The sequence below is a fragment of the uncultured Sphingomonas sp. genome (assembly GCF_902806265.1).
Classification (GTDB): Bacteria; Pseudomonadota; Alphaproteobacteria; order Sphingomonadales; family Sphingomonadaceae; genus Sphingomicrobium.
On the sequence record NZ_CADCVZ010000019.1, the window covers coordinates 1 to 41826 of the forward strand.

A 41826-nucleotide genomic window follows, 5' to 3' on the forward strand; every position below is an offset into this window, starting at 1 on the left:
CCAGAGTATCGACGCCGTTCTGATTGCCATCCCGGAAGGTCAGTTCGTACGGGTCCAAGTCGAGCGAGAACGGCACCATGATCAAAGGCGTGTTGCCGTTCAGCGTGGAATAGCGCTGGGCATTGCTGAAGCCGGCATCGCGGTCGTTGAATCGCAGCCCGACATCGACTGCCCGCAGCCATGGCGTGACGTCCTTGAGCGTGGCATCAAGGCGCGCTTGGTAATCGTCGCCCTTGGCAATCAGCTGGCGATCGAAGAAACCGCGGTAAAGGTAATTGCTGCGATCGGTGGTATCCACGCCCGTGAAGTCAAACTCGGCACCACCATCGCCGCTGGTATCGAAATCGACGTCAACCCTCGGTGCAGCCGTAAGGCGGTAGTCGAAGGAGTAGATCGACAGGTCGAATTTGCTCTTGGTACGGGCAAGGTCCAGACCGATCCGGAAGCGGTCGTTCTCCCAGATGGCGCCGCCCGCCACCTGGTAGGTGTTGGTTTCCTCACGGGTAGCGGACTGGAACCCGTCCGGTACGCAGCACGAGGTCGCCGTGAGCGAGCCCGGGTATCCGAAGCTGTCCCCCTCATCGTCAATTGTGACGTTCGTGTAGGCCGCCGCGCCGAACAGCGGAACGAACAGGGAGCGATCCGACACCTCCCGCCGGAACCCTTGGTACAGGCCGTCCACATAGACCTGAAGGTTGTCGGCCGCCCGCCATTGCACGGCGAAGTTGCCTGCCGGGCGCCAGCGCTTGCCGGCGTTCTGGAACAACCCGACGACCACCGGCACCCGCACCGTCTGCCCGGCGATGTTGTTACCCAGGTTGTCGCGGAACACGGTCGGGTCGAGCGGGTCCGGATTGATCCCGAAAAAGTCGCCGCTGTTGAACCGGCTGTTGTCGTTATAATTCAACTCCGTGTAGCTGGCGTTCACCAGCAAGCCGATTTCCCCAATCCCCGTGTCGAAGCGGTCCGACACCAAAAGGTTACCGTTCCAGGCCACGTCGTTGGCCAAGTCGGCGTAAGTAGCGTTGAGGCTTCCGGAGATTTCGCGGTCCTTGAAGTCGAACGGCCGGCGCGAGCGCACGTTGATCAGGCCAGCAAGGTTACCCTCGATTTGCTCAGCCGTTTGCGACTTGAACACCTCCAACGCGGCCACGCTGCCCGCAGGGAAGTCCTGCGGGGCGACGTTGCGTGCTTCGGCAGTAAAAATCTCGCGTCCGTTGTAGGTCGTGGCAGGGTCCCGCAGGCCGCGTAGGAATATGTCGCCCGCTTCACCCGCGGCACGCTCCACGGTGATCCCCGGCACGCGCGCGAGGGCCTCGGATACGGTTCGATCCGGCAGCTTGCCGATGTCTTCGGCGACGATCACGTCGACGATCTGGTCACTGTTGCGTTTGATGTTCTGCGCGGACTGAAGCGAGCGGCGAAGGCCGGTGACCACAATGGCCTCGCCCTCGTCGGCAGTCTGGTCCTGTCCAGTAGCAGTCTGCACGGCATCGTCGGTCTGCGGTGAGCCCTGGTCGGGTGCGGGGGTGCTTTGCGCCTCCACGGCGGGGTCGGTCGGAGCCGCGGGTCCCGTGTCCTCGACAGGAGGAGGAGGAGTCGTCTGCGCTGCGGCCGGAACGGCGCCAAGGATCAATGCCCCCGCCGATGCCGAGCAGAGAACGATGGATTTCAGCCGCATGAGGAACCCCTATTCGTAAGAGCAGCGGGGACGCCCGCACGCCCGATGGGGCAGCTATGCCCGCGGCAGGGCAGCGCACAAGGGTAAGTAGAGAAACTGCAACCTTTTACTCGGGGGCTGTTGCCCGGGAGTTACTCAAACGAGCTATTGCAGCTCGGCCAGGAACTCGTTGACCCGGCGGTCGGCGTCAGCCAGCGCCCGCGCCGAGGATTTCTGACCGGTGATCGCCGCGGACATCTCCTCGCCGACGATGCCTTCCACCGCTGACTGGCGCTGCACGGTACCGGGCAGCGCGCGGCCGATGCTTCCAAGCGGGGCGATGTTGGCTCGCTGCGGCAGGGCGCGGAAACGCTCGCTTGCCAGCACGGCCGCGAGGGCCGGCAGGTGACCGGTGCGGGCCCAGTCGTAGTTATGTGCGGCCATGAAGCGGAAAAAGCGGGCGATCGCTTCGCGCTGCTTGGCCGTGCGTTCGCGCGTCGGCACCGCCCAGGCATGGCCGCCGACATATTCGACGTGCTCACCCCACAGTCGCGGGTAGGGGTAAACGGCGTAAGCGTTGTGCAGCGGCCGGCCCGGCGTGACGCTTTCCTGCTGGAACTGGCCGATCATCCAGGTGCCCGTCGGGTAGATGCCGCCCTCCCCGCTCATGAAGGCGGCAATGGCGGCGGGCGTGTCCATGTTGCTGGTGCCGAGGCCCTCCGCCGTCAGCTGGCGGAAGAAGTCCGCCACCTTGCGGCCTTCGGGCGTGTTGACCCGCAGCCGGTTCGGCGCCGGGAAGATCGGCGCGCCCTGCGCCATCATGTAGGTGTAGAGCGTCCGCGCCGCGCCGGCCGGATCGCCGACCAGGCTCTGGATCAGGTAAGGCTTGCCGGTGCGCTCGCGAAACTGGCGGGCGTGGGCGAGGAATTCCTCCGGCGACGTCGGCAGGATCGGCTCGCCGCCGCGGATCAGCCCGGCCTGCCGGAACAGCAAGGTGTTCACATGGTAAAGGCCGCCGTGCGTATCCCAGGGAAGGCCGTACGCCTGACCCTTGATCGACACTCCGTCGCGTCCGGCCGGCGTAAACGCGCCCGGGCTGATCCCGGCCTGGCTCAGGTAGGACCCGACCGGCTCGAGCAGCCCCTTGGCAGCATAGTCGGCCATCACCCCGGTGTGCATGGCGACCAGGTCGGGCGGATCGCGCGCCGCCATCTGCGCGGTCAGCTGCGGATAGCCGGGCCAGGCGATCACGTTGACGTCGACCTGGACGTCCGGGTTCTCCGCGTTGAACTTATTGACTAGCGCCGTGACGATCCCGCACTCGCCTTCGGCCTTCGAGACGTCGGTCTTGCCGCCATACTCCGCGCCGCACTCGCCGAAGAAGCGCTGCAGGTAGATGTGGGTCTTATCGTCCGCTTGCGCGCAGCTGCCGAGCGCCAGCGCCGCGAGGACAGCCAGGAGCAGCCGCATCATTTCAGCGCCGCTCCCGCCATCGCCCGGACGATCTGCTTCTGGAAGATGATGTACACGATGAAGATGGGGATGGAGGCGAACACCGCCTGCGCCATCAGGAACCCGAGGCCGCTGGTCTGCGCATAGTTCATCTGGCTCGCGGCGAGCCCGACGGTCAGCGTGTACATGTCGCTGCGGGTGGCGGAGATCAGCGGCCACCAATAATCGTTCCACGAGCCCAGGAAGGTGAACACCGCCAGAGTCGATTGCGCCGGGATGGTGAGCGGCAGGATCACCCGCCAGAAGATGGTGAAGCGCGACGCGCCGTCCAGCATCGCCGCCTCGTCCAGCTCCTTGGGGATCGCACGCATGTACTGCGTCATGAAGAACACGCCGAACGGCCCGATCAGCCCGGGCAGGATCAGGCCGGGATAGCTGTTGTGCAGCCCCAGCGTCGCGAATAGCTGGTGCTGCGGCAGGATCACCGCCTGGCTGGGGATGGCGAGCCCGAGCAGGACCAGCACGAACAGGCTGCGACGGAACGGAAAGTCGAGCCGGGCGAAACCATAGCCGGCGAGACTGGCCAGGACGAGCACGCCCGCCGTCGTGCCGAGCGAAACGATCGCGCTGTTGAGCAGCCAGCGCATGGTCGAACTGTTGCCGAAGATCGCGCCGTAGTTCTCAAGCGTATACGGGCCACCGAGCGCGGCGCCGCTATTGCCGACCAGCTCGGCATTGCTCTTGAGGCTGAGCAGCAGTGTCCACACCAGCGGCGCGACCATCAGCGCCGCGGCCGTCAGGAGCGCCGCCCAGACGAGCGGAGGGAGGCGATCGTCGGAGCGGCTAGCGGCCATCTTCACCCGCCCGGACGCGGCCCGTCAGCATGTATTGGGTCAGGGTCACCGCCAGGATGATCAGGAACAGGATTTCCGCCGCCGCCGAGGCATAGCCGAGTTCCCACCGGCCGAAGGCGGTTTCAAACAGGAACAGCACGGCGGTGCGCGATGCCCCGCTCGGACCGCCCGCGGTCAGCAGCTGGGATTGGCCGAAGATCTGCAGCTGGGCGGCGGTCTGCAGCATAACGACCAGGATGGTGGTGCGACGGAGGCTCGGCAGGGTCACCCGCCAGAAGGTCGTCCACTTGCTTGCCCGGTCGAGCGCAGCGGCCTCGTACATGTCCTGCGGGATCTGCTGCAGGCCGGCGAGGAACAGCAGCATGGGGAACCCTACCGACCACCAGATGGTGGTCATCGCCAGCGCCGGCAGCACCAGATTGGGTGCGCTCAGGAACGGCAGCGGCTCGCGGCCGAGCGCGGTCCACAGCTCGCCCAGCAGCCCTGCATCCGGCGCCAGGATGAAGCGCCAGATCAGGGTGACGATGGTGACCGACAGCACGGCCGAGGAGAAGAACACCCCGCGCAGAATGGCCGCGCTGCGGGTCGCCCGGTTGAGCGCCAGAGCCAGGGCCAGGGCGACCACCGTCAACAGCGGGACGATCATCAGGGTCACGAGGAAGGTGTTGATCAGCGATTGGCCGAACACCGGATCGGCCGCCAGGCGGGCGTAGTTCGCCAGTCCGACAAAGGTGCCGCCCCCGAACAGATCGACCTGGTACAGGCTCAGCCACAAGCCCCGCAGCAGGGGGTAGATGAGGATCAGCAGGTAGAGGAGCAGAAACGGGGCGACGAACAGCAGTCCCTGCCAGCGTCGCTCCGCGCTCGTCATGCGGCCGCCCGGTGGTAGCCGGTGCCATCCGGGCCGAACAGGTGCGCAGCCGCGCCGTCAATGCTGAGACCGACCCGGTCGCCGACCTTCGCTGACGTGGTGCCCGCATCCTCCGCGGTGATGGCGGCGCCGTCGTCGAGCCGGGCATAGACCAGCGAGCGCTCGCCAAGCCGTTCGACGAGCTGGACTTCGGCGTCGGTGGTGCCCTGCCCCTGGCCGCAAACGCGGACGCCTTCCGGCCGCATCCCGATCTCGACCGCGCCGCTTCCGGGCAGACCATCGGTCGGCACCTGCGTGTCCAGCCGCGTGCCGTTACCCAGGAGCACGGACGCGAACGCGCCCCCATCCGCCAGCCGGGCCGGGATGATGGTCATAGCCGGCGAGCCGACGAAGCGCGCGACGAAGCTGTTGGCGGGCCGGCTGTAGATCTCCATTGGCGGCGCGACCTGCTGGATCCGGCGGTCGTTGAAGACCACGATCCGGTCGGCCAGCGTCATCGCTTCGGCCTGGTCGTGGGTGACCATGATCACGCCCGCATCAACCCGCTGCCGCAGCTGGGCGAGTTCGACTCGGGTGCGCAGCCGCAGGGCCGCGTCGAGATTGGACAACGGCTCATCCAGGAGGAACAGCCGCGGCTTCTTCACGATCGCCCGCCCGATCGCCACGCGCTGGCGTTGCCCGCCCGACATCTGCGCCGGCTTGCGGTCGAGCAGCTCCTCAATCTCCAGCGTTCTGGCGGCGTCGGTGACCAGCCCGTCGATTTCGGCACGGGGCACGCGCGCGTTCTTGAGGCCGAACGCCATGTTCTCGCGAACCGTCATGTGCGGGTAGAGCGCGTAGTGCTGGAACACCATTGCGACCCCGCGGTCGCCTGGCGGAAGCGTGTCGATCCTGCGGTCATCCAGGATGACCTCGCCCTCGTCGGACGTTTCGAGCCCCGCGACGATCCGCAGCAGGGTTGACTTGCCCGATCCCGACGGCCCGAGAAAGGCGATGAACTCACGCGGGGCGACGTCCAGGTCCACGCCGGCGAGAACTTCCGTTCCCTTGAAAGCCTTGCGGATGTTGCGGAGTTGGAGCCCGGGCACGTAATCACCTTAGCGCCAACCGCCTGCGCCGCAACGGCCTTCTACTTTCCGCCTTCGCTCTCTTCGATCCGTTCCAGCACCGCTTCGGGGGCGACGTTGCGCTTAAGTTCCTCGAGTTCCGGGTTGCGGGCTTCCTCAATGCCGAGCTTGTCGGCGATCCGCGCGACCAATTCGATTAGCCGGGTGACCTCATGCTCGGACAGGAGGCTGATCTGCAGGTCGAGATCAGCTCGCCGGTCCGCCGCCGCCGCAGCGCGGTTCTGGCTGATCAGGATGAAGGTGGACAGAAAGATTGCTTCAACCGACGCGACGGTCGCCAGGATGACGAAGGTCGGGTCGAATGGTTCGAACGGAGTCAGCCGCACGTTCACCAAGACCCAGGCGATCACCAGAACGGCATGGATCCCGACAAAGGTGATGGAGCCGGCGAACTGGCTGATGGCGTCCGCAAGCCGGTCCTGCAGCGACGCGTCGGCCGCTTCCTGCCGCCGCCGCTCGGCCAGCGCCTCAATGTTCCGTTCGAGCGCCGTGGCGAGCCCCGAGGAGGGCGCCACGGTCGGCGTGCGGCTAGGCGGAGGTTGGCTGCTCACCGCGGATGAACGTTTCGGTGGCATGGAGAGCTTCGTCGTCGGTCATCTGCTCGGGCGGATGCTTGCAGAAATAGGCGGCGGGCGCGATCACTGGACCGCCGAGCCCGCGGTCGAGCGCGACCTTGGCGCAGCGGATCATGTCGATTGCAACGCCCGCGCTGTTGGGCGAGTCCTCGACCGACAGCCGCAGCTCCAGGTTCATCGGCACGCCGCCGAACATGCGGCCTTCCATGCGCAGGAAGCACAGCTTGTTGTCGTTCTGCCAGGCGACATAGTCGGAAGGGCCGACGTGGATGTTCTCGTCGTCCAGCCGGCGTTCGGCGACCGACTGCACGGCCTCGGTCTTCGACTCCTTCTTCTGCTTGAGGCGCGAGCGCTCGAGCATGTTGAGGAAGTCGGTGTTGCCACCCGTGTTGAGCTGGTAGGTCCGGTCCAGCCGCACGCCGCGCTTGGCGAACAGGTCGGTTAGAACCCGGTGCACGATGGTCGCACCCAGCTGCGCCTTGATGTCGTCGCCGACCACCGGCACGCCGCGCTCGGCGAACCGCCGGGCCCAGACGGGGTCGCTGGCGATGAACACGGGAATGCAGTTGACGAAGGCGACGCCCGCTTCGAGCGCGCACTCGGCGTAGAACTCGGTCGCTTGCTGGCTGCCGACCGGCAGGTAGTTCATCAGCACGTGCGCGCCCGTCTCCCGGAGCACCCGCACCACCTCGGCTTGGTCGGGCTCCGGCTCATCGGCAACGACGAACGTCCGCTCGGCTGGGTAATCGGCCATGTGCGCGGCCACACCGTCGAGCCTGCGCCCCATCAACACGCTTGCGCCGGTCGGCGGCACATGGTTGCAGAACACGGCCGTGTTGTTCGGCTTGGCGAAGATCGCCGCGTTAACGTCCTGCCCGACCTTGCGCGCATCCACGTCCCAGGCCGCGACGACCTTGAGATCCTTGGGTCGGTAGCCGCCGAGGTCCCAGTGCATCAGGCCGATCTGCTCGTTGGCCCCGCCGTTCTGGTAATGGGCGATGCCCTGCACCAGGCTGGACGCACAATTGCCGACCCCGACGACGGCAATGTTGATGGTCGGGTCCATGGGTCCTCGTCCTTATTCAGCGGCCACGCGGGCCGCGGTGGCGCTAGCCGGCGCATAGCGCTCGATCATCTGCGCGCAGAAGTCAGCGAACTGCTGCGGGTCCTTGGGTGGGCTGGTGTGGTGCGGCGCGATGCCCAGATGCTCGGGGGTGAAGCAGAAGGTGACTGTGGTGTCGAAGTCGGCAAGCGCTTCCATCTGCCGGTCGAACCAGCCGATCGCGTCGGGGCGGAAGCTGTCGGCCCAGCTGAGGCCGGTACGCAGCTTGGTGACGCCGAGCCGCTTCATCCAGGCGACCGCATCGTCGAGCCGGGGGTCGTGATAATGGAACCACTGCATGAGGCCCATGCCCGCCGCATAAGGCTCGAACGCCTTTAGGCCCAGCTTGGGCATCCCGTCGGCCTTGATCAGGCCCATGTAGAAGTGGCGGTAGTAGCTCGACCCCTCCGCCTCGCGGTGGCGGGTGGTGGCGCCCCATTCCTGCGGCAGGTCGAACAGTGAATACCAGAAGACCTGCGGGACCTTCCCGATCAGCAGCTCGGCGGTTCGCTTGACCCCGAACTCCTGCACTTCTTCCGCCCCAAACGAGCCGACGCCCACCTCGCTGACCCACAGCTCATGGTCCGGCACCACCGCCGCGATCTCGTCGACCTTGGCCGGCCATTCGTTGATGTTCCACAGGTTCCAGTCGAGCGGAAAGCCGTGCAGCGCGACCACGTCGATCTCGTCCAGCACGCCGTAGCCACCCAGCCGCTGGACGAACGAGGGGTCGATCGGCGACATGCCGCCGAGCACGCGCTTCACGTCCGGGTTCACGCCGGCGATCGCACGCGCCGCGAGCTTGGCCATCTCGCCGAACTTCGACCAGTCGGGATCGATCTCCGGGTCCCAATGCGACTTGTTGTTGGGCTCGTTCCAGATCATCGCGGCTTCGATCAAGCGGCTGGTCCTTTCGCGGGATAGACGGCGCCGCCATGGCTGACCGGCTCGGGGCTGACCTGGGCCAGAAACACATCGCTGATCGGTTGCGCAACAAGGTTGAACCCGGCCGAGCGCAGCATGGCCGCGCAGGCGGCGCTGTTGGGCACCCACCAATTGGTGGGATCGCCGGCCAGGCGGTGCTCGACGAAGTGCATCAACGGCCAGCCCTCGCCTTCGATTGCCTTCACGCCCTCGAAGAACTCGTAATCGGGCTCGGGCTGCGCATGCTCCGTGGAACCCGCGGTCAACGACTGGAACAGCAGCAAGTCGCCCGCGACATGCTCGCGGATGAGGTCCAGCGCGAGCAGCGGGTGCCGGAGGTGGTAGAGCACCCCCATGAAGATGACGAGGTCGAACCGCTCGCCGAGCGCGCCGACGTCCCACACTTCGCCCTGGCGGAACTCGACATCGTCGAAGCCCAGCACCTCGGCTGCGAACCGCGCTTGTTCGAGATAGCGCTCGTCATGGTCGATCCCGAGCACTCGGCTTGCGCCCCGCCGCTTCATGTCGAAGCTGTAGAAGCCGGCGTTGCAGCCGATATCGAGCACGCTCTTGCCGGAGAGATCCTCCGGCACGACGCTGGCAAAGCGGCGGAACTTGCCCGCGGGATAGTCGAACAGGAAGTGATCGGGCGCCGTCCGCACGCCCTTGAGATCCAAGTCGTGAAACCAAGGGGCGAGTTCTTTCACCCGCTGCTCGACCGCCCCCCGATCCGAAGCTTGGCTCGCCGCTAGCATCAAGCGGCCGCCTTCCGGCGAGCACCGACGGCCAGTCTCGCAACGGACGCCGGCTCAGCCTCGAAACTCAGTATGTCGTCGAGTGAGCGTCCGTGCTCGCGGCACAGCAGCGCGCGGATGATGTCGCAATGGGTGACCAGCACCACCGTCTGTTGAGGGTGGCGTTGTCCGACCTCATCGACGAAGGCGGCCGCGCGATCCCGGGCCTCGGCCATGCTTTCCCCGTCCGGGCAACGGGCTAGCGAGCGCCGGCTGTTCCAGTGGTCCCACTCGGGCCGGCCGTCCAATTCCTCGAAGCTCCGGCCGGTCCATGCACCGAAGTCGATTTCGTCGAGCGGTTCAGCAACGATCACCGGCCGGCTGTGGACGGCTGCAATCGCTTCGGCCGTTTGCCGCGTGCGTAGCCGCGGGCTGGCGTACACCGCTGCCACCGCTTCATCCGAGAGCTCCGTCGCGAGCGCGTCGGCCTGACGCGATCCCTCCTGCGTCAAGCCGCCGTCGGACCCGCGTCCGGTCAGCCGGTGCCCGAAGTCGGCGTGCGCGGCATGCCGCACAAGCAAGATGGTTGCCGCCAGTGGTGCCTCCCTGTTCGCCGTCCCAACAGGGGCTTGTAAGCTTTGTTCCCGCGGGCGCAAGCTTTGTTCCCTTGCGCGCGGCGGCAAACGGGAACATAGATGAAGAAGGATCATTATGCGGCGGCAACGATTATCGGCAGAAATCGGCCGCGGCAACAGGGGGCAAACAATTGAGCGAAACCGTTCTGATCACGGGGGGAGCGGGCTTTATCGGACGGTTCGTCTGTGACGAATTGCTCCGTCGCGGTCACAAGGTGCGCGTGCTCGACAGCCTGATCGAGCAGGTGCACGGCGATGTGGAGCGGCCCGAGGGATTGGCCGCCGATGTTGAACTGATCCGCGCCGACGTCCGCAACGGCGATGCGGTCACCAAGGCACTCAAGGGCGTGGACAGCGTCATTCACCTGGCGGCAGAGGTCGGCGTCGGCCAGTCGATGTACGCGGTGGAGCGCTACACCAGCGTCAACGATGTCGGCACCGCGGTCCTGACCGAGAAGCTGATCGACAATCCCGTGCGCCGGATCGTCACCGCCTCCTCCATGAGCATCTACGGCGAGGGGCTGTACCGGGACCAGGACGGCGACTTCGTTCAGGACGCGGAGCGCGGCGCTCGTACGTCTGACAACCAGAGCTGGGACCCGCTCGACAGACAGGGCCGTCCGCTGACCCCGGTCGCCACGCCCGAGTGGAAGCAGCCCAGCCTCGCCTCCATCTACGCGCTCGGCAAATATGTGCAGGAGCGCACCACCATGATCATGGCGGGCGCCTACGGCATGGAAGGCGTGTGCCTGCGCCTGTTCAACGTCTACGGCCCGGGCCAGGCGCTCTCCAATCCTTATACCGGCGTGCTGGCGATCTTCTCCTCGCGGCTGCTCAACGGGCAGAAACCGGTGATCTTCGAGGACGGCGGACAGCGCCGCGACTTCGTCTACGTCGGCGACGTCGCCCGTGCCTTCGCCGACGCGCTGGAGCTGCCGCAGGCGGCGGGCGGCGTGTTCAACATCGGCTCGGGCCAGGACCGCTCCGTCACGCAAGTGGCGCAGAGCCTCGCCCGGGCGATGAACCGCAACGACCTCGCACCGGAGATCGTCGGCAAGACCCGCGTCGGCGACATCCGCCACTGCTTCTGTGACACCTCGCTGGCCGCGGACCGCCTTGGCTTCCGCGCCACCAAGGACTTTGAGGAAGGCTTGGCGGAGCTCGCCGGCTGGGTCGCGGAGCAGGAAGCGGTGGACCGCGTCGACCAGGCCAAGGCCGAGCTCGAACAGCGCGGGTTGGTCGCGTGAGCGGTCCGGCCGTTATCGGCCGCAAGCCGGTGCTGGTGACCGGAGGCGCCGGCTTCATCGGCTCCAACGTCGCCAACCGGCTGGCGGGCGAGGGCCGCGACGTGCTGGTCTACGACGCGCTGTCGCGCCCGGGGGTCGAGCGCAACCTCCAATGGCTTCAATCGCGCCACGGCGAGCGCATCAGCTTTGTTCGCGGCGACGTGCGCGACGAGGACAGCCTTGCGGCGGCGGCGCGACAAAGCGAAGCGGTGTTCCACATGGCCGCGCAGGTCGCGGTCACCACCTCCATGGTCGACCCGCGGGAGGACTTCGACATCAATGTGCGGGGCACGCTGCACCTGCTCGACGCGCTGCGCTTATCCGGGCGGCGGGTGCCGCTTATCTTCGCGTCCACCAACAAGGTCTACGGCGACCTTGCCGACCTCGATTTCGAACTCGATGGCGGAGCTTACCGGCCAGTCGACGCAGCCGTCCGGGAGCACGGCATTTCGGAAGCGCAGCCGCTCGACTTCCACACCCCCTACGGCTGCTCCAAGGGCGGGGCCGACCAGTACGTGCTCGACTACGCCCGCAGCTTCGACCTGCCGACCGCGGTCATCCGCATGAGCTGCATATACGGCGAGCGGCAGATGGGCACGGAGGACCAGGGCTGGGTCGCCCACTTCCTGATTCGAGCGCTCGAAGGCGAACCGATCACCCTCTACGGCGACGGCTACCAGGTCCGCGACATCATGGACGTGCGCGATGCCGTTGACGCCTACATGGCTGCATTGAAGCAGATCGACCGGATCAGTGGCCGTGTGTTCAACCTCGGCGGCGGTCCGCGAAACACCGTCTCCCTGCGCCAGATCGTCGCCCACATCGGCGAGGTCACGGGCCGCCGGCCTGACGTTCGCTTCGCCGACTGGCGCGCCGGCGACCAGCGTTACTTCGTGGCCGACACGCGGCTGATCCGCTCCACGCTGGGCCTTGCCGAAGCGCGCGGATGGCAGGAGGGCGTGGCCGATCTCGCCGGGTGGCTTGCCGAAGAGCGCGACCTGCGCGACGCCCCGATGCCCCTCAAGGTCCGCGCGTGACCCCTCGCTTGCACCTCTTCCTCACGACGGACGCTGTTGGCGGGGTGTGGACCTATTCGGTCGAGCTCGCCGCCGCGCTTGCGGCCGAGAACGACGTCGCCGTCACGCTGGCGGTGCTCGGTCCGCCGGCCAGCGCCGAACAGGTTGAGCGCGCCGCTGCGATCCCGGGGTTGCGGTTGGTCCACGCGGAACTGCCGCTCGATTGGACGGCGGAAAGCGAGCTCGAGCTCCGGGCCACCTCTGCTGCCCTCGCGAGCTTGGCGGAGCGGGCTGAAGCCGACGTGGTGCAGCTCCACGCTCCCGCTATTGCCGTTGCCGCCTTCCCGGCGCCGGTGATCAGCGTGGTGCACAGCTGCGTCGCTACCTGGTGGGCGGCCGTGCGCGGAACCGAGCTGCCTGCCGACTTCGCATGGCGCACGGAGCTCGCCCGCGAGGGGATGGAGCGTTCGGACCTGGTCGTCGCGCCGACCCGCGCCTTTGCCGAGGTCGTGCAGCGGGTGTACGCTCTCGAGCAGCCGCCGGCCGCAGTCCACAACGGCCGGTCGCCCCTGCCCATGCCGTCGCTCGCCCGCTCGGAGCGCGCTTTCACGGCCGGCCGCCTATGGGACGAGGGGAAGAACGCGGCGGCGTTCGACCGCGCTGCGGCGCTTGCCGCGACCCCGTTCCGCGCGGCAGGCCCCCTCGCCGGTCCGAACGGAGCGTCAACGCGCTTGCTGTATGCGGAGGCGCTCGGCTCACTGCCCGAGGAGCGGCTGGCGGAGGAGTTCGCAGCGCAGCCAATCTTCGTTTCCGCCGCCCTCTACGAACCGTTCGGCCTGTCGGTGCTCGAAGCCGCGCAGGCCGGCTGTGCCCTGGTCCTGTCCGATCTTCCCACCTTTCGGGAGCTATGGAGCGGCGCCACCCTGTTCGTGAATCCGCGGGACGAACAGGCGATCGCGGCCACGGTCGACCAGCTTGCGGCGCAGCCGGGCGAGCGCGAGCGCCTCGGCGCTGCGGCGCGCGAGCGTTCGGCACAGTTCACCTCGGAGGCCAACGCCCGCACCATGCTCACGCACTATCGTAGCTTGTCCGAACGGCCGCAAAGGGCAGCGGCGTGAAGATCGTCTACTTCTCTCACTCGCTGCGAAGCTGCTGGAACCACGGCAACGCCCACTTCCTCCGCGGCGTGCTGCGCGAGCTGCAGGCGCGCGGACATGAGGTGACCACGCTTGAGCCCGAGGGCGCCTGGAGCCTCCAGAACCTGCTGGCGGACTCCGGCGAGGCAGGGCTCGACGCATGGCAGCAGGCCTATCCCGACCTCCACGCCACCATCTACCGCGTCGGGGATAGGCCTGAGGCCCTGGTCGAAGGTGCCGACCTGGTCATCGTGCATGAATGGAACGAGCCCGCGCTGGTCGCCGATATCGGGCGGCTCCGCACCGCCGGCGCGTCCTTCACCCTGCTGTTCCACGACACCCATCACCGCGCCGTCAGCGACCCGCAAGCGATCCGCGCCTTCGACCTCAGCGGCTACGACGGCGTGCTCGCCTTCGGCGAAACGCTGAGCGAGGTCTATTGCCGCTGGGGATGGAGCGGCCGCGTCTGGACTTGGCACGAGGCGGCCGACACCCGCCTGTTCCACCCGCCCGCCATCGAGGGCGAGCGCTCGGGCTTGGTCTGGATCGGCAACTGGGGCGACGGCGAGCGCTCGGTTGAGCTCGAAGGATATCTGCTCCGTCCGGCGCAGGCGGCCGACCTGCCCCTCGACATCTACGGCGTGCGCTACCCGGTGGACGCCCTGGCCACGCTGGAGCGCTACGGGGTCGATTATCGCGGCTGGCTGCCCAATGCTCGTGCGCCCGAGGTGTTTGGCCGCCACCTTGCCACCGTTCATGTTCCTCGTCGCTTCTACACGACCCTGCTGCCCGGCATCCCGACCATCCGCGTCTTCGAGGCACTAGCCTGCGGGATCCCGCTGGTGTCGGCTCCCTGGGACGATTGCGAAGGCCTGTTCACGCCGGGCGAGGACTATCTGGTTGCCGCAGATGGCGAGGCAATGACCCGGCACTTGCGAGCGCTCGCCAACGATCCCGAACTGCGCCGCAGCCTTGCCGAGCGGGGCCTCGCCACCATTCGCGCCCGCCATAGCTGTGCGCATCGCGTCGACGAGCTGCTGGGGATCGTGGCGCAGCTCAGCCCTGAAAAGGTCGCCGCATGAAGATCGCCTTCTACGGTTCCAGCCTGCTGTCCTCCTACTGGAACGGTGCCGCGACCTATTACCGCGGCATCCTCAGCCAGCTGGCGGCCCGCGGCTACGACATCACCTTCTACGAGCCGGACGCGTTCGACCGGCAGCAGCACCGCGACATCGACCCGCCGTCCTATGCCCGCGTCGTGGTGTATCCGGCGACGATCGATGCCGCCCGCAACGTCCTTGCCGAGGCGGGCGGAGCCGACATCGTGGTCAAGGCGAGTGGTGTCGGCGTGTTCGACGACGAGCTGCTCGAAGGCGTGCTGAACCAGGCTGCCCCCCGAGCACTGAAGCTTTACTGGGACGTGGATGCCGCGGCGACGCTGGAGGAGATCGGCGCGCTTCCCAATCATCCGCTCCGCCGCCGGCTGCCCGAGTTCGACCTGGTGCTGACCTACGGCGGCGGGCCGCCGGTGGTGAACAGCTACACCAGGCTGGGCGCGCGCCGCTGCGTGCCCATCTACAACGCGCTCGATCCCGCGACGCACCACCCGGTGGTGGCCGATGCGCGCTTTGGGGCCGACCTATCCTTCCTGGCCAACCGCCTGCCCGATCGCGAGGCACGGGTGGAGGAGTTCTTCCTCCGCGCCGCGGCCGCCTCGCCCGACAAGCAGTTTCTGCTCGGCGGCAATGGGTGGGAGACCAAGGCCATGCCCGCCAACGTTCGAGCGCTCGGCCATGTCGGCACCCGCGACCACAATGCGTTCAATTGCACGCCGACCGCGGTGCTCAACGTCGCCCGCGACAGCATGGCCAACATCGGCTTCTCGCCCGCCACCCGGGTGTTCGAAGCTGCCGGCGCCGCCGCCTGCCTGATTACCGACGCCTGGAAGGGAATAGAATTGTTCCTCAAGCCCGAGGTGGAGGTGCTGGTCGCCCGCGACGGCCAGGACGTGGCGGAGCAGCTCCGCACGCTGACGCCGGAGCGCGCCCGCGCCATCGGTAAGGCCGCCCTCGCCCGGGTGCTGCGCGAGCATACCTACGCCCAGCGCGCCGTGCAGGCCGACCAGGTGCTGCGCGAGGAAGTGGCCGCCAAGCGCGAACAGGTCGCGGCATGAAGCTGGTCGTCCTCGGCCTGTCGCTGTCCTCCTCCTGGGGCAACGGCCACGCGACCACCTTCCGCGCGTTGCTGGAGGCGTTCGCCGGGCGGGGCCACGACATTCTGTTCCTGGAGCGCGACGTGCCCTGGTACCGCGGGCAGTGCGACTTGGCAGACCCGAGCTACTGCCGGCTGGAGTTCTACGGCGACTTGGCCGAACTGGAGCGCTGGCGCGGGGAGATCGCGAGCGCAGACGCCGTGATGGTCGGCTCCTACGTTCCGGACGGCGTGGCGGTGGGCCGCTTCGTTCAGGAGGCCGCGGGAGGCACCACCGCCTTCTACGACATCGATACGCCGGTGACCCTGGCCAAGCTGGAGCGCGGCGATTTCGAATATCTCTCGCCGGAGATCATCCCCGGCTACGACGTGTATCTGAGCTTCACCGGCGGGCCGACGCTGCGCCACATCGAGCAGCGTTACCGCTCCCCTGCCGCACGGGCACTCTACTGCTCGGTCGACACCGACAGGTACCAGCCGCTTGAGGTGCCCCAGCGCTGGCACCTGTCCTATCTCGGCACCTACAGCGACGACCGGCAGCCTACCGTCGAGCGGCTGCTCAACGCGGTTGCCCGCGCCCTGCCCGACCGCCGCTTCTGCGTGGCCGGGCCGCAGTACCCCGCCGAGATCGAGTGGCCGAGCAACGTCGAGCGGATTGACCATGTCCCGCCCGCCGATCATCCGGCATTCTACGCGGCGAGCCGCTTCGCCCTGAACGTCACGCGCGACGAAATGATCGGGGCGGGCTGGTCCCCGTCGGTCCGCTTGTTCGAAGCGGCAGCCTGCGCGACGCCCATCATCTCCGACGTCTGGGCCGGACTCGACCAGCTGCTGGAGCCTGGGCGCGAGATCATGCTGGCACGGACCACGCAGGACGTCGTCGCCGCGCTGGAGGAGCTTGCGCCCGAGCAGACACAGGCGATCGGCCGAGCCGCGCGGACACGCGTGCTACAAGAACATACCGCCCGGCACCGGGCGGAAGAGTTGGAACGCTGGTTGACGGAAGCGGCCCGCAGTAGGCAAGTCGCGCCGAGCAAGGGAAGGTTGTTTGCATGATCGGTAACAAGCCCGGTCCGAAGCGGGTTCTGATTGCCGGAGGCGCAGGCTTCATCGGCTCGCACCTTACGGATCGCCTGCTCGCCGCGGGTGCCGAGGTCACCGTCCTCGACAATCTGCAGACGGGCCGCCGCGAGAACCTTGCCCATCTGGACGGCGCTCGCGAGCTGCGCTTCATCAAGGCCGACATCACCGATGAGCTGCCGCGCAAGGTGACCGGCGACCGGTTCGACCAGATCTACAATCTGGCCTGCGCCGCCTCCCCGCCGCGCTACCAGGCCGACCCCGAGCACACCTTGCTCACCAACGTGCTCGGCACCCGGAACCTGCTGCGGCTGGCCGAGGCGCATGGCGCGCGTTTCCTGCTGACCTCCACCAGTGAGGTGTACGGCGATCCCGAGGTGCACCCGCAGCGCGAGGATTATCGCGGGTCAGTCAGCTGCACCGGCCCGCGCGCCTGCTATGACGAAGGAAAGCGTGCGGCCGAGACGCTGACCTTCGACTTCGTGCGGCTCGGCCGCGTGGACGCGCGCGTGGTCCGCATCTTCAACACCTACGGCCCGCGCATGGACCCTGACGATGGCCGGGTCGTCTCCAACGTCATCTGCCAAGCGCTCTCGGGTCAGCCGATCACCATCTACGGCGACGGGAGCCAGACTCGCAGCTTCTGCTATGTCGACGATCTGATTGATGGCATCCTGCGCCTGATGGCTCTCGAATGCGATCAGCCTGGGCCGGTCAACGTGGGCAACGCCGCCGAACTCACCGTGCGCGATCTGGTGGAGCGGGTCGTCGCGCTGACCGGCACGAGCAGCCCGGTCACCTATCAGCCGCTGCCGCAGGACGATCCTCGTCGGCGCCGCCCGGACATCGGACTTGCCCAGCGGCTGCTGGGTTGGGAGCCCAGGGTCGACCTGCAGCAGGGGCTGGAGGCCACCACCACCTACTTCGCCGAGGAACTGCGCCGGCGACCGCCGGATGCCGGAGAGCCCGCGCTCGCCGCCGCGGAATGACGGTCGGTGCTGGTCTACGGCGACCATAGCGAAGCTGTCGACCCGCGCGCCCAGCTTGTTGAGATCGCCGACCGCCTGAGGGGCGGCTGGCTCAATCATGACGCGCTGACCGGCTGCTTCATCGATCTGGCGGGCGTAGCGCAGGGCCTTGCGGACGCGGATTTCCATGCTTGCGGCTGCGACCGGCCGCGGCCGGCCGAGGCCATGCTGCTAGAACAGCTCACCGGTCTGGCCTCCACCCTGCTCCGGTCTTGGGACCAGGGATGCGGCGGCGGACCGGGGCAGCCGCTCCGCATCCCCGTTCCGCTGCCCGGGCAGGTCCAGATTCGCTTGCCCGAAGGCTACGCCTTCTACGCGCTGCGGCCGGAGGCCTATGGCCTCGCCGCACGCCGATCAGAGCTGACCGGTCCTCCGCGGGTGATCGGGCTGCGCAGCATCGGCACCGGGCTCGCCTGCATGGCGGCGGCCGCGCTAGGCGCTCCGCCGCCGCTTACGCTACGACCAATCGGCAACCCCTTCGACCGGCGCCTCAATGTCGCTCCGGACCTTGAGCGCCAGATCCTATCCGGCGATTGCCACTACGTCATCGTCGACGAAGGACCGGGCATGTCGGGCAGCAGCTTCGGCGCGGTTGCCGATTGGCTCGAGGAGCATGGAATAGCGCCGGAGCGCGTCGCCTTTCTCCCTAGCCATGCGGGTGCCCTCGGTCCTCAGGCGAGCGCCCGCCAGCGCCAACGCTGGGCATCGGCGCAGCGGCCAGTGGTGTCGCTCGAGCGCCCGGAGGAAGGCTGGCTTGCGCCGCTGATCGGCCGTCCCAGCCAGCCACTGACAGACCTGTCCGGCGGCGCCTGGCGAGCTGCCGCTGCGATCCCCGAACAGGACTGGCCGTCGATCGACCCGATGTGGGAACGGCGCAAGTTCCTGGTAGCAACGGCAAGCGGCGAGTGGCTGGTCAAGTTCGCGGGGCTTGGCTGGATCGGCGAGCGGAAGCTCCAACTCGCACGCGAACTGCACTTGGCGGGGTTCGGATCGGAGCCGGCCGGTCTGGTCCGAGGCTGGCTGGTGACCCGCTGGCACTCCGATGCAGTGGTCGCCCGCCCAAGCCACGCGGAGCTTACCGCCTATCTGACGTTCCGCGCGAACCTGCCAGCTCCGGGTGCCGGCGCAAGTCCTGCGCAGCTCCTGACAATGATCCGCCGAAACTTACCCGCTCTCGCCAATTGGTCACCCGACCTCGACCGGCTGCATCCGACACCCGTCTGCACCGACAACCGCATGGCGCGGTACGAGTGGCTGCGGCTACCTTCCGGCCAGCTGCTCAAGGCCGACGCGCTCGACCACCATGCCACTCACGATCTCATCGGCTGTCAGGACGTCGCGTGGGACGTGGCCGGCGCCATTGTCGAACTCGGCCTGGAGCCGGACGAGGCAGGTCGGCTTGCGTCAGCAACCGGCGCCGATTCCGCGCTGCTGGACTTCTACCTCACCGCCTACACGGCATTTCGCATCGGGGCGCATCGGATGAGCGCGTCCACGCTCCACCATTGGCCGGAGGAACAGCACCGCCACCTCCTCGCGGCGAAGCAGCTTGAGCGGCGGCTAGCGTCCGTAGATGCGGTCGAGCACGCCGGCGACCTCGACGAGATGCCGGCTGTCGGGGTCGAACCCGGCGCCTGACGCAAGCCGCCGCGCCCAGTCGGCTGCGGCGCGGCCACCCCAATCGTCCTCGCGCCCGGCGAGCGGCCGGCTCGACGTGCCATCCATGCGGACCGCGTCGAAGGCGTAGAAGCTGCCGTCCACATTCCGCAGCGCGGCAGCGCCGCCCGTTCCGAAGAACTCCGCGGAGATCACCGCTTCCTGCCCCGCGGGCAAGCGCCACGAGCAGGCGAGGCGCAGGACCGTACCGCCGGCCAGCGTGACCGTCGCTACCGCGAAGTCCTCGCACTGCTGGGCCGCGTTCCGCAGCGGCTCGCCCCCGCTCAGCAGGTGCGACTGCACCTCGACCACCTCCGGCCACTCCAGCGCCCATAAGGCCAGGTCGACCAAGTGGACGCCAAGGTCCATGACGCAGCCGCCGCCCGACAGCGCCGGGTCGTAGAACCATGGCTTGTCGGGGCCATAGGCGTTGTGGAAGGTGAGGTCCGCCGCGAAGACTCGGCCGAGCTCGCCGCCGCGAACCAGGTCGCGGATGGCCTGAATGCCGCCCGTGAAACGATAGCTGAGATCCACGCCGAGCAGGCGGTCACCCTGCTCGGCCGCCCCCACTACCCCGCCGACTTCCGCCGCCGTTCGCCCGAGCGGCTTCTGGCAGAACACGGCCACCCCCGCCCTCAGCGCACGGATCGACTGCTCGGCATGCAGCGCGCTGGGGCTGGCGATCACCAGCCCGTCGAGGTCCTGGGTCAGCAGCTCGTCCAGGCTGTCCATCGCGGCCGCGCCAGGCGCCAGTTCGATGGCTGCCGAGCGCATCTCCGCCGAGGGATCGGCGACCGCCGCCACTTCAATCACGCCGGTGGCGAGCATGGCCTCCATCCGGTGGCGGCCGATCCAGCCCACGCCGAGGAACCCCAGCCGCGGCTTGTCCGTCACGGTACCACCAGCGCCTTGAGAAAGCCGTCCGGCCGGTCGCGAGTGTCGTTAAGCGCGTCGCCCAGCCGCTCGAGCGGGTAGCGGTGCGTGTAGAGCGGCGACGGGTCGAGCCGGCCGCTGGCGACCGCGTCGACCGCCTCCCGAATGCCTTCGATGTAGCGCGCTGGATCGCGCTCATGGGCGTTGATCACGTCCAACCCCCGCCAATTCCACAACCACATGTTGACCTGCCGCGGCCCATCCTGATGGTAGCCCGCGACGATCAGCTTGCCGCGTTCCGCAGTAAGCTCTGCCGCCAAGTCGAGCGGCCACTGCTTGCCGACCGCCTCGATCACCCGCTCGCAGAACTTACCGTCCGTAAGCTCCTTGACCCGCTCGATGATCCCGCCGTGGTCTTCCATCGGGATCACCTCGGCCGCGCCGAACTGGCGGGCCACGTCGAGCGAGAACGGCCGGCGCGAGATCGCGATTACCCGCGCGCCCGCGTCGGTGGCCAGGCGGGTGAGGATCGCGCCCAGAAAGCCGATGCCGACGATGGCCACGGTCTGGCCGGCCTCGATGTCGCTGCGCCGAAAGATGTTGAAGGCGCATCCGAGCGGCTCGCCCGGAAAGGGCTGGCCGTGAAGCGCCGGCGGCAGCTTCACCACCGCGTCCGCCTCGGCGACGTCGAAGTCGGCGTAGCTCTTGTAGCTCAATGCCGCCACGCGGTCCCCGAGCTGCATGGCCGTGACACCCTCGCCCAAGGCGTCGATCGTGCCCCAGCCCTCATGCCCCATGCCGCCTGGCTCCCCGGGGAAGCTCATCCACTCCGGGCCAGACCAAGGCGTCAAGTTGGAGGCGCACACCCCGCAACCTTCGAGCTTGACCCGCACCTGCCCAGGCCCGGGCTCCGGCCGGTCCACCTGCTTCAGCCGCATCTCGCCAGGCCCCGCCAGCACCGCAGCGCGCATGGGTGTACTCATAGTTGCGATGTCGCTCACGTTTCTTCTCAGCTGGCGAAAGATTCGTCGGTCGGACGCGCGAAGAAGTCGAGGTACCAGGGCACGGCAACCGCCATCCCCTCGGCCACGGTATGGCTCGGCTGATAGCCCAGCAGCGTGCGGGCTTTGCTGATGTCGGCCAGTGAATGCCGCACGTCGCCCGGCCGGAACTCGCCCATCTGCGGCTCGCGGGCGTAATGGACTTGGTGCTGGCGCAGCGCGTCGCGGATCAGCCCGAACAGTTGCAGCAGGCTGGTGCGTTCGCCGACCGCGACGTTGTACACCTCGCCCTGCGCGTCATCCCCGGCCAGAGCCGCGCGAATGTTGGCCTGCACCGCGTTGGCGACGTAGCAGAAGTCGCGGCTGGTCTCCCCGTCCCCGTTCACCAGCACCGGCTGATCGCCGATCATTGCCGCGGCCCACTTGGGGATCACCGCCGCATAAGCGCCGTCCGGGTCTTGCCGCGGCCCGAACACGTTGAAGTAGCGCAGGCCCGTCACCTTGATGCCGTAGCTCCGCGCGTAAACCGATGCGTAGATCTCGTCGGCCAGCTTGGTGGCCGCGTAGGGCGACAGCGGCGCTCCGATCCGGTCCTCGCGCTTGGGAAGGTCCGGGCTGTCGCCGTAGGTCGAACTGGAGGCGGCATAGACGAAGCGACTGACCTCCGCCCGGCGCGCAGCGTCGAGCATGTTGACGAACCCCGTGACGTTGACGTCGTGGGAGGTTAGCGGATCGGCCAGGGAGCGCGGCACGGAGCCGAGCGCAGCCTGGTGCAGCACCACGTCCACGCCCGCGAGGGCGGCAGCACAAGCCTTGCGGTCGCGAATGTCGCCTTCGATGAAGCGAAAGCTCCTCTCGAACTGCTCGGGCGCGGCGGCCTGAAGCTCGTTGAGGTTGCGGCGATGACCGGTCGCGAAGTTGTCGAGCCCGACCACGCGCTGGCCGCCCTTCAACAACGCTTCGGCTAGATTGGAGCCGATGAAGCCCGCGACACCGGTGACCAGCCAGGTGGACTGCCGGCCGGCGAGCATGGCGGAAAGCTGGGGATCGAGGATGAGCGTGACCTTTCCCTAACGAAGCTGCGCTCCGCTAAAGAGATGTAGGCCAAACGGCAACGCTTAACCGGCGCCGGGCCCGGCACGCTCGACTTAGTAGCGGGCGCTGGTCCCGCCCGTGCGCTTGTTGTTCTTGTAGTAAGCGTAGCCGGCACCGGCCGCGGCACCGATGATCGGTCCGATGAACGGCATGGGGATGCCGATCAACGCGCCCACCGCGGCGTACTTGGCCATCTTCTTGCCCAATGGCTTGTCTTGCATCATCGTTCTGCTCCCGGGGTCGTTACAAACCTGCGTGATCAACTCCCGCGCTCTGCCTTCGTTGCGCACATACAAGCCATGTCGGTGCAGCACCCTTGCGAATGCGTCGCAATAGCGGCTAGACGGCGGTCCATGACGACTTCGGCAGTCCGCACCTGGTACCTGATCCACAAGTGGACGAGCCTCGTGTGCACGGCGTTCCTGTTCATGCTGTGCGTAACCGGCCTGCCGCTGATCTTTCATGACGAGATCGACCGGCTGACCGGCGGACCGCCGCCACTCCAGGGCCCCGCATCCTCGTCGGACTCGCCGGGGCTGCTGCCGCTCGACGCCATGCTCCAGCGGGCGCTGGCGGAGCGGCCGGTCGAGGTGCCGCTCTACATGGCCTTCGACAATGGGAGCCCGCTGCTGACGGTCACGACCGGGCCGGCGCCGGACGCCGCCGAAGCCGACATGACCTTGCTGTTGTTTGACCGGATCACCGGCCGGATGGTCGCGCCGCCCGGTGAAGAAGGGTTCATGGACGTCCTTCTCCAGCTCCATACCGATATGTTCCTGGGCTTGCCTGGAATGCTGTTCCTCGGCTTCATGGGCGTCCTGTTCGTTGCCGCCCTTGTGTCGGGCACCGTGCTCTACGCGCCGTTCATGCGAAAGCTCGACTTCGGCACCCTGCGGGCCGAGCGCAGCCGTCGGACGAAGTGGCTGGACTGGCACAATCTGCTGGGGATCACCGCCTTGGCCTGGATGACTGTGGTCGGGGTGACCGGCTTCATCAACGCCCTCGCGACCCCGCTAATTGACAGTTGGCGGGCGGACGCCGCGGCAGAGATGACCGGCAGCAAGGAGGGGGTAAGCGCGCTGCCGCCGCAGCGGTACGGCTCGCTGGACAAGGCCATGGCCTCGGCCCGCCGAGCGCTGCCGGGCAACAATCCGCAGTTCGTCGCCTTTCCCGGCGGAGCCTTCAGCACGCCGGGTCACTATGCGGTCTTTTTCCAGGGCGCGACACCGTTCACCCAGCGGCTGCTGACGCCAGCGCTGATCGACGGCGCGACTGGCGAGCTCACCGACGTGCGGCCGATGCCGCTCACGATGAAGGCGTTGCAGCTCAGCCAACCGCTGCACTTCGGCGACTACGGCGGGCTGCCGCTGAAGCTTCTGTGGGCGACGCTGACCTGCTCCACCCTGGTGGTGCTTGGTTCGGGGATCTACTTGTGGCTCGGCCGCCGCCGCGCCCCACTGGCCGCGCGCGTGCGGGAGGTTACCAGCGGCGGACGGGCGACCTTGGTGCCGAGCCCCACCGAATGAGCCGCTCCACCTTTGGACTGCCAACCTTCATCGCGCTACTGAGTCTCGCCGGATTGGTGCTCGCGCTGACCGGCGAAGGCTGGCGCGACGGCCTGTCGTGGGCGGCCTTGTCCGCTCCCCTGCTTGCGGTTGCCTGGGCAATGACCGCCCGAAAGCCTCGCTGAAGGCGACCATACGCCGGTCCGTTTGCCTGCGCTGGGAGAGGTGGCACCGCGGGATGTCAGTCGGCGCCATGTTCCTTGTCGCGGGGCTCGGGCTGGGCCACCGGCAAGCTCCACCCCCGCCTAATTGCAAGCAACCGGAGGCCGAAGCAGGTGCCAGCTGCAGCGATCGCGGCCGGGATGACCGGCCAGCTCAAGAGGTCGCCGATTACGACTACGGTCGCGCCACTCAGCGCGGCTACCGCATAGAGTTCGCCGCGCAGCACAGCCGGCGTTCGCGCGACCAGCAGGTCCCGGGCGATCCCGCCGCCGATGCCCGTGAGCATGCCGAGCAGGGCCGCCATTAACGGCGTAGCCCCGAACGCCAGAGCCTTCTGCGCGCCGGATACCGCGAACAGCGCCAACCCGCCGGCATCGAAGATCAGAATGGGCACGCGCCAGCGGGTTGCTGGGGAGTGCCAGAAGAAGATGGTCAGGCCCGCGGCCATTGCGGCGGCGAAGTAGCGCCAATCGCCGATGGCGGCGGGCGGGACTGAACCAATCAGCAGGTCTCGCCCGATGCCGCCTGCAACGGATGCGGCGAACGACAGGACCAGCACGCCGAATAGGTCGAGGCTCCGCTGCACGCCGAGCATGGCGCCGCTGATCGCGAATACGAAGGTGCCGAGAAGATCGAGAACGAGCAGAAGGTCGCGCAACCGTTGCGCGATCTCCGGACTGAGGGCGGTGTTCATTGGGACCGAATTTCAACTCCAGCGACAGCCACAGCCGTTCTACCGCGGCCACGCGCTCACGAGCGGTTACGCCAGACTTGCTGCCGGTAGAAGCGGTTTGCAGTCTTGCCCTTGCCTGCCGTCGGGGGTGGTGATGCTCCCAGCGGACTTGCGATTCAACCTGCCATGGCGTGGCCCGTCCGCAACGGATATCGACCCTCCGCAAAGATGCGCCGGGGAAGTCTGCGGTAGTCTGGTTTGGGCAGGGAGGAGTTGGACATGCAGGGCAGCGCGAGGGGAACGGCAGCCGCAATACGCCCCTACCGGATAGGGCTACTCGCCGGGGCGGCGCTACTCGCGGGGCTCGCCAGTCCCGCGGAGGCGCAGACCACCGACCAGCCGGCTCAGCCCGACGCTGCGGAAACGCCCACAGGTGAGAATAGCGACACCGGCAGTCCCGAGGGCACCGACTCGCAGATCGAGACGGTTCGGACGGAAGAAGGCGAAATCATCGTGACCGCTCGCCGCTTCGTCCCTGGCGAGGCGTTCGCGAACAAGTCGGACATACCGCTGATCGAAACGCCGCAGTCGGTATCGGTGGTCACCCGCGACCAGATCGACCTGTTGAACTTCGTCGATGCGCAGCAGGCGGTTCGCTACACCGCCGGCGTGTTCGGGGAGAACTACGGGCCCGACCTGCGCTTCGACTTCTTCACCGTGCGTGGCTTCACCCCGCGGCAGTACATCGACGGGTTGGCCGCACCGGTTTCGACCACCATCTTCTCGACCGGCCTCGACCTGTATGCCTTTGAGTCGCTCGAGCTGCTTAAAGGCCCGGCTTCGGTCCTCTACGGCAGCGCGCCGCCAGGGGGCATCTACAACGAGACCAGCCGCCGCCCTTCCAACGTGTTCAATTCAGAGATCCAGGCCAAGTTCGGGCAGGACGACTACAAGTCGCTTGCGGGCACGATCACGGGTCCGGTTACCGACGCGGTCAGCCTGCGCTTCACCGGGCTCGGCCTCGACCGCGAGGCGGAGCGCGACGGCGTATCGGCTCGCCGCCTCCTGCTGGCGCCTTCGGCAACGATCAAGATCGGTGACGCGACCCGGCTTACCGGCCTGTTCCACTACCAGCGGGATCGGGTCCGGGGCGACACCAACGGCTTCCTTCCGGTGTTCGGCACGCTGCTTCCGAACCCGCTTGGCGAGGTCGATCGCGACACTAACCTCGGTGATCCCGAGAACCTTTATCGGCGGCGCCAACGCGGCATGGGTTTCGACCTGGCGCATGAGTTCACCGACGCGCTTACCTTCCGCTCGAACGCGCGCTGGAGCCGCTACCGCGAGCGCACTCCGACCGGGGTCTACGGCGGCGGCGGCCTGGTCGACGATGATTTCGACAGCGTGCCCGACGACTTCCGGACGGTTCAGCAGTTCAACTTCAGCTATGCCGAGGACGTCCGCGCCTTCACAATCGACAACCGGCTCCATGCCAAGGTCGCGACCGGAGCGCTGGAGCACGACCTGTTGGTCGGCCTCGACTACCGCAACGTCGACAACGAAAGCGCGTTCGGCTTCATCTTTGGCAACCGGATCGACCTCTTCGATCCCGAAAACGTGCCCCTGGCGCCCGCGCTGCGCGAGCCCGGCTATCCTTTCACCTTCAGCGACCTTCGGCTGAAGCAGGTCGGCTTCTACGCCCAAGACCATATCGGCCTGGGCAACTTCTTCGTGACCCTGAACGGGCGTTACGACCGGGTGAACCTGCGTAACGATAACCCTGGGGCACCTGCGACCAATCCGACCTATAGCAAGCAGGACGAGTTCACCTACCGGGTGGGCGCCAATTACGTGTTCGACAACGGGTTCGCGCCCTACATCGGCTATGCGACCTCGTTCGAGCCGGTACTTGGAACGAACTCGGTGACCGGCGAGGCCTTCCGCCCCAGCTCCGGCCGGCAGATCGAAGGCGGCATCAAGTATAACGGCCGCAATCTGGGTCCTGGCGTTCGCCTGTTCGCGACTGCCGCGTTGTTCAAGATCAGGCAAAAGGATGTGGTGCAAACGCTTCCGGCGATCACGCCCGTCTTCGGCACTCAGGTCGGCGAGGTCGAAGTCTGGGGCGGCGAGCTCGAGCTGGTTGCGCGCTTCCGCGAGCAGCTGTCGGTCAATGGCTCCTATAGCTACAACAAGTCGGAGGTGACCGAGAGCAGCACGGCCGCGGAAGTCGGCGCGGACCTGCCGACCACGCCCAAGCACAAGGCCAGCGTGTTCTTCGACTACACCATCCCGCGCGGCACTCTGGCTGGGTTCGGCTTCGGTGCGGGCGGACGCTACACCAGTCGCAGCGCAGGCTCGCTCCCCGGACCGTTCAATCCCGTTGTGTACTACGGGGAACGGGCCACCCTGTTTGACGCCACCGTGCACTACGATCTGCCGGGCTGGCGCTTCGCCATCAACGGGTCCAACATCTTCGACAAGACCTATGTGGCGCGTTGCTCGGGGCCGGGCGGCTGTACTTACGGCGCGGGACGGCAGGTGATCGGAACCCTGATCAAGAGGTTCTGACCGCCGGTTGGAGGAGTGGAGTTCGAGTGCTGGGACGAGTTTGCGCTGCTTCTGTTTCGCTCCTGCTCCTGGCCAATCTGCCAATTGCCGCAGCCGCTGCTCAGCGCCGCGGCCCACCACCTCCTGAGGTCGGCCGCCATTTCGACGATGCCGCGCATAAGGCGTGGTCGAGCCGCTACCGGCCGCTGCCCCGTTCCGACCTGCTGATCGTCAATGTCCGGGTGCTCGATGGCGCCGGGGGCAAGCTCGACGGCTCCGTCCTGGTCAGGGACGGCAAGATCGCCGCGGTAAGTGGTGGAACCCCGCCGACGCCTGCGGGTGTGCAGGTGGTGGACGCGCGCGGCCGGTGGATCACTCCCGGCATTATCGACGTGCACAGCCATAACGGGACCTTCGTCGCGCCGCTCACTGCGAACGATTCGGAATATTCGGACGTGAGTGAAACCAGCAGCCCGATAGCCGCCGGCGCGTGGGTCGAGCACAGCATCAACGTCCAGGACCCGAGCTTCTTCCGGGCGCTCGAAAGCGGCGTCACCACCTTGCAGACCCTGCCCGGCTCCATTCCGCTGATCGGGGGGCGTTCGGTGGTGCTCAAGCCGGTGCCCGCCAGCACGGTCGCCGCCATGAAGTTCCCGGGCGCGGCGCAAGGCGTGAAGCTCAGCTGCGGCGACAATCCGCGCAGCTTCTTCGGCAGCAAGGGCCGCGCGCCCAACAGCCGAATGGGCGAGATCGAGATCCTGCGCGCACTGTTCACCCGCACGCGCTCCGAGAAGCATGGGAAGCGCGGTCCGGGCGGGCCGATCGACGCGGAGACGATCGACGGCGTGCTGACCGGCCGGTTTCCGGTGCACGTCCATTGCTACCGCGCCGACGACATCGCCACCATGATGAACCTGGGGGCCGAGTTCGGCTTCCGGATCACCGCGGTCCACCATGCGACGGAGGCCTACAAGATCCCGCAGCTGTTCGTGGAGAACGGCACCTGTGCGGTGCTGTGGGCGGACTGGTGGGGCTTCAAGACCGAAGCGGCCGACGCGATCCGCGCCAACGCCGCCTTCATGGACGCCGCCGGCGCCTGCGTCGCCATGCATTCGGATTCGCCTCTAATGGGGCAGCGGCTCAACGTCGAAGCCGCCAAGGCTATGGCCGCGGGTCGTCGCGCGGGCGTCTCCATCCCGCCTGAACGCGCGATCCGTTGGCTGACGTCCAATCCGGCAAAGGTGCTTGGCCTTGGCGACCGGATCGGCACGCTGGCGCCCGGCCGCAATGCCGATCTGGTGTTGTGGAGCGGCGATCCTTTCAGCGTCTACACCAAGGCGGATATGGTGCTGATCGACGGCGCCGTGGCGTTCGACCGCTCCGACCCGCGCCGGCAGCCCAGCTCCGACTTCTTCGTCGGGCGCCCATCGGGGCAGCCCCGCTGACCCGCCTGCTGCCCCGCCTTGGAGCTCTGGTTCTGGCGCTCGCCGCTCCAAGCGTGGGCAGCGCTCAGGACCTTGCCGTCGTCCATGCTCGCGCCTGGACGGGCAGCGGTGCAGGACCGGTCGAAGATGCCACGATCGTCGTGCGGGGCGGCCGGATCGCTTCCGTCCAGGCAGGTACGGCCCCGCCGGCGGGCTTGACGGTGCTCGACGCCGGCGGCCGCAACGTCACGCCCGGACTGTTCGCCGGCGCAACCCAGGTCGGATTGGTGGAGGTGGCGGGCGCGGAGGACACGACCGACGAAGCCGTCAGTTCGGGCAAGCTTGGACCGGCGTTCGACGTCGCTCCCGCGATGAACTCCAACAGCCTGCTGGTCGAGCAGGCGCGGAGTGACGGCGTGCTGTGGGCCATGTCCTTTCCGAACGGCACGCCGAACTCGCCTTTTCTCGGCCAGTCGGCGCTGCTCCGGCTCGGTGGCGGCAGCATCGTAGTGAGGCCCCGGGCCGCGATGTTCGTGCGGATCGGCGGCTCGGCCAGCTTCGCCGCGGGCGGTTCGCGCGCCGCGCAATGGACCCTGCTCCGGCGCGCGCTGACCGAAGCCGGGCAACTAGGTTCGCGCGGCGAGCTCCCGCCCGACGAACGCCTGCTCGGCCGCTACGATCTGGAGGCGTTGCGGCCGGTCGCGGCCGGGAACATGATCCTAGCCATCCAGACGCACCGCGAGTCCGACATCCGCGAGGCCATCCGCCTTGCCCGCGAGCTGCGCTTGCGGGTCGTGCTGGTCGGGGGGGCCGAAGCCTGGCGGGTGGCCCGCGAACTCGTCGTGGCGCGTATCCCGGTGCTCGTCGATCCCGGCGCCAACCTGCCGCTCAGCTATGACGAGCTCGGCGCCCGGGCGGACAATGCTGCAATCCTTCACCGCGCCGGAGTGACCGTTGCGATCATCCCGTCCGCCCACGGGATCGACATGAACTACAATGTCGGGGTCAGCTCACGCATGGCCGCCGGGCTCGCCGTTGCCGCCGGCTTGCCGTATGCCGCCGCCATCCGCAGCCTGACGCTTGCACCCGCGCAGATCTGGGGCGCCGAAGGAACGACCGGCAGCCTGGAGCCCGGCAAGGTCGCGGACATCGCGATCTGGGATGGTGACCCGCTTGAGCCGGGCAGCGCCCCCAGCCACATGATCCGCGGCGGCCGGCCCATCTCGACCCTGACCCGGGAACAGCAGCTCAGCCGTCGCTATGCGCCCATCAACAAGGACGATCCGTGGCCGCCGGCGTACCGTTGAGAGTGGCCGGGTTGCTCTTGTTCGCATCGCTTGCGGGGGCCGAGCCGTTGCTCGCGGCGCCTGCAACCAACGGCCTGCCGCTTAGCCCCGGACGGCGGATCGAGTTCCGGACCGATAGCGCGACCTGGACGCCGGTGGATGTTTCGCCGGACGGCAGCCGGCTGATCACCGACATCCTGGGCGACCTGTACAGCCTGCCTATTCGCGGCGGCGACGCGCGCCGCCTGACCTCCGGTTTGGCGGTGGACACGCAACCGGTCTTTTCGCCCGATGGCCGGCGCATCGCCTTTGTCAGCGACCGCAGCGGTGCCGAAAGCCTGTGGGTAGCAGACTCAGACGGCACGAACGCCAGGCGCGTGACCACTGGGGAGGACGACATCTGGGTGTCGCCGGCTTGGTCGCCGGACGGCAAGTCGATCTACGCGTCGCGCTTCGTCCCCGCAGCCTCGGCTTACGAGCTGTGGGTGCACCCGTTCACCGGCACGGGCGCGGGCCGATTGCTCGTGCCGGCAAACGCGCAGGGAAGCTCCCGGAGCAGCCTTGGCGGTTGGCCAACGCCGGACGGACGAGCGATCCTCTTCGCCCGCGCCGAAGGCCGGCTGAGCGACGAGCTTGCCGCCTGGACGATCGTCCGCCGCGAACTCGATAGTGGCGAGGAGACGGTGCTGGTGTCGGCCCCGCCGAGCTATCGCAGCGACCTGGTCCAGGGCAGCTTCTTCCGCCCGGTGCTGTCGCCGGACGGCCGCACCCTCGCCTACGGCAGCCGCCATGAGGGGCAGACGGGGCTGCGCCTGCTGGACCTCGGGAGCGGCCGCGACCGCTGGCTCGCCTTTCCCGTCCAGCACGACCAGGCGCAGGCGTCGAGCTGGCTCGACCTCCTGCCCCGGTTCGACTTCACGCCCGACGGCCGCTCCGTGGTCTTCACCCGGGGCGCCAAGCTGCATCGGGTCGATGTGGCCACGGGCACCGTCAGTCCCCTGCCCTTCGCGGCCGAGGTCGCGATCGACCTCGGGCCGAACCTGCGCAGGGAGATCAAACAGGACGAAGGTCCGGTACGCGCCCGCATAATCCAGCACCCCGTGCCTTCGCCCGATGGACGGCACGTGGCATTCTCGGCCTTGGGCCGCGTCTATGTCACGTCCCTGACCGGCTCTGGCGGGACGCGTCTCGTTACGCCACCCAGTCAGCGCGCCTTTATGCCGAGCTGGTCGGCCGACGGGCGGACGCTAGCCTATGTGAGCTGGACCGCACGCGCCGACGGGCATGTCTGGTCGGTTCCCGCAGGCGGCGGGCCCCCCCGCCAGATCAGCCGAACGCCCGGCTACTACACATTCCCCGTGTTTACTCCGGACGGCCGAGCGATCCTGGCGGTGCGCTCGAGCACCCGGTTCCGCATGGGCAGCTACATGGAGTATGGCGCGCACCGCCAGGCGAGCCTGGTCGAGCTTGGCCTTCGCGGCAGGGCAGAGCGGACGCTGGCGACGGGGATGATGGGCGGACGCCCGCATTTCACGAGCGAGCCGGGTGCCACCTACCTCCACTTCGCCGACGGCCTCGCCCGCGTTCCCCTGAACGGCGGTCCGCGGCAGGCCATGCTCAAAGTGAGCGGACCTGGCTGGTACTTCACCGATACGCCAGGTACGGCCGACGACCTGCGGATCAGCCCCGATGGGCGCTGGGCGTTGGCGCAGATCGCCCAGCAGCTGCATCTGATTGAGCTGCCGCCTAACGGGGTGGCCGAGATCGACCTCGGCAATCCGAAGGTCCAGCACCGCAAGCTGACGGACGAAGGTGCCGACTTCTTCGAATGGAGCCGTGACGGCTCGGTCGTTCATTGGGCGGTCGGCTCCACCCTGTTCAGCCGCCCACTTGCCTCCGTCCTGTTTCAGGGCCGTGAGGACCTCCGCGACGCAGCCAAGCCAGGCGTCATCGGCCGCGAAGCGCGGGTCTTCCTACCCCGCGCCGTTCCCAGCGGCGCGCTGCTGCTGCGCGGGGCGACCCTCCTTACCATGCGCGGCGGCGAGACGATCCCCAACGCCGACCTGTTCGTCATTGACGATCGCATTGCGGCACTCGGACCGGCAGGCAGCGTCGCGGTCCCACCCAATACTGCGATCCGGGACGTGGCCGGGAGCTTCATCATTCCCGGCCTGATCGATAGCCACCACCACTACGCCGACCTTCGCCGCGGCGTGCTCGACTTCGAAAGCTGGGGCCCTCGGGCGAACCTCGCCTACGGGGTCACGACCGCCTTCGATCCGTCAACACTCAGCATCGATACGCTCGCTTACGAAGACGCGATCAACGCCGGCTTGATGCTGGGCTCGCGCATGCCTTCGACTGGTCCGGCGCTCTTCTCGTTCAATCAATTCAAGAGCCTGGAGGAGGTGCGCGCGGTGTTGCGTCGTTATCACGACCGCTATGGCACTCGTAACCTCAAGCAATACCGCGTGGGCAACCGCCGGGTCCGGCAATGGATCGTGCAGGCGGCGCGGGAGCTTGGCATGCTGCCCACGAGCGAGGGCGCCCTGTCGCTCAAGCTCGGCCTCAGCCAGATCATCGATGGCTACCCGGGTCACGAACATGCCTTGCCCGCGCCGCCGCTGGGCCGGGACTTCGTGCAGCTGCTGGCGCGCTCGCGTGCCAGCTACACGCTCACCCTGCAGATCGGGAACGGTGGCTACGAGGGGCAGGATTATTTCATCGTCCGCGACCGTCCGTCGGAGGACCCGAAGCTCAACCGCTTCGCCCCGCGGTCGGTCGTGACCGTGAAGACCAGGCAGCGGGCGTGGCGGCACCTGGGCGAGTATCGGTTCCCGCAAGTCGCTGCCGACGCGGCGCGGGTGAAGCGGGCCGGCGGACTCATCGCCACCGGGGCGCATGGCGAGATGCCCGGCCTGGGTACCCACTGGGAAATGGAGGCGCTGGTTATGGGCGGCATGACGCCGGCTGAGGCGCTGCATTCCGCCACCATGGGCTCGGCCGAGGCGATCGGGCGCTCGGGCGAGTTCGGCAGCCTGGAGCCCGGCAAGTTCGCGGACCTTGTTATTCTGGCGCGCGATCCGCGCACCGACATCCGCAACAGCCTGTCGGTCGCGCAGGTGATGCAGGGCGGGCGGCTCTACGACGGTGACAGCCTCGACCAGCTCTGGCCGGTCCGCCGCCGCCTGCCGGAGCCTTGGTTCCGCGGCGAGGATGCACCTGCCATCGCCGCAAGCGAGTTCCCGGCGCCGCCCGATCCCTTCCACCCTGACCACTAGTGCCCCCAAAGGAGCAGTTTTCATGAAGTCGATCCTAGTCGCAGCTGCCCTGCTACTCACGCCCGTTGCGGCGCTGGCGCAGCAGCCCGCCCCGCCGCCCGCGGCACCGGCCCCGCAGAAATTGCTGGTGGAGATCTACCGCATTGCGCCCGGCCAGCACGAAGCGTTCATGCGCCTGATCGCCCTGTTCGACGAAGCCAACCGCCGCGCCGGTCTGCCGCCGCGGCAGCTGTACGTTCACCGCGATGGCGCGGACTGGGATTTCATGCTGATCCAGCCCGCCGACATCCCGCCGGACAAGGAAGCCGCGCTCACCGCGGCGTACGAGGCGTTGAAGACGCCTTCTGGAGCCAATTTCTTTGTCACCATCCGCCGCTTCATCGCCGAGCATACCGACAGCTTCGTCACCGGCCCGACCAATGCAGCCGATTGGCTGAAGGGCCTCGACGACGCGCGCCGCCGCGGTCGCTAGCTAGCGCACGCGGTACTGGCTTGGGGGCACTCCGAAGGCGCGGTGGAACATGGCCGTGAAGGCGCTCGGACTCTCGTAGCCGACGTCGAAGGCCACCGTGGTGACCGGGCTGCCGCTGGCCAGCAGCGATAGCGCTTCCATCAGCCGCACCTGCTGGCGCCACATGGCAACGCCCATGCCGGTTTCCTGCTTGAACAGCCGGGTAAAGGTCCGCCGGCCCATGCCCGCGACCTTGGCCAGTTCGTCCAAGTCGCGCTGATCGGAGGGATCGTCGAGGACTGCGCGGCAAACTCGGAGCAGACGGACGTCGCGCGGCATCGGCACATGGTAGGGCGCGTTGGGCATGGCGGCGATCTCCTCCTGCAGCAGGCGGATGATGCGGCCCTCGCGCGCTTCCATGTCGTACTTGGCGCCGAAGTGCGCGACCTCCACGATCAAGGCCTTGAGGAAGTCCGATACCTCGATCACCCGGCAGTGACCCTCGCCGAAGTCGCGTACGCTGCGATCGAAGTATAGGGTCCGCAGCGACACGTGCCCGCGGCAGCCCACTTCATGCGCAACGCCTGCCGGGATCCACAAGGCGCGCTGCGGCGGAATGACGAAGCTGGCGGAGTCCACCACCACCGACATCACGCCCGACGAGGCATAGAGCAGCTGGGCCCGCCCGTGGCTGTGCTCTTCGTCCGTGAAGCCGGGCGCATATTCGTCTTCCAGGCCGATGACCGGGCAACACGGATCGTCGGAATCGATAAAATGCTTCATTGGCCCACTCGCGACAGCTGCCGCAGGATTGTCGATCTAAGAGCTTAAGCAAACCAAGAGCAATCGCAAGGGCAAACGCTGGCGAGCGCGATGCCCAAGGCGGATGGAAACTGGCCCGCAGGCACAAGCGAGGTAACGGTTGGGACTCCAATCACATGCACACGTCTGCTCGGAACATGCGCACTGGAGATGCCTGATTATGCATGGCGGGGGCGAGCGGGGCCAACTGGACGACCTTGAGCCCGGCGTCCGCCAGTTCCAGCAACGAGTCGCCGCGGATTACCACCGCTTGTCGGACGGCGGTACGCCGGACATCCATGAACGCCGGCGAGTGGCGGAGCTGGTGCGTCGGCCCTGGGCGAAGGGCGGGCCGGAGATGGCCGATGTCCGCGACCTACGCGCCGGAGAGCGGCAGGTCGCTGTTCGCATCTATCGGCCGACGAGCGATCCACGGCTGCCCGCGCTGATCTACATCCATGGCGGCGGCTGGATGCTGTTCAGCGTCGACACTCACGACCGGCTGATGCGCGAATATGCGGCCCGCGCCCGGGTCAACGTGATCGGTGTCGATTATAGCCTGGCACCCGAAGCCCGCTTCCCGCACCCGGTGCTCGAAGCGGTCGACGTGGTTCGCTGGGTCCGGTGGGAGCTGGACTCCGGCCTGCTTGCTCCGGCCGCCCTCGCGATCGGCGGCGACTCGGCGGGAGCCAATCTGGCGGTCGCCGCCAACTTGGCCCTCCGCGACGCTGGCGAGCCGGTGCTCGATGCCGCCCTGCTCAATTACGGCGCGTTCGATTGCGAACGGCGGTCGTCGCATGATCGCTACGGCGGACCCTCCTACACCTTGACGCCGGGCGAGATGGACGAGTTCTGGGAGGCCTATGTCCCCTCGGGCGAGCGGTTCAACCCGCTGGCCCGCCCGTTGCTGGCCGATCTCACCGGCCTTCCGCCGACCTTCCTCTGCGTGGCCGAGTGCGACATCCTGGCCGACGAGAACCAGGAGATGGCGCGTCGGCTGCAGGCCGCGGGTGTGCCGACCACCGTCGGCAGCTATCCCGGCGCCACCCACAGCTTCCTGGAGGCCGTCAGCGTTTCGCCGCTTGCCGACCGCGCGATCGACGATGCCGCGAGCTGGCTGTCCAAGGTCCTCGCGCGGTGACGGGGCAGCCTGCCGGGCGCGGGTGGAGCGACCGCGACGTCGTCGAGCTGATCGAAGCTCATCCGCTTGCCTTCGTCATCAGCGGCGAGGGCTTCGTCACCACGCCCCTGCCGATGCTCGTCGAAACCGATGCGTCCGGACGTCCGGCGACGCTGCTCGGCCACTTCGCCCGCCGCAATCCACAGGTGGACGTCCTCCGCGCCGACCCGCGCGGTTGCTTTCTGTTCGTCGGACCGCACGGCTACGTGTCGCCGGAGCTCGTCACCACGACCAAGGATTGGGCGCCAACCTGGAACTACGCCTTCGCCCGGATCGTCGCCGACGTGGCGTTCGACGAGGAGCTCAACGGCGAAGCCATCCAGCAGCTGGTCGAGAAGATGGAGAGCGGACGGCGGGAGCCGTGGACCACGGCCGAGATGGGCGAACGCTACGAGCGGCTGAAAGCGCAGGTGATCGGCTTTCGTGCGACGATCGTCGAGGTCGATGCGCGGTTCAAGCTGGCGCAGGACGAGCGGCCGGAAGTGCTGGAGGACATCGTCGCCGGGTTCGCGGGAACCGGGCTCGCCAGCTGGATGCAGCGCTTCAACGCGGACCGGCTTGCCACATGAAGGCCAATGCCCTCACGGCCCTTCTGCTCGCCTGCTCTGCCACCCCCGCGCTTGCCGAGACCAAGCCGCCAATCACGCTTGGGGTCGGCTACACCAGCGACAGCTTCTTCAACGTCGATGGCGGTATCAAGGAAGGTTTCCGGCAGATGGGCCTGCTGGAGCTTACCGGGGACGCCGACCTGTCCCCCGTGCTGGTGGACGGTGCGTCGGCTCACGCAAGCCTCCAGTGGGTCCATGGCCGCTCGCTCAGCGGCGACCTGATCGGCGACGCCCAGGTCCACAGCAACATCGACGCGCCCGATGCCGTGCGCTTGTTCGAAGCCTGGCTCGAACTGCCCGTCGCGGCCAAGGGGCGGATCAAGGCCGGACTGGTCGACCTCAACGGCGACTTCGACGTGCAGACCGTCGGCGCGTTGTTCCTGAACTCGTCGCATGGGATCGGCCCCGACTTTTCCCAGAGCGGACTGCAGGGGCCCTCCATCTTCCCGATCACCTCGGGCGCAGTGGTGGCCGGCTGGCAGGAGGCCGGCTGGTCCGCTCGCATCGGCTTGTTCGATGCCGTCGCCGGACGGCGGGGCGACCCGCGCCGGAACGCCCTACGCCTCCCGGGTGCGACCGGCCTGCTCGCCGTGGCCGAAGCCGACGTGAAGCTGACGGAAGGCGTCGAGCTGCAGGTCGGCGGCTGGCAGTACAGCGATAAGTTCGACCGCATCGAACTGGCGGCGGATGGCGCCACAGTGCGCCGCCGCGGCAACCGCGGTGCTTATGCCCAGTTGGAGGGCCGGCTCGGCACGGTCGCGAGCCAGCCCCTCGACGGCTGGGTGCGGGTCGGCACTGCCGCGTCCCACGTCAACACTATCGGCCTGTATACCGGCGGCGGCCTCGCCTTCGGTCCGGAGAATGGCCGCTGGGGCCTGGCCCTCGCCCGCGCCCGGCTTGGCAACCCAGCGCGCCGGGCTGCGGCTCCTGCGGGGGCCGACAAGCATGAGACGGTGATCGAGCTGACCTATGCGCGCGCGGTCGCGGAGTGGCTGACGATCCAGCCGGACGTCCAATATGTGATCAATCCCGGCTGGGACCCGTCGCTGGGGAATGCGCTGGTTGCAGGCGTGCGCTTGAACTTCGCCCTGTAGCCCGGCGGCGCGCGAGCCACAGCGCGAGCCCGAGGACGATGGCGGCGACGAGTGCCAGCCCCACGGACAACGCCAGCACTCGGCCGGGCCAGCCGCCGATCTGCCCGGTATGGAGCGGATACAGCGTTACGACCAGCTGACGCCCGAAGGAGGCGGTTGCGGCATCGTGCGTCGACAGCACGCGCCCGTCTGCCGCCGCGACATAGACCACGCTGGCGCCCCACTTGCGCGTGACTTCCCCGGCGCTGCGCACTCGCACCCGGTACCACGGCGCGTCTTCGTCCGGCAGCGACACGCCGGCGAAGGTCGATCCGGGAAAGGCGCGCAACGCTGCACCCACGGCCTGGGCGAAGCCGACGGGCTGACCTTCAGCGGTGCTGGCGGGAAGCGGCGGGTCCGGAACGGCGGCGTCCAGTCGCGATTTCAAGCCATGCTCGAACACGAGCAGAATGCCGCTGCCGACCGCCAGCAGAGCGGGCACCGCGAGCCACAGCCCGACCTTGCGGTGCCAGCCGTAAAGCTTGGCGCGACCGCCCCCGACCGGCTTGGCGAACAGCGTCTTGCGCCACGTCCCACTCTTCGGCCAGGCGAGCTTCAGCCCGAGAAGGATGTTGGTCAGCAGAAGGATGCCGCTGATGCCGATCAGCCATTTGCCCCGCTCACCGGCAAGCAGCGAGGTATGAATGGAGGTCAGCGTGTCCCAGGTCGCGCCCTCGCCGGTGGACTGGTCGCCGTTCCGCTCCCGCAGCATGCGCCCCTGCCCATCGAGCCGCACGACGCGGTCCTCGCCGCCCACCGCTTGGTAGACATCGAACCGGCCGGCGCCTGTTCCGGAGGTCCAGACCGATGAGACCTCCGTCTCGGCGCGCGCGGCAAGCCCGTCGATGCGAGTACCTAGAGCGGTCCAGTCGGTGGGTACCGTCGCGGCCCTGATGGAAGTGTCGTCGAGCTCCCAGCGGAACACGCTCAGGGTGCCCGTGATTGCTTGCACCAGCCAGATGGCGAGCACGGCGAGACTGAGGTATCGATGGACCGCTCTCAAGGACATGCAGGACGGGCCTCCCGCACGTCGAATAAGCGGATGGGGAAGCCGCTTCTGCCGCCCGCGGGTCGGGAACTCAACCGATCGGGCAGGCGCACCGGCCCGCCTGCACTCATGCCGCGCCCGAGAGCAGTGGCATCTATCCAAAAGGTGAGGCACTGCACGGCCGTCAGGAGAGAGGAGTCCAACCATGTTCGACCTCCCCCCGCCCGATCCAGCGATCGAGCTCAGCGTGGCCACCCGCGGTTATTCGAAAGGGATTGCGCAGACTGAGGGGCCCCAGCTGTTGGTGCGCCCGGAACTTCAGCTGGGGCCGGCGCTGTTGAGCGTTTACGCCAAAAACGTGACCTCCCCGACATCGGATGGCGAAGCCGGGATCTCCGGCGGCTACCGCTTCGGGCTGGCAGGGCTCGACGTTGCGGCGACCGTTGTGGTCAAGACCTTGCTGGACCCAAGCAACGGAGTGGATGCAACCGCGCTCGAGCTGATCGGCGGCCTTTCGCGAACGTCCGGTCCGTTCAGCGGACGGCTGAACTACTTCTTCAGCCCGGATGAGCTCGGAACTACCCGCCGTTCCCACTACCTTGAGGGCTCCGGCACTTACGGACTCGGACGAGGCTTCTCCGCGTCGGCCGGCCTCGGCGTCCGCCGGCGCGTCGCCTCACCGAATTACGTCAGCTACAATGCCGGCGCCAGTTACAAAATCTCCGACCAGCTGACCGCGGACCTGCGCTGGTTCGGCAACGACCGGAGCGAGCTCGGGGCCTTCTTCAAGGACCGTCTTGTGGGCACCTTGCGTGCGCGGTTCTGAAGCCGGTCCGATCGTTCCCCTGGCACCACGCCGCGGACTGCAAGTAAGGGATCTGCTGGTGCGCGATCTGCGCGTGAACCTAGCGGTTCGCGGCGGCGAGTGTCTGATCATTCGGGGAGCTTCAGGATCGGGCAAGACGCGCTTGCTGCGGGCGATCGCCGACCTCGATCCCGCTTCTGGAGAGATCGTCCTGGACGGCGTTGCGCGCGAGGCTATCGCCGCGCCTCAGTGGCGCCGCCGCATATGCTATGTGTCGGCGGAACCGGGCTGGTGGTGCGATACCGTGGCGCCCCATTACCCAACCTGGCCCTCGCTCCTGCCGATGCTTGGAGCCCTCGGACTTTCCGCCGACCATGGAGCGCGCGTCGTTGCCAGCCTGTCCACGGGCGAGCGGCAGCGCCTGGCGCTGCTGCGCGCGCTTGCCATCGAACCGGAAGTGCTGCTGCTGGACGAGCCGACCTCGGCGCTCGATGCGGCAGCCACCCGGGCGGTCGAAGCCATCCTCCAGGATCGGATGGAGCACGGCCTGGCAATACTGCTCGCGACCCACAACAGCGCTCAAGCCGAGCGGTTCGGCGGGCGACACCTGGTTCTTTGCAGCGCGACAGTCGAGGCGACGGAACGGTGAACTACACGGCGCTGTCCTACTCCGACCTGCTCGCGCCCGCCGCGCTGATCCTGATCAACGGAGCGCTCTCCCTGCGCTTGCGGCTGGGCGTCGAGCGACAGCTGATCGTTGCGGCTCTGCGCATGGTGGCGCAGCTGAGCCTGGCCGGATTCGTGCTTACGCTCCTGTTCAGGGCCGTTTCCCCGTTCTGGACCGGATTGGCCGCGGCGGTGATGGTGCTCTTCGCCGGGCGGGAAATCGCTGCCCGCCAGAGCCGCAAACTCATCGGCGGATGGAGCTTCGGGCTGGGGACGCTATGCGCGCTGACCGCGGCGGGATCGCTTACTGCACTGACGCTTGTCGGCCCGATCGCTGCAGACCCGTGGTACCATCCCCGCTATGCGCTGCCGCTGCTGGGCATGATCCTTGGTAACACGCTGACGGGGATCAGCCTCGGCCTGGATGTGCTGACCAACGGCGCCGTCCGGCAGCGCGCGGCGATCGAAGCGCAACTGGCGCTTGGCGCTTCGCGCTGGACTGCCCTGCTGCCGGTCACCAGGGATGCGATCCGCAGCGGACTCATCCCAACCATCAACACCATGGCGGCGATCGGGATAGTGTCATTGCCCGGCATGATGACCGGCCAGATCCTGGCCGGCGTCGCGCCGGTCGATGCGGTGAAGTACCAGATCCTGATCATGTTCGTGATCGCAGGCGCGACTGCATTCGGAACCTTGATGGCAGTCGCCGCGGCCGTGTTTCTGATCACCGATGACCGCCATAGAATGCGTCTCGATCGGCTCGGCTGAGAACCAGGCGGCGGACCGGCCACCCGCGGGCACGGCTGTACGGGGCTGCGGGAGAACTGAACTTTCCCGCATTCACACCAAAGCTCATTTGACAATTATCGGGCCAGACGCATTATCGCCTCGCTAGGACGCAAGCGGCCTGCTTCGGCGAATAGCTCGCGTCTTCGACGCTGGCAGCGACGGCGGGGAAGATGGGATAAAACCGATGATGCGCAAAGCCCTTCTGTCACTCATGATCGTGCTCGGAACGATAGCGTCGCCTCTCCCCGCTCAACCGGCAAGGCCGCTCAGCTCGACAACGGCGAGCCCGCTCTCACCTGCCGAGGCGGTGCAGTCGCGAGGCGAGGTCGCACCGGGCCAAGTTCAGGGCACTCAGCTGACAGCGGCAGACGTGAACGGATGGTTGGACGGCTTTCTGCCCTACGCTCTCGCGCGCGGCGACATTCCCGGCGCGGTGGTGGTGGTTGTCAGGGACGGCCAGATCGTGACCCAGCGCGGCTACGGCTTCGCGGACGTGGCAAAGGGCCGGAGAGTCGATCCCAGGACGACCCTGTTCCGTCCCGGGTCGATCTCCAAGCTCTTCACCTGGACTGCAGTCATGCAGCAGGTCGAGCGGGGCAAGCTCAACCTCGACACGGACGTGAACCGGTATCTGGATTTCACGATACCTGCCTACGAAGGCAGGCCGGTTACGCTCCGCAACATCATGACGCACACGGCCGGCTTCGAGGAGCAGGTCAAGGACATCATCGTCACCGACCCGAAGAAGGCTCTTGGCTACGAGGAGCTGCTGAAACGGTGGGTGCCGCACCGCGTCTATGCGCCGGGGACTACTCCGGCCTACTCGAACTATGCGACTTCGCTGGCGGGCTACATCGTCCAGCGGGTCTCCGGCCAGCCGTTCGACACCTACGTCGAGCGCAACATCTTCGCGCCGCTGCAAATGACGCGCTCGTCGATGCGCCAGCCGCTGCCCGCCAACCTTCGGCCGCTCATGTCGCTGGGCTACGCGCCAGGGCAGGAGGAGCCGATCGGATTCGAGTTCGTCGGGCCCGCGCCGGCCGGCAGCCTGTCCTCCACTGGGGAGGACATGGCGCGCTTCATGATCGCGCACCTGCAGAACGGCGCCGGGCTCCTCCAGCCGCGCACCGCACAGCTGATGCACAGCG

39 protein-coding genes are annotated in these 41826 nt (G+C 67.6%); 22 read left to right on the forward strand and 17 right to left on the reverse strand.

Annotated elements, in window-relative coordinates; all coding sequences use genetic code 11:
- The 10 genes from QZX62_RS04705 to QZX62_RS04750 form a co-directional block, all read right to left on the reverse strand.
- Positions 1-1681, reverse strand: a 1681-nt coding sequence (locus QZX62_RS04705; protein ID WP_294172545.1) for a TonB-dependent receptor plug domain-containing protein, incomplete at its 3' end; no start/stop codon positions are given.
- Between the two features lie 144 nt (positions 1682-1825).
- On the reverse strand, positions 1826-3133 hold the full coding sequence (locus QZX62_RS04710; RefSeq protein ID WP_294172546.1) for an extracellular solute-binding protein: 1308 nt from the start codon (positions 3131-3133) through the stop codon (positions 1826-1828).
- A complete protein-coding gene (locus tag QZX62_RS04715; RefSeq protein ID WP_294172548.1) occupies positions 3130-3966 on the reverse strand; it encodes a carbohydrate ABC transporter permease in 837 nt (278 codons plus the stop codon). The genes QZX62_RS04710 and QZX62_RS04715 overlap by 4 nt, the downstream gene beginning before the upstream one ends.
- Positions 3956-4837: a carbohydrate ABC transporter permease gene (locus QZX62_RS04720; protein WP_294172549.1), complete on the reverse strand. Its 882-nt coding sequence runs from the start codon at positions 4835-4837 to the stop codon at positions 3956-3958. The genes QZX62_RS04715 and QZX62_RS04720 overlap by 11 nt, the downstream gene beginning before the upstream one ends.
- Complete coding sequence (locus tag QZX62_RS04725; RefSeq protein WP_294172550.1) at positions 4834-5925, reverse strand: ATP-binding cassette domain-containing protein; 1092 nt, start codon at positions 5923-5925, stop codon at positions 4834-4836. The genes QZX62_RS04720 and QZX62_RS04725 overlap by 4 nt, the downstream gene beginning before the upstream one ends.
- 41 nt (positions 5926-5966) lie before the next feature.
- Positions 5967-6479 (reverse strand): DUF1003 domain-containing protein, encoded by a 513-nt coding sequence (locus QZX62_RS04730; protein ID WP_294172551.1) that lies wholly within the window; start codon positions 6477-6479, stop codon positions 5967-5969.
- A gap of 13 nt (positions 6480-6492) precedes the next feature.
- Positions 6493-7605 carry an inositol-3-phosphate synthase gene (locus QZX62_RS04735; protein ID WP_294172552.1) on the reverse strand — a complete coding sequence of 371 codons (1113 nt, stop codon included), beginning with the start codon at positions 7603-7605 and terminating at the stop codon, positions 6493-6495.
- 12 nt (positions 7606-7617) lie between these two features.
- Positions 7618-8541, reverse strand: a complete 924-nt coding sequence (locus tag QZX62_RS04740) for a beta-xylosidase (protein WP_294172554.1) — start codon at positions 8539-8541, stop codon at positions 7618-7620.
- On the reverse strand, positions 8538-9320 hold the full coding sequence (locus QZX62_RS04745) for a TIGR04290 family methyltransferase (RefSeq protein ID WP_294172601.1): 783 nt from the start codon (positions 9318-9320) through the stop codon (positions 8538-8540). Before QZX62_RS04745 ends, QZX62_RS04740 begins: the two co-directional genes overlap by 4 nt.
- Positions 9320-9874, reverse strand: a complete 555-nt coding sequence (locus QZX62_RS04750; RefSeq protein WP_294172602.1) for a histidine phosphatase family protein — start codon at positions 9872-9874, stop codon at positions 9320-9322. Before QZX62_RS04750 ends, QZX62_RS04745 begins: the two co-directional genes overlap by 1 nt.
- Positions 9875-10065: 191 nt before the next feature.
- Here QZX62_RS04750 and QZX62_RS04755 point away from each other — a divergent pair, with 191 nt between their 5' ends.
- Genes QZX62_RS04755 through QZX62_RS04790 form a run of 8 tightly spaced genes read left to right on the forward strand, consistent with a single transcriptional unit; the run spans position 10066 to position 19329 of the window.
- Positions 10066-11181 carry an SDR family NAD(P)-dependent oxidoreductase gene (locus QZX62_RS04755; RefSeq protein ID WP_294172557.1) on the forward strand — a complete coding sequence of 372 codons (1116 nt, stop codon included), beginning with the start codon at positions 10066-10068 and terminating at the stop codon, positions 11179-11181.
- Entirely contained in the window at positions 11178-12257 is a 1080-nt protein-coding gene (locus tag QZX62_RS04760; RefSeq protein ID WP_294172559.1) for an SDR family NAD(P)-dependent oxidoreductase, read from the forward strand. The genes QZX62_RS04755 and QZX62_RS04760 overlap by 4 nt, the downstream gene beginning before the upstream one ends.
- Complete coding sequence (locus tag QZX62_RS04765; protein ID WP_294172560.1) at positions 12254-13354, forward strand: glycosyltransferase family 4 protein; 1101 nt, start codon at positions 12254-12256, stop codon at positions 13352-13354. The genes QZX62_RS04760 and QZX62_RS04765 overlap by 4 nt, the downstream gene beginning before the upstream one ends.
- The gene (locus QZX62_RS04770) at positions 13351-14454 is read left to right on the forward strand and encodes a glycosyltransferase (protein WP_294172562.1); all 1104 of its coding nucleotides are present in this window, start codon (positions 13351-13353) and stop codon (positions 14452-14454) included. The genes QZX62_RS04765 and QZX62_RS04770 overlap by 4 nt, the downstream gene beginning before the upstream one ends.
- A complete protein-coding gene (locus tag QZX62_RS04775) occupies positions 14451-15545 on the forward strand; it encodes a glycosyltransferase (protein WP_294172563.1) in 1095 nt (364 codons plus the stop codon). Before QZX62_RS04770 ends, QZX62_RS04775 begins: the two co-directional genes overlap by 4 nt.
- A complete protein-coding gene (locus QZX62_RS04780) occupies positions 15542-16639 on the forward strand; it encodes a glycosyltransferase (protein ID WP_294172564.1) in 1098 nt (365 codons plus the stop codon). The genes QZX62_RS04775 and QZX62_RS04780 overlap by 4 nt, the downstream gene beginning before the upstream one ends.
- Positions 16636-17652 carry a UDP-glucuronic acid decarboxylase family protein gene (locus tag QZX62_RS04785; protein ID WP_294172565.1) on the forward strand — a complete coding sequence of 339 codons (1017 nt, stop codon included), beginning with the start codon at positions 16636-16638 and terminating at the stop codon, positions 17650-17652. The genes QZX62_RS04780 and QZX62_RS04785 overlap by 4 nt, the downstream gene beginning before the upstream one ends.
- Before the next feature lie 6 nt (positions 17653-17658).
- Positions 17659-19329, forward strand: coding sequence for a hypothetical protein (locus tag QZX62_RS04790; protein WP_294172567.1), 1671 nt, complete (start codon positions 17659-17661; stop codon positions 19327-19329).
- Here QZX62_RS04790 and QZX62_RS04795 read toward each other — a convergent pair.
- The 4 genes from QZX62_RS04795 to QZX62_RS04810 form a co-directional block, all read right to left on the reverse strand.
- Entirely contained in the window at positions 19252-20241 is a 990-nt protein-coding gene (locus QZX62_RS04795) for a Gfo/Idh/MocA family oxidoreductase (protein WP_294172568.1), read from the reverse strand. The genes QZX62_RS04790 and QZX62_RS04795 overlap by 78 nt on opposite strands.
- Positions 20238-21191 carry a zinc-binding dehydrogenase gene (locus tag QZX62_RS04800; protein ID WP_294172569.1) on the reverse strand — a complete coding sequence of 318 codons (954 nt, stop codon included), beginning with the start codon at positions 21189-21191 and terminating at the stop codon, positions 20238-20240. Before QZX62_RS04800 ends, QZX62_RS04795 begins: the two co-directional genes overlap by 4 nt.
- A gap of 38 nt (positions 21192-21229) precedes the next feature.
- Positions 21230-22252 carry an SDR family oxidoreductase gene (locus QZX62_RS04805; RefSeq protein WP_294172570.1) on the reverse strand — a complete coding sequence of 341 codons (1023 nt, stop codon included), beginning with the start codon at positions 22250-22252 and terminating at the stop codon, positions 21230-21232.
- A gap of 117 nt (positions 22253-22369) precedes the next feature.
- A complete protein-coding gene (locus QZX62_RS04810; protein ID WP_294172571.1) occupies positions 22370-22540 on the reverse strand; it encodes a hypothetical protein in 171 nt (56 codons plus the stop codon).
- A 129-nt stretch (positions 22541-22669) separates the two neighbouring features.
- Here QZX62_RS04810 and QZX62_RS04815 point away from each other — a divergent pair, with 129 nt between their 5' ends.
- Positions 22670-23842 carry a PepSY domain-containing protein gene (locus tag QZX62_RS04815; protein ID WP_294172573.1) on the forward strand — a complete coding sequence of 391 codons (1173 nt, stop codon included), beginning with the start codon at positions 22670-22672 and terminating at the stop codon, positions 23840-23842.
- Complete coding sequence (locus QZX62_RS04820; RefSeq protein ID WP_294172575.1) at positions 23839-24006, forward strand: hypothetical protein; 168 nt, start codon at positions 23839-23841, stop codon at positions 24004-24006. Before QZX62_RS04815 ends, QZX62_RS04820 begins: the two co-directional genes overlap by 4 nt.
- Positions 24007-24062: 56 nt before the next feature.
- Here the strand turns inward: QZX62_RS04820 and QZX62_RS04825 are convergent, their stop codons facing one another.
- Positions 24063-24737 carry a trimeric intracellular cation channel family protein gene (locus tag QZX62_RS04825; RefSeq protein WP_294172577.1) on the reverse strand — a complete coding sequence of 225 codons (675 nt, stop codon included), beginning with the start codon at positions 24735-24737 and terminating at the stop codon, positions 24063-24065.
- A 258-nt stretch (positions 24738-24995) separates the two neighbouring features.
- Here QZX62_RS04825 and QZX62_RS04830 point away from each other — a divergent pair, with 258 nt between their 5' ends.
- Genes QZX62_RS04830 through QZX62_RS04850 form a run of 5 tightly spaced genes read left to right on the forward strand, consistent with a single transcriptional unit; the run spans position 24996 to position 33726 of the window.
- On the forward strand, positions 24996-27284 hold the full coding sequence (locus QZX62_RS04830) for a TonB-dependent siderophore receptor (RefSeq protein WP_294172579.1): 2289 nt from the start codon (positions 24996-24998) through the stop codon (positions 27282-27284).
- Between the two features lie 26 nt (positions 27285-27310).
- On the forward strand, positions 27311-28708 hold the full coding sequence (locus tag QZX62_RS04835) for an amidohydrolase family protein (RefSeq protein ID WP_294172581.1): 1398 nt from the start codon (positions 27311-27313) through the stop codon (positions 28706-28708).
- 53 nt (positions 28709-28761) lie between these two features.
- Positions 28762-29994 (forward strand): amidohydrolase family protein, encoded by a 1233-nt coding sequence (locus QZX62_RS04840; protein WP_294172582.1) that lies wholly within the window; start codon positions 28762-28764, stop codon positions 29992-29994.
- A complete protein-coding gene (locus tag QZX62_RS04845) occupies positions 29973-33254 on the forward strand; it encodes an amidohydrolase family protein (RefSeq protein ID WP_294172583.1) in 3282 nt (1093 codons plus the stop codon). The genes QZX62_RS04840 and QZX62_RS04845 overlap by 22 nt, the downstream gene beginning before the upstream one ends.
- A gap of 22 nt (positions 33255-33276) precedes the next feature.
- Positions 33277-33726 carry a hypothetical protein gene (locus tag QZX62_RS04850; RefSeq protein ID WP_294172585.1) on the forward strand — a complete coding sequence of 150 codons (450 nt, stop codon included), beginning with the start codon at positions 33277-33279 and terminating at the stop codon, positions 33724-33726.
- On the opposite strand, the gene QZX62_RS04855 is transcribed toward QZX62_RS04850, so the two are convergent.
- Positions 33727-34488, reverse strand: coding sequence for a helix-turn-helix transcriptional regulator (locus QZX62_RS04855; RefSeq protein ID WP_294172587.1), 762 nt, complete (start codon positions 34486-34488; stop codon positions 33727-33729).
- Between the two features lie 199 nt (positions 34489-34687).
- Between QZX62_RS04855 and QZX62_RS04860 the strand changes: the two genes are divergently transcribed.
- Genes QZX62_RS04860 through QZX62_RS04870 form a run of 3 tightly spaced genes read left to right on the forward strand, consistent with a single transcriptional unit; the run spans position 34688 to position 37388 of the window.
- Complete coding sequence (locus QZX62_RS04860; protein ID WP_294172588.1) at positions 34688-35647, forward strand: alpha/beta hydrolase fold domain-containing protein; 960 nt, start codon at positions 34688-34690, stop codon at positions 35645-35647.
- A complete protein-coding gene (locus QZX62_RS04865; protein WP_294172590.1) occupies positions 35644-36255 on the forward strand; it encodes an FMN-binding negative transcriptional regulator in 612 nt (203 codons plus the stop codon). The genes QZX62_RS04860 and QZX62_RS04865 overlap by 4 nt, the downstream gene beginning before the upstream one ends.
- On the forward strand, positions 36252-37388 hold the full coding sequence (locus tag QZX62_RS04870; RefSeq protein ID WP_294172591.1) for a carbohydrate porin: 1137 nt from the start codon (positions 36252-36254) through the stop codon (positions 37386-37388). The genes QZX62_RS04865 and QZX62_RS04870 overlap by 4 nt, the downstream gene beginning before the upstream one ends.
- On the opposite strand, the gene QZX62_RS04875 is transcribed toward QZX62_RS04870, so the two are convergent.
- Entirely contained in the window at positions 37318-38436 is a 1119-nt protein-coding gene (locus QZX62_RS04875; RefSeq protein ID WP_294172593.1) for a PepSY domain-containing protein, read from the reverse strand. The genes QZX62_RS04870 and QZX62_RS04875 overlap by 71 nt on opposite strands.
- Positions 38437-38620: 184 nt before the next feature.
- Here QZX62_RS04875 and QZX62_RS04880 point away from each other — a divergent pair, with 184 nt between their 5' ends.
- The 4 genes from QZX62_RS04880 to QZX62_RS04895 all read left to right on the forward strand — a co-directional run.
- Positions 38621-39241, forward strand: a complete 621-nt coding sequence (locus tag QZX62_RS04880; protein ID WP_294172594.1) for a TorF family putative porin — start codon at positions 38621-38623, stop codon at positions 39239-39241.
- Positions 39242-39299: 58 nt separating this feature from the next.
- Positions 39300-39869 (forward strand): ATP-binding cassette domain-containing protein, encoded by a 570-nt coding sequence (locus QZX62_RS04885; protein WP_294172596.1) that lies wholly within the window; start codon positions 39300-39302, stop codon positions 39867-39869.
- Positions 39866-40657, forward strand: coding sequence for an iron export ABC transporter permease subunit FetB (fetB, locus tag QZX62_RS04890; RefSeq protein ID WP_294172597.1), 792 nt, complete (start codon positions 39866-39868; stop codon positions 40655-40657). The genes QZX62_RS04885 and fetB overlap by 4 nt, the downstream gene beginning before the upstream one ends.
- 391 nt (positions 40658-41048) lie before the next feature.
- Positions 41049-41826: serine hydrolase domain-containing protein (locus QZX62_RS04895; RefSeq protein ID WP_366926181.1), on the forward strand; the 778-nt coding region annotated here is incomplete at its 3' end.

What these genes read in the sequence shown, in the direction of transcription:
- QZX62_RS04710 (WP_294172546.1), bottom strand. Translation starts at nt 3,133, where the DNA reads ATGATGCGGCTGCTCCTGGCTGTCCTCGCGGCGCTGGCGCTCGGCAGC.
- QZX62_RS04715 (WP_294172548.1), bottom strand. Translation starts at nt 3,966, where the DNA reads ATGGCCGCTAGCCGCTCCGACGATCGCCTCCCTCCGCTCGTCTGGGCG.
- QZX62_RS04720 (WP_294172549.1), bottom strand. Translation starts at nt 4,837, where the DNA reads ATGACGAGCGCGGAGCGACGCTGGCAGGGACTGCTGTTCGTCGCCCCG.
- QZX62_RS04735 (WP_294172552.1), bottom strand. Translation starts at nt 7,605, where the DNA reads ATGGACCCGACCATCAACATTGCCGTCGTCGGGGTCGGCAATTGTGCG.
- QZX62_RS04745 (WP_294172601.1), bottom strand. Translation starts at nt 9,320, where the DNA reads ATGCTAGCGGCGAGCCAAGCTTCGGATCGGGGGGCGGTCGAGCAGCGG.
- QZX62_RS04775 (WP_294172563.1), top strand. Translation starts at nt 14,451, where the DNA reads ATGAAGATCGCCTTCTACGGTTCCAGCCTGCTGTCCTCCTACTGGAAC.
- QZX62_RS04780 (WP_294172564.1), top strand. Translation starts at nt 15,542, where the DNA reads ATGAAGCTGGTCGTCCTCGGCCTGTCGCTGTCCTCCTCCTGGGGCAAC.
- QZX62_RS04785 (WP_294172565.1), top strand. Translation starts at nt 16,636, where the DNA reads ATGATCGGTAACAAGCCCGGTCCGAAGCGGGTTCTGATTGCCGGAGGC.
- QZX62_RS04800 (WP_294172569.1), bottom strand. Translation starts at nt 21,191, where the DNA reads ATGCGCGCTGCGGTGCTGGCGGGGCCTGGCGAGATGCGGCTGAAGCAG.
- QZX62_RS04805 (WP_294172570.1), bottom strand. Translation starts at nt 22,252, where the DNA reads ATGCTCGCCGGCCGGCAGTCCACCTGGCTGGTCACCGGTGTCGCGGGC.
- QZX62_RS04810 (WP_294172571.1), bottom strand. Translation starts at nt 22,540, where the DNA reads ATGATGCAAGACAAGCCATTGGGCAAGAAGATGGCCAAGTACGCCGCG.
- QZX62_RS04815 (WP_294172573.1), top strand. Translation starts at nt 22,670, where the DNA reads ATGACGACTTCGGCAGTCCGCACCTGGTACCTGATCCACAAGTGGACG.
- QZX62_RS04820 (WP_294172575.1), top strand. Translation starts at nt 23,839, where the DNA reads ATGAGCCGCTCCACCTTTGGACTGCCAACCTTCATCGCGCTACTGAGT.
- QZX62_RS04825 (WP_294172577.1), bottom strand. Translation starts at nt 24,737, where the DNA reads ATGAACACCGCCCTCAGTCCGGAGATCGCGCAACGGTTGCGCGACCTT.
- QZX62_RS04830 (WP_294172579.1), top strand. Translation starts at nt 24,996, where the DNA reads ATGCAGGGCAGCGCGAGGGGAACGGCAGCCGCAATACGCCCCTACCGG.
- QZX62_RS04850 (WP_294172585.1), top strand. Translation starts at nt 33,277, where the DNA reads ATGAAGTCGATCCTAGTCGCAGCTGCCCTGCTACTCACGCCCGTTGCG.
- QZX62_RS04855 (WP_294172587.1), bottom strand. Translation starts at nt 34,488, where the DNA reads ATGAAGCATTTTATCGATTCCGACGATCCGTGTTGCCCGGTCATCGGC.
- QZX62_RS04860 (WP_294172588.1), top strand. Translation starts at nt 34,688, where the DNA reads ATGCATGGCGGGGGCGAGCGGGGCCAACTGGACGACCTTGAGCCCGGC.
- QZX62_RS04870 (WP_294172591.1), top strand. Translation starts at nt 36,252, where the DNA reads ATGAAGGCCAATGCCCTCACGGCCCTTCTGCTCGCCTGCTCTGCCACC.
- QZX62_RS04875 (WP_294172593.1), bottom strand. Translation starts at nt 38,436, where the DNA reads ATGTCCTTGAGAGCGGTCCATCGATACCTCAGTCTCGCCGTGCTCGCC.
- QZX62_RS04880 (WP_294172594.1), top strand. Translation starts at nt 38,621, where the DNA reads ATGTTCGACCTCCCCCCGCCCGATCCAGCGATCGAGCTCAGCGTGGCC.